At 70.8% G+C, this 57431-nt stretch carries 47 protein-coding genes and 5 pseudogenes (2 of these 52 running past the window's edge); 27 read left to right on the top strand and 25 right to left on the bottom strand.

All coding sequences use genetic code 11. The annotated features are described in order from the left end of the window. The 3 genes from CEB94_RS38965 to CEB94_RS38955 form a co-directional block, all read left to right on the top strand. A protein-coding gene (locus CEB94_RS38965) for a HEAT repeat domain-containing protein (protein WP_175436628.1) crosses the window boundary here: on the top strand, nt 1-219 show its end. It extends 1044 nt beyond the left edge of the window; 219 of the gene's 1263 nt are visible here — the last part of the coding sequence; the start codon falls outside the window, past its left edge; the stop codon is at nt 217-219. 165 nt (nt 220-384) lie between these two features. Beyond that, nucleotides 385-1221 carry an ATP-grasp domain-containing protein gene (locus tag CEB94_RS38960; RefSeq protein ID WP_175436627.1) on the top strand — a complete coding sequence of 279 codons (837 nt, stop codon included), beginning with the start codon at nt 385-387 and terminating at the stop codon, nt 1219-1221. A 528-nt stretch (nt 1222-1749) separates the two neighbouring features. Continuing rightward, complete coding sequence (locus tag CEB94_RS38955) at nt 1750-2388, top strand: hypothetical protein (protein WP_175436626.1); 639 nt, start codon at nt 1750-1752, stop codon at nt 2386-2388. A gap of 363 nt (nt 2389-2751) precedes the next feature. On the opposite strand, the gene CEB94_RS38950 is transcribed toward CEB94_RS38955, so the two are convergent. The 5 genes from CEB94_RS38950 to CEB94_RS38930 all read right to left on the bottom strand — a co-directional run bounded on the left by CEB94_RS38950 (nt 2752) and on the right by CEB94_RS38930 (nt 8789). Continuing rightward, entirely contained in the window at nt 2752-4488 is a 1737-nt protein-coding gene (locus CEB94_RS38950) for an amylo-alpha-1,6-glucosidase (RefSeq protein WP_175436625.1), read from the bottom strand. A gap of 82 nt (nt 4489-4570) precedes the next feature. After that, complete coding sequence (locus tag CEB94_RS38945) at nt 4571-5395, bottom strand: carbohydrate ABC transporter permease (protein WP_175436624.1); 825 nt, start codon at nt 5393-5395, stop codon at nt 4571-4573. Next, complete coding sequence (locus CEB94_RS38940; RefSeq protein WP_175436623.1) at nt 5392-6375, bottom strand: carbohydrate ABC transporter permease; 984 nt, start codon at nt 6373-6375, stop codon at nt 5392-5394. Before CEB94_RS38940 ends, CEB94_RS38945 begins: the two co-directional genes overlap by 4 nt. A 10-nt stretch (nt 6376-6385) precedes the next feature. Next, a complete protein-coding gene (locus CEB94_RS38935) occupies nt 6386-7627 on the bottom strand; it encodes a sugar ABC transporter substrate-binding protein (protein WP_175436622.1) in 1242 nt (413 codons plus the stop codon). A gap of 133 nt (nt 7628-7760) precedes the next feature. Further along, complete coding sequence (locus CEB94_RS38930) at nt 7761-8789, bottom strand: LacI family DNA-binding transcriptional regulator (RefSeq protein ID WP_175436621.1); 1029 nt, start codon at nt 8787-8789, stop codon at nt 7761-7763. Nucleotides 8790-9256: 467 nt separating this feature from the next. Between CEB94_RS38930 and CEB94_RS38925 the strand changes: the two genes are divergently transcribed. Then, nucleotides 9257-12910: a LamG-like jellyroll fold domain-containing protein gene (locus CEB94_RS38925; RefSeq protein WP_175436620.1), complete on the top strand. Its 3654-nt coding sequence runs from the start codon at nt 9257-9259 to the stop codon at nt 12908-12910. Between the two features lie 125 nt (nt 12911-13035). Here the strand turns inward: CEB94_RS38925 and CEB94_RS38920 are convergent, their stop codons facing one another. Then, the gene (locus CEB94_RS38920; RefSeq protein ID WP_281292560.1) at nt 13036-14304 is read right to left on the bottom strand and encodes an MFS transporter; all 1269 of its coding nucleotides are present in this window, start codon (nt 14302-14304) and stop codon (nt 13036-13038) included. A gap of 3 nt (nt 14305-14307) precedes the next feature. On the opposite strand from CEB94_RS38920, the gene CEB94_RS41805 reads away from it, so the two are divergent. The 3 genes from CEB94_RS41805 to CEB94_RS38910 all read left to right on the top strand — a co-directional run bounded on the left by CEB94_RS41805 (nt 14308) and on the right by CEB94_RS38910 (nt 16319). Continuing rightward, nucleotides 14308-14802 carry a GntR family transcriptional regulator gene (locus CEB94_RS41805; protein WP_342790385.1) on the top strand — a complete coding sequence of 165 codons (495 nt, stop codon included), beginning with the start codon at nt 14308-14310 and terminating at the stop codon, nt 14800-14802. Then, nucleotides 14757-15677, top strand: a complete 921-nt coding sequence (locus tag CEB94_RS38915; protein WP_281292558.1) for an aminotransferase class I/II-fold pyridoxal phosphate-dependent enzyme — start codon at nt 14757-14759, stop codon at nt 15675-15677. Before CEB94_RS41805 ends, CEB94_RS38915 begins: the two co-directional genes overlap by 46 nt. A gap of 120 nt (nt 15678-15797) precedes the next feature. After that, the gene (locus tag CEB94_RS38910) at nt 15798-16319 is read left to right on the top strand and encodes a P-loop nucleotide/nucleoside kinase family protein (protein ID WP_175436619.1); all 522 of its coding nucleotides are present in this window, start codon (nt 15798-15800) and stop codon (nt 16317-16319) included. A gap of 82 nt (nt 16320-16401) precedes the next feature. Here the strand turns inward: CEB94_RS38910 and CEB94_RS38905 are convergent, their stop codons facing one another. Continuing rightward, a complete protein-coding gene (locus CEB94_RS38905) occupies nt 16402-17346 on the bottom strand; it encodes a helix-turn-helix domain-containing protein (protein ID WP_175436618.1) in 945 nt (314 codons plus the stop codon). A gap of 242 nt (nt 17347-17588) precedes the next feature. Between CEB94_RS38905 and CEB94_RS38900 the strand changes: the two genes are divergently transcribed. Further along, on the top strand, nt 17589-19064 hold the full coding sequence (locus CEB94_RS38900; RefSeq protein ID WP_175436617.1) for an MFS transporter: 1476 nt from the start codon (nt 17589-17591) through the stop codon (nt 19062-19064). A 145-nt stretch (nt 19065-19209) separates the two neighbouring features. On the opposite strand, the gene CEB94_RS38895 is transcribed toward CEB94_RS38900, so the two are convergent. From CEB94_RS38895 to msrA, 5 genes are all read right to left on the bottom strand, one after another. Further along, entirely contained in the window at nt 19210-19623 is a 414-nt protein-coding gene (locus CEB94_RS38895) for an ATP-binding protein (protein WP_246112060.1), read from the bottom strand. Between the two features lie 278 nt (nt 19624-19901). Beyond that, on the bottom strand, nt 19902-20780 hold the full coding sequence (locus tag CEB94_RS38890; protein ID WP_175436615.1) for an alpha/beta fold hydrolase: 879 nt from the start codon (nt 20778-20780) through the stop codon (nt 19902-19904). 199 nt (nt 20781-20979) lie between these two features. Continuing rightward, nucleotides 20980-23583: a rifamycin-inactivating phosphotransferase gene (gene rph / locus CEB94_RS38885; RefSeq protein WP_175437354.1), complete on the bottom strand. Its 2604-nt coding sequence runs from the start codon at nt 23581-23583 to the stop codon at nt 20980-20982. A 93-nt stretch (nt 23584-23676) separates the two neighbouring features. Then, nucleotides 23677-24036, bottom strand: coding sequence for a GNAT family N-acetyltransferase (locus tag CEB94_RS41450; protein WP_246112059.1), 360 nt, complete (start codon nt 24034-24036; stop codon nt 23677-23679). A 275-nt stretch (nt 24037-24311) separates the two neighbouring features. Beyond that, entirely contained in the window at nt 24312-24821 is a 510-nt protein-coding gene (msrA, locus tag CEB94_RS38875; RefSeq protein ID WP_175436614.1) for a peptide-methionine (S)-S-oxide reductase MsrA, read from the bottom strand. Between the two features lie 548 nt (nt 24822-25369). Between msrA and CEB94_RS38870 the strand changes: the two genes are divergently transcribed. The 9 genes from CEB94_RS38870 to CEB94_RS38830 all read left to right on the top strand — a co-directional run bounded on the left by CEB94_RS38870 (nt 25370) and on the right by CEB94_RS38830 (nt 35682). Then, nucleotides 25370-25882, top strand: a complete 513-nt coding sequence (locus tag CEB94_RS38870; RefSeq protein ID WP_246112058.1) for a hypothetical protein — start codon at nt 25370-25372, stop codon at nt 25880-25882. Between the two features lie 399 nt (nt 25883-26281). Beyond that, nucleotides 26282-28411, top strand: a complete 2130-nt coding sequence (locus CEB94_RS38865) for a hypothetical protein (RefSeq protein WP_175436612.1) — start codon at nt 26282-26284, stop codon at nt 28409-28411. Between the two features lie 95 nt (nt 28412-28506). Beyond that, nucleotides 28507-30027, top strand: coding sequence for a GT4 family glycosyltransferase PelF (gene pelF, locus CEB94_RS38860; RefSeq protein WP_175436611.1), 1521 nt, complete (start codon nt 28507-28509; stop codon nt 30025-30027). After that, nucleotides 30024-31442, top strand: a complete 1419-nt coding sequence (locus tag CEB94_RS38855) for a hypothetical protein (protein WP_175436610.1) — start codon at nt 30024-30026, stop codon at nt 31440-31442. The genes pelF and CEB94_RS38855 overlap by 4 nt, the downstream gene beginning before the upstream one ends. A 53-nt stretch (nt 31443-31495) precedes the next feature. Beyond that, nucleotides 31496-32497, top strand: a complete 1002-nt coding sequence (locus tag CEB94_RS38850; protein ID WP_175436609.1) for an SDR family NAD(P)-dependent oxidoreductase — start codon at nt 31496-31498, stop codon at nt 32495-32497. A 66-nt stretch (nt 32498-32563) separates the two neighbouring features. Further along, nucleotides 32564-33277 (top strand): nucleotidyltransferase family protein, encoded by a 714-nt coding sequence (locus tag CEB94_RS38845; protein ID WP_175436608.1) that lies wholly within the window; start codon nt 32564-32566, stop codon nt 33275-33277. 7 nt (nt 33278-33284) lie between these two features. Further along, the gene (locus CEB94_RS38840) at nt 33285-34187 is read left to right on the top strand and encodes an NAD-dependent epimerase/dehydratase family protein (RefSeq protein WP_175436607.1); all 903 of its coding nucleotides are present in this window, start codon (nt 33285-33287) and stop codon (nt 34185-34187) included. Continuing rightward, nucleotides 34184-34846 (top strand): spherulation-specific family 4 protein, encoded by a 663-nt coding sequence (locus CEB94_RS38835; protein WP_175436606.1) that lies wholly within the window; start codon nt 34184-34186, stop codon nt 34844-34846. The genes CEB94_RS38840 and CEB94_RS38835 overlap by 4 nt, the downstream gene beginning before the upstream one ends. Continuing rightward, entirely contained in the window at nt 34843-35682 is an 840-nt protein-coding gene (locus CEB94_RS38830; RefSeq protein ID WP_175436605.1) for an endo alpha-1,4 polygalactosaminidase, read from the top strand. The genes CEB94_RS38835 and CEB94_RS38830 overlap by 4 nt, the downstream gene beginning before the upstream one ends. On the opposite strand, the pseudogene CEB94_RS41445 reads toward CEB94_RS38830, so the two are convergent. Together CEB94_RS41445 and CEB94_RS38825 are read right to left on the bottom strand one after the other, a co-directional pair. After that, nucleotides 35681-35869, bottom strand: a pseudogene (locus CEB94_RS41445) (FAD-dependent oxidoreductase); the annotation flags it as partial. The gene CEB94_RS38830 and the pseudogene CEB94_RS41445 sit on opposite strands and share 2 nt — an antisense overlap. A gap of 324 nt (nt 35870-36193) precedes the next feature. Continuing rightward, complete coding sequence (locus tag CEB94_RS38825) at nt 36194-36472, bottom strand: GlsB/YeaQ/YmgE family stress response membrane protein (protein ID WP_031136747.1); 279 nt, start codon at nt 36470-36472, stop codon at nt 36194-36196. 303 nt (nt 36473-36775) lie between these two features. Here CEB94_RS38825 and CEB94_RS38820 point away from each other — a divergent pair, with 303 nt between their 5' ends. Further along, the gene (locus tag CEB94_RS38820; protein WP_175436604.1) at nt 36776-37690 is read left to right on the top strand and encodes an NAD-dependent protein deacetylase; all 915 of its coding nucleotides are present in this window, start codon (nt 36776-36778) and stop codon (nt 37688-37690) included. Between the two features lie 108 nt (nt 37691-37798). Here the strand turns inward: CEB94_RS38820 and CEB94_RS38815 are convergent, their stop codons facing one another. After that, the gene (locus tag CEB94_RS38815; protein ID WP_175436603.1) at nt 37799-37969 is read right to left on the bottom strand and encodes a hypothetical protein; all 171 of its coding nucleotides are present in this window, start codon (nt 37967-37969) and stop codon (nt 37799-37801) included. 690 nt (nt 37970-38659) lie between these two features. Between CEB94_RS38815 and CEB94_RS38810 the strand changes: the two genes are divergently transcribed. Then, the gene (locus CEB94_RS38810) at nt 38660-39847 is read left to right on the top strand and encodes a beta-ketoacyl-[acyl-carrier-protein] synthase family protein (RefSeq protein WP_175436602.1); all 1188 of its coding nucleotides are present in this window, start codon (nt 38660-38662) and stop codon (nt 39845-39847) included. 102 nt (nt 39848-39949) lie between these two features. Here the strand turns inward: CEB94_RS38810 and CEB94_RS38805 are convergent. Both CEB94_RS38805 and CEB94_RS38800 read right to left on the bottom strand, forming a co-directional pair. After that, nucleotides 39950-42099 (bottom strand): annotated as a pseudogene (locus CEB94_RS38805) (SpoIIE family protein phosphatase). 194 nt (nt 42100-42293) lie between these two features. Then, nucleotides 42294-44399 (bottom strand): SpoIIE family protein phosphatase, encoded by a 2106-nt coding sequence (locus tag CEB94_RS38800; protein WP_175436601.1) that lies wholly within the window; start codon nt 44397-44399, stop codon nt 42294-42296. 413 nt (nt 44400-44812) lie between these two features. Between CEB94_RS38800 and CEB94_RS42370 the strand changes: the two are divergent. From CEB94_RS42370 to CEB94_RS38785, 3 genes and pseudogenes are all read left to right on the top strand, one after another. Continuing rightward, nucleotides 44813-45094, top strand: a pseudogene (locus CEB94_RS42370) (DUF1275 family protein); the annotation flags it as partial. 172 nt (nt 45095-45266) lie between these two features. Further along, nucleotides 45267-45554 carry a hypothetical protein gene (locus CEB94_RS38790; RefSeq protein ID WP_175436600.1) on the top strand — a complete coding sequence of 96 codons (288 nt, stop codon included), beginning with the start codon at nt 45267-45269 and terminating at the stop codon, nt 45552-45554. A gap of 105 nt (nt 45555-45659) precedes the next feature. Continuing rightward, nucleotides 45660-46193, top strand: a complete 534-nt coding sequence (locus CEB94_RS38785; protein WP_175436599.1) for a GNAT family N-acetyltransferase — start codon at nt 45660-45662, stop codon at nt 46191-46193. A gap of 62 nt (nt 46194-46255) precedes the next feature. On the opposite strand, the gene CEB94_RS38780 is transcribed toward CEB94_RS38785, so the two are convergent. Then, nucleotides 46256-46849, bottom strand: a complete 594-nt coding sequence (locus CEB94_RS38780) for a TetR/AcrR family transcriptional regulator (protein ID WP_175436598.1) — start codon at nt 46847-46849, stop codon at nt 46256-46258. On the opposite strand from CEB94_RS38780, the gene CEB94_RS38775 reads away from it, so the two are divergent. Continuing rightward, nucleotides 46834-47892 carry an NAD(P)-dependent oxidoreductase gene (locus CEB94_RS38775; RefSeq protein ID WP_246112056.1) on the top strand — a complete coding sequence of 353 codons (1059 nt, stop codon included), beginning with the start codon at nt 46834-46836 and terminating at the stop codon, nt 47890-47892. The two genes, CEB94_RS38780 and CEB94_RS38775, sit on opposite strands and share 16 nt — an antisense overlap. Before the next feature lie 23 nt (nt 47893-47915). On the opposite strand, the gene CEB94_RS38770 is transcribed toward CEB94_RS38775, so the two are convergent. Beyond that, a complete protein-coding gene (locus CEB94_RS38770; RefSeq protein WP_175436596.1) occupies nt 47916-48677 on the bottom strand; it encodes a ZIP family metal transporter in 762 nt (253 codons plus the stop codon). A gap of 184 nt (nt 48678-48861) precedes the next feature. Then, nucleotides 48862-49962 carry a barstar family protein gene (locus tag CEB94_RS38765; RefSeq protein ID WP_175436595.1) on the bottom strand — a complete coding sequence of 367 codons (1101 nt, stop codon included), beginning with the start codon at nt 49960-49962 and terminating at the stop codon, nt 48862-48864. Nucleotides 49963-50190: 228 nt separating this feature from the next. Here CEB94_RS38765 and CEB94_RS38760 point away from each other — a divergent pair, with 228 nt between their 5' ends. Further along, the gene (locus CEB94_RS38760; RefSeq protein ID WP_175436594.1) at nt 50191-50766 is read left to right on the top strand and encodes a dihydrofolate reductase family protein; all 576 of its coding nucleotides are present in this window, start codon (nt 50191-50193) and stop codon (nt 50764-50766) included. An 801-nt stretch (nt 50767-51567) separates the two neighbouring features. Here CEB94_RS38760 and CEB94_RS38755 read toward each other — a convergent pair. Together CEB94_RS38755 and CEB94_RS38750 are read right to left on the bottom strand one after the other, a co-directional pair. Next, a complete protein-coding gene (locus tag CEB94_RS38755) occupies nt 51568-52359 on the bottom strand; it encodes a class I SAM-dependent methyltransferase (protein WP_246112054.1) in 792 nt (263 codons plus the stop codon). A gap of 65 nt (nt 52360-52424) precedes the next feature. Then, nucleotides 52425-52907: a MarR family winged helix-turn-helix transcriptional regulator gene (locus CEB94_RS38750; RefSeq protein WP_175436593.1), complete on the bottom strand. Its 483-nt coding sequence runs from the start codon at nt 52905-52907 to the stop codon at nt 52425-52427. A 110-nt stretch (nt 52908-53017) separates the two neighbouring features. On the opposite strand from CEB94_RS38750, the gene CEB94_RS38745 reads away from it, so the two are divergent. After that, nucleotides 53018-53764: a dienelactone hydrolase family protein gene (locus CEB94_RS38745; RefSeq protein WP_175437352.1), complete on the top strand. Its 747-nt coding sequence runs from the start codon at nt 53018-53020 to the stop codon at nt 53762-53764. A 91-nt stretch (nt 53765-53855) separates the two neighbouring features. On the opposite strand, the pseudogene CEB94_RS41430 reads toward CEB94_RS38745, so the two are convergent. The 3 genes and pseudogenes from CEB94_RS41430 to CEB94_RS38735 all read right to left on the bottom strand — a co-directional run. Continuing rightward, nucleotides 53856-54035, bottom strand: a pseudogene (locus CEB94_RS41430) (PadR family transcriptional regulator); the annotation flags it as partial. 66 nt (nt 54036-54101) lie between these two features. Then, the gene (locus CEB94_RS38740; RefSeq protein WP_175436592.1) at nt 54102-54728 is read right to left on the bottom strand and encodes a TetR/AcrR family transcriptional regulator; all 627 of its coding nucleotides are present in this window, start codon (nt 54726-54728) and stop codon (nt 54102-54104) included. Between the two features lie 58 nt (nt 54729-54786). Continuing rightward, a complete protein-coding gene (locus CEB94_RS38735) occupies nt 54787-55533 on the bottom strand; it encodes an SDR family oxidoreductase (RefSeq protein WP_175436591.1) in 747 nt (248 codons plus the stop codon). A gap of 827 nt (nt 55534-56360) precedes the next feature. Between CEB94_RS38735 and CEB94_RS38730 the strand changes: the two genes are divergently transcribed. Together CEB94_RS38730 and CEB94_RS38725 are read left to right on the top strand one after the other, a co-directional pair. After that, nucleotides 56361-56882 (top strand): DUF4232 domain-containing protein, encoded by a 522-nt coding sequence (locus tag CEB94_RS38730; RefSeq protein WP_246112053.1) that lies wholly within the window; start codon nt 56361-56363, stop codon nt 56880-56882. A gap of 278 nt (nt 56883-57160) precedes the next feature. Continuing rightward, nucleotides 57161-57431 (top strand): annotated as a pseudogene (locus tag CEB94_RS38725) (IS5 family transposase); its annotated part runs 74 nt beyond the window's last position; the annotation flags it as partial.

The raw sequence follows: 57431 nt of genomic DNA, 5'->3' as shown, positions 1-57431 counted from the left end.
GCGGTCGAACTCCTGGGAGCCCTGGCCCTCGACACCACCCTCGTCGGCTACGACAGGGTCTGGGCCGCGGGCACGCTGGCAGCTCTGGACGCTGAGAAGGGCTCAACGGTCCTCGAAGCACTCAGCCAGGACGGCGCTCTGCACGAAGACGACCGCAGGTGGGTGAACGACAGTCTCGCGCGCCTCGATGCCGAGCCAGCTACCCCACCGGCACTCTAGGCGACCTCGGGGCCCGGCACTCCAGGCAGCCTCGGGGCCCGCGTTGCGTGCCGGTGCTCCGCACCGTGGTCGAGTCGACGCACACGACAGTCCGGGCGGGCTCGGCACAACCTGGTGTCCGGCGGGGTGGGTAGATTGGTGGTCACCGACCCAGGAGATGCCCCCGTGCCCGGCCGCCCCAGCGTGTTGTTCGTGACCGATCTCGCCTACCAGGCCCGGGGGCGGCGCTACTGCGACGAGGACATCCTCCTGTCGTCGCGGCTGCGGAACGACTTCGACATCGCCTTGTGCCACCCGCTGGACGCCGCCGCTCTCATGGACGCCTTCGACGCGGTCGTGGTCCGCAACAGCGGCCCCGTGCTCCACTATCAGGAGGAGTACGACGCCTTCCGGAACCAGGCCGCAGTGCGCGGCACCCGGGTCTACAACCCGCTGTCCGGCCGGGCCGACATGGCCGGCAAGCAGTATCTGCTGGACCTGACGGCAGCCGGATACCCGGTCATCCCCACCGTCGACCGGCCCCAGGATTTCCGCTTGCTGCCCGCGAGCGACCAGTACGCGGTCAAGCCCAAAGCAGGCGCGGACTCCATCGGTCTCACGTTCGTCTCCCGGGACCAGCTGGACGGCCTCGCCCATGGCGACATCCTGGTCCAGCCCCGCGTCGACTTCCTCTACGAGGTGTCGTTCTACTACGTCGACGACGCCTTCCAGTACGCCCTGTACGCCCCTGACCCCGACCGGCGTTGGGTCCTTGAGCCCTACCGGCCCACGGAAGCCGACCTCGGCTTCGCCCGCCGCTTCATCGACTGGAACACCCTCGATCACGGAATCCAGCGCGTGGACGCATGCCGTACCCAGGAGGGCGACCTCCTCCTGGTCGAACTGGAAGACCTCAACCCCTACCTGTCCCTGGACCATGTCGACGACCCGACCCGCGACGCTTTCGTCACCAGCATGGTGACTTCCCTCCACCGGTTCCTGGGCGTCTCACCCCGAACCTGAACAGCCGGCCGCTTTTGACCGCACGACACGGGACACAGCTGCGGGGCCCCCTTGCCATGGTGCGCCTATGTCGTCGATCAAGCAGTTCCAAGTCACCTTCGGTCCTGATGCAGGACATCGAGGGCAACGAGTCTGGCTCCACTGAGCATCCTCCTCGCGGATCCGCTCGCTGGGCGTCAGCGGCCGAGTTCATAGGTGAGTTGCTTCACTTCCCGCAGGGTGATGGCGGTTTCGGTGGAGCGGGACTCCGTCCTGGCTCCGATCCTGTCGGTGAGGTGGCGACAGGCCGGTGCTCGCCTGCAGTTCGCTCCCCCGACGGCGCACCTTGAGCAGGCGCGTGGGCGGCTCGGCCGGGCGGAGTTGTCACGGGAGTCGGCCCAAGCCGGAACAACTGGCTCCATCGGTCCGTACCATCACTACACCGAGGCATATTGCGGCACAGGCGGCGTCCCACCGGGTCGCCGAGGCCCCGTCTCCCGACGGGCCCCATCCGCAGCACGCCTCCCACGCCGAGGAAAGGTCAGCGCCATGTCCGAGACAACAACCCCCGCCACCGAACTGGCATCGCAGTACATCACCCAGGTGACCGGCGACCTCGACGCGAACGTCAAGGAGCAGGAACGCGTCAGCGCGGAGATCGCCTCCCTTCAGGAACAGCTCGCCTCTCTGCAGCGCGACCACGGCGTGCTGGTGAGCATGCAGCAGGCACTCGGCATCACCGCGACGCAGGCCGAGTCCGCTTCCGACTCCGCGGCTGCCGTGGTGCCCTCTCCGCGGCGGAAGAAGGCCGGCGCCGCGGCCGGCGGGAAGCAGAAGGCGCAGAAGTCCACCGCCGCGCCGGCGAAGCGGGCGGGAAGGAAGGCGGCGGCCAAGACGGCAGGCACCGCCAAGGCGGCCGAGCCCACCCTCGTCGAGCTCATCCGCCGTCACCTCGCCGAACAGAAGGAACCGCGCTCCGCTGCGGAGATCTCCGCAGCGCTCGGCCAGGCCCACCCCCATCGCGACATCGCGGCCAAGGTCGTCCGGGTCACGCTCGAGGGACTCGTGGCCAAGAGCCAGGCCGAGCGCTCCAGGCAGGGCAGGTCCGTCTTCTACACCGCGCCCGCCGCTCAGGCGGCTGACGGTACCCAGGCCGAGGCACAGACCGAGGACACGAGCAGCAACTGACAGCGCAGGGCGGGATACGGCCGCGCTGCTGCGGGAGGAGGAACAGCTCCACCACCCGCCCGAGAGTCGGCCGGTCCACGGCACAGGGCCTCCTGGTGCTGCTCGGTCGGGATCGCCATCCCGACCGGCCAAGAGGCCCTGCCCTGACGCTGTCAGAAGTGGATCCATCCCGTGTCAGGCTGTGCCCTGAAGCCGCCAGATCTGGTTGGTCTTGGTGGCCGAGGGCACTTGGCCTGTGAGGCCCCCCTCCGCTGCCGTCGGGCTCGTTCCACAGGAGCCCTGGGTGGTGATTCCGTCCGCGCCCCACAGGTCGTGCGGAAGCAGCTCGAAGGTGCCGCCGGGGGGTGTGCGGGAGACGGCCGGTCAGCGGGCGTCTCGGTGGGCGTGTGCTTCGGCGAGGAGCAGATAGCTGCTGGCGGTCCAGGTGTAGGCGCGGTCGCGCAGGCCCGTTCCGGTGAGGGCGTCGAAGTTCTCCGCGAAGCCGTGGGTTTCGCACAGGGCGCGGAAGCGGGCGCTGATGTCGTCCGCGAGGCGCTCGTGGCCGGCGCGGCGCAGGCCGTCCTCGATGAGGACGGTGGCGGGGGCCCAGATGGGGCCGCGCCAGTAGCCGTCGGCGAGGTAGTGCGGTGAGGTGGGCAGTTCGGTGGCGAGGCCGTACGGCGTGAGGTGTGCCTTGATGTGGTCGGCCAGCGTGCTGCTGACGTGGCCGGGCAGGTGCTCGCCGAGCACGACGGGCATCAGGTCGAGGAGGCTGGAGCTGCTCCAGGTGTCCCCGGTGTCGGCTCCCCGGGCGACGAACCTGTCCGTGTCCCAGAGCTGGTCGAGCAGCGCCGCCTGCGTCTCCTCGGCCTTGTGTGTCCACCGGCGTGCCTCGTCAGGCTTGTCCAATGCGGTGGCCAGGTGGGCCAGTTCGCGGAGCTGGAGGACGAGGAAGGCGGCCAGGTCGGCGGTTTCGATCACCCGCTCGGGGTCGAAGGTGGTGGCGTTGTCCCAGCCGCTGTCGTTGCCGTGCTGGTAGTGGGGCAGGTCGGCGCCGGGTGCTCGCCGTGCGGTGAGCCAGAAGTCGGTCCAGCGTTCCAGCCGGTCGTAGGTCTCGGCGAGCTCGGCGGGGCCGGGAGGTGTGGGAAGGCGGCGGCGCAGGTGGCCGAAGGTCCAGCCGTGGATGGGGGGTTTGACGAAGTTGTGGAGGACTTCGGAGTGGGTGACGGAGTCGGGCAGGGCGCCGCTGTCGTCCTGGTGGTCGAAGGGCAGGGCGAACTGGTCGAGGGCCAGGTCGGGGCAGCCGGGTGCGAGGGCCAGGGCGTTGAAGCAGTGGTCCCAGCTCCAGACTTTGTCCATCCAGTGCTTGGACATCAGCACGGCGGGCCGGGTGACCAGCCCCGCGGGGCGTACGGTCGCCGACCAGACGACGTAGGCGGCGAGTTCGGCGGCGGGGGTGTCGGACGAGCGCCACGGAGCCACCTGGTCGACGAAGTCCGCGAACGAGGTCCGTGCGGACTCGACGATCGCGTCGAACGTCGCCGAGGACGTGTACGGCGGGCGGGCGGTGTCGAGTTCCTCGATCGCGATCTCCCAGTATCCGTCCGCCTCCGCGGCCATGGCGAGGCCACGGAGGCCACTGCCCAGGGTCTGGGTGCCGGGCGTCCCGGCGGCGGTGCCGGACAGCACGGTGACGCGGTAGCGGCGTCCGGTCTCGTAGGACGTGAACACGTGCGCGTCCGCGGCCGGGTCGCGGAAGAAGTACGTTCCGCTGAACGGGGTGAGGGTCTGCGCGGCCGCGTCGACGCTGATGCCCAGGCCACTCCCCCGCAGGCGTACGGTGTCGGGCGACTCGTAGGAGAGGTCGATGCGTCCGCCCGCGCTGATCCAGCTGAGCAGACCCGGTGTGGTCTCGACGCGGGCTTCGATCCGCTCGCCCGTCGCCGCGCCGAGGGGCACGAGGCGCAGGACGGCGTGCATGCCGTTCTGGTGCGAGACGAGGTGGAGGTCCTCGGCATAGGTCTTCTCCGCCACCACGGGTGAGATGTCGAACCAGGACCCACGGGTGCTGAACGGGATGTCGTGGACGGAGAAGGCCGGGCCGGATCGGACGGCGGTCATGAAGCTGACTCGTTTCTCGTGCAGGGGTCACGGGCCGGCCGGCACGCAGGCGGCTCGGTCGTGACGGGGAGGGCGGAAGGGGTCAGTCCTTGACGGCCCCGGCGGTCACACCGGCGGCGACGTAGCGCTGGGCCAGGACGAGGATGACCGCGGCGGGCAGTGAGGCCACGACGGCGGTGGCCATGATGGCGTTCCACTCCTGGTTGTTGTTGCCGATGTAGTGGTAGATGCCGAGGGTGATCGGCTCGTGGGCGCCACCGTTGACGAGGGTGCCGGCGAAGACGAAATCGGACCAGGACCACAGGAACGCGAACAGGGAGACCGTGACGACGGCGTTGCGGCTCATCGGCAGGACGACGGACCAGAAGGTCCGCAGGGCGCCCGCCCCGTCGGTCCTCGCGGCCTGGAGCAGTTCGCCGGGGATGCCGGACATGAACGCGGTGAAGATGAGGACGCCGAAGGGGACGGCCAGCGTGGAGTCGGCGACGATCAGGCCGGGGACGGACTGGAGCAGGCCGAGCTGGAGGTAGATGGCGTAGAAGCCCATCGCCATGATGATGCCGGGGATCATCTGTGCGGCCAGCAGCACGAAGTTCAGGACGTTGCCGCCGCGTGGGCGCAGCTTGGCCAGGGCGTAGCCGGCGGGAGCGGACAGGGCGACGGTCAGGACGACGGTTCCCAGGCCGATGACGAGGCTGGTGCCGAGATAGGGCAACTGCTCGTCGAGGACCGTACGGTAGCCGTCGAGCGTGCCGTGGGCGGGGACGAGGTCCGGTGGGCTCTTGCGCATGTCCCGGTCGGGGGTGAGGGACACGTTGAGCATCCAGTAGACCGGGAAGAGCATGAGCGCGGTCAGCAGCAGACCGAGGGCGGTCTTCCACCACGTACGTCCGGTGCGTCGGTTCATGACAGCGCCTGCTTTCGCTGGACCTTCAGGTAGACCAGGCCGAACACCAGGGCGGCGACGACCAGCAGGTTGCCGACGGCCGCGCCGGGTCCGAAGGCGGGCAGGAGATTGCCGAAGCCGAGCTGGTAGGACCAGGTGGCGAAGGTGGTCGACGAGTCGGCCGGGCCGCCCTTGGTCATGATCCAGATGATGTCGAAGACCTTGAGCGTGTAGATCAGGCCGAGGAGAAGGGTGATCGCGGACACCGGGCGCAGCAGCGGGAAGGTGATGCGCCAGAACCGCTGCCAGGCGTTCGCGCCGTCGAGGGCGGCGGCCTCGTACAGGCTCGCGGGGATGGACTGCAGGCCGCTGTAGAGAACGACCAGGTTGAAGGGGACGCCGATCCAGATGTTCGCGATGATCACCGAGGTCAGCGACCAGGACGGTGAGGTCAGCCAGTTCACCGGGGCGATGCCGAGGGCGTGCAGGGCGGCGTTGACGATGCCGGAGTCGCTGTTGAGCATCCACGACCAGGTGGACGCCGACACGATCAGCGGCAGCAGCCACGGCACCAGGAACAGGGCCCGCAGGGTCGCCGACAGCCGGAAGTGCTGGGTGAAGAAGACCGCGAGGGCGAGGCCGATGGCGTACTGGAAGACCAGGCAGACGACGGTGAAGACCGCGGTGTGGAGCAGGGCGGGGGCGAAGGTCGGGTCGTCGAAGACGGTCCGGTAGTTCTCGATGCCGGTGAAGGGCGCGTTGCCCTGGACGAAGGAGCGGACGGTGTAGTCGCGCAGGCTGAGGTCGAGGTTGCGGTAGAGCGGATAGGCGTAGAAGAGGACCAGGTAGAGGGTCACCGGGGCGAGGAATCCCCAGGCGGCCCACTGCGGGGAGGTCGGACGGCGCCGTGCGCGCGCGGGGGCCGGGGGCGGGGCGGCGGTGGCCGCCCCGGTCCGGACGTGCGCGGACGGGCGGTCCGGCGGATGGGTCGTCTGCTTCATCGGGCCCTCGTCACTTGACCGCGGCCTGCGCAGACGCGAGCGCGTCCTCGGGGGACTCGGCCCCGCTGAGGGCGGACTGGACGGCCTTCCACAACTGCTCGGAGATCTTCGGGTACGTGGTGCCCAGATCGTCACTGGTGCGCCCCTTGGCCCCCTTGACCGCCTCTACCCATGGCTTCAGCTCGGGGTTCGCCGCCACCTGCTTGTCCTGGACCTCGCCGGTGGGGGCCACGTAGGACAGGGTGGTGTCGGTGTCGTACAGGTTCTGGGTGCTGGTCAGGCAGGTCGCCAGCTTCTGGGAGGTGGCGTAGCGGCCGGTGTCGCCCTGGGTGGGGATGGTGACGAACTCGCCGCCGGTCGGGGCGGCGGCGCTGCCCCCGTCGGCGCCCGGCACCGGCAGGACGCCGTACTCGAAGCCGGCCTTCTTCGCGTTGGCGAGCTGCCACGTCCCGTTCTCGGCGAAGGCGTAGTCACCGCCGGCGAACTCCTGCCAGCTGGTCGTCTGCGTGTTGTTGATGACGGAGTTGGGGGCGTAGCCCTGCCCCAGCCAGTCCTTCCACAGCGACAGGGCGGATGCGGCCTGGGCGGAGTCCAGTTCGGTCAGCTTCGCGCCCGCGCCCCAGAACCACGGCAGGAACTGGAAGCTGCCCTCCTCCGTGCCGATCGCGGAGAACGTGATGCCCTTCTTGCCCGCCGCCTTCACCTTGGCCAGCGCGGCCGTCAGCGACTTCCAGTCCTTGACCGAGGCTATGTCCACCCCGGCCTCTTCGAGGACCTTCTTGTTGTAGTAGAGGGCGAGGGTGTTGGCGCCGATCGGGGTGCCGTACGTCTTGCCGTCCGACTGGCCGGCGGCGAGCAGGTTGGGGTCCACCTTCGAGGTGTCCAGCTTGTTCTCCTCGGTGGTGGTGAGCACACCCGCCTCGGCCAGGGTGGACACCACCGGGTTGTCGACGATGAGGATGTCCGCGGAGTTGTCCTGCTGGGCGGCCAGCAGCGCCTTGTTCGCCAGGTCGCTGGTGTCGAAACCGGTCCTCTTGATTTTCACACCGGCCTTGGCACCGCACTCGTCCAGCAGCTTCACCCAGGCCGAGCCCTTGGCGAACTGCGGGTACGGGTCCCAGATGGTGTACGTGCCGCTGTCCGCGCCCTTCGTGTCGGTGCTGCCCGAGCCGGAGGAGCAGGCGGCGCCGGTGACAGCGATGACGGTCGACAGGGCCACCGCGGTGAGTCGGCGCCTTGAGGAGCTGTGCATGGCGGGTCCTTCGTTCTTGGCACACGTGTGCCGTGGGAGGGGTGACTGGGGGATGCGGGCACTCCGAACGGCGAGGGTGAGGGTGTCGGGTGCGCGGTGAAGAGGGAGGAGTGCGGGGGGCCGGGATGTGCGGTCAGGCTTCGGGGAAGGCTGTGCCGGTTGCGGGTCCGGTGCTGGCCCGCAACGAGATCGGGGGCGTGAGCAGATGGTGCCGGCCCGGTGCGTCGGGATGCTCGATCCGTTCGACGAGCAGGTCGACCGCGCGACGGCCCATCTCCTCCGCCGGTACGTCCGCAGCGGTGAGCTGCGGGGTGACCGTCTCCGCCCACCGGCTCGCGACGATTCCGGTGACGGAGAAGTCGCGCGGCACATGGCGGCCGGCCCGGGCGAGCCCCCGGTACAGGCCGCCCAGGGCGGCCTCGTTCAGGGTGACCAGTGCGGTGGTGGCCGGGTCGTCGTGCAGGATCCGCTCCAGGCACGCCTGGCCGGACGCCGCGTCGTCCCCGCAGCAGTACGTCCGTACCGTGAGCCCGCGCTCGGCCGCGGCCTTGGTGAAGCCGTCCAGGCCGCGGTGCGCGGACTCGTACCCGGCGTGCAGGAGCTGTTCGGGCCGGTTGACGAAGGCGACCCGGCGGTGGCCGAGGTCGGCGAGGTGGTGGACGCACGCCGCCGCGAGCGCGGTGTGGTCCAGGCCGACCCACCAGCCGCTCTCCGGATGCGCGGTGCGGCCGATGGCGACGGCGGGAAAGTTCAGCGCGGCCAGGTGATCGGCCCGGTCGTCCGCCAGCCTGATCTCCATCAGGATCGCCCCGTCGACCCTCCGCTCCCCCAGCAGCCGCTGGAACGAACGGTCGCTGTCGACACCGCTGGGAGACAGCAGCACGTCGTAGTCGTGCGCCGCCGCGGCCTCCACGACACTGCCGATGAAGTCCAGCTGCATCCCGGTGTAGTGGTTGCCCGCCGGGGGGAAGACCAGGCCGATCGTGCTGGTCCGCCCGTTGGCCAGGGCGCGCGCGCTGGCGTTGGGCCGGTAGCCCAGCTCGTCGATGACCTGTTGGATCTTGCGACGGGTCTCCTCCGACACCGAGCGCTTGCCGCTCAGCGCGTAGGACACGGTGCTCCGCGAGACACCGGCCCGCTGGGCGATCTCACCGATGTTCACGGCGGCTCCTTCTTCGAACCGGTTCGACACCTCGTAAGAGGGAGCACTCGCCGGTCGTGAGGGTGAGGGATGGGACGGAAGGCGATGTCCGGTTGTCGAACCGGTTCGCGTGAAGTGACCGTAGGAACTGCCCGAACGACTGTCAACACCTTGGACCGCAGTTCCTCGGTCCGCCCGAGAGGCGGATATTTCCTTGTGCCGGAGGGATTGCTGGTCGGGTTCCGCGGTGCTAGCTTCGCGAACCGGTTCGACGAAGTGATCCTTCCGGCAAACCTGCGCTCCTTCCCTACCCCCCGGGGAACCGAGCTGCCGCATCCACTCCTCGGAGAAGTGCCTGCGGCCCATGAGATCGAACCGATTCGACAGACATCACCCACGCACTCTCCTCGCCGGGCCACCCCGCGTACGAGCGGCCGACCGACTTCGGCCGGCCGGAACCGCCTACTCAAGGATTGAGGACGCAATCCATGCCATCCGCTGACAGATCCGCCCGGCGACGGGCATCCGCCGCCGTGACGCTGACCCTCGGCGCGGGCCTTCTGGCCGCACCCGCCGTCCCCGCGCAGGCGGCCGAGGCGCCCCGGCCCGCAGCCCGTTACACCTTCGACGAGGACGACATGGCGTCCGGGAAGATCACCGACAGTTCCGGCAACGGTCTGACGGCAGACCTGGTGAACGGCTCCACCGCCCGGCCCGTCGAAGGCACGGCCGGAGGCAAGGCCCTCGCCCTGCCCGGCGGTGCGGCCGACTCCGGCGGCGCGTACGTCCGTCTGCCCCGTGCAGTGGTCGGCGACGCAGCCGACCTGACCGTCTCCGCACGCGTGAAGTGGAGCGGCGACAAGTCGCCCTGGCAGCGGATCTTCGACCTGGGTACCAACACCACCAAGTACCTCTTCAGCACCCCCTACAACGGCAGCGGGCTGTTCCAGACCTCCGTGACCACCGGCGGAGGGGGCGCCGAGGCACAGGTCCGCGGTTACGCGCCGCTCCCCGCGAACGAGTGGCGGACCGTCACCGTCACCCTCGACACCTCGGCGGGCCGGCTCACCACCTACCTCGACGGCGTGCCGGTCTCCTCGGCCGAGACCGCCGTCAGGGCAAAGGACCTGCTGGAGGGTTCGGCCACCGCCGCCGGGTACATAGGCAAGTCGTTCTACCCGGATCCGCTGCTCAAGGGCGCGATCGACGACTTCACCGTGTGGCACGCGGCGCTGAGCGCGGAGCAGGTGGCCGCTACGGTCGGGACCGTGCCCACCCTCCAGCAGCTCTCGAAGACGTCCTTCGAGGCACGCACCACGACCGGGACCGCCCCGGCCCTGCCCGCCGCGGTCCGCGCCTCCTTCTCCGACGGCTACGACCGCGACACCCCCGTCACCTGGGACGCCGTCCCGTCCGAGAAGTACGCCGCGCCCGGCACCTTCACGGTCGCCGGAACCGCGGCCGGGCGCGCGGTGAAGGCCACCGTCACCGTGGTCCGCGAGGGACAGCTCACCGTCGACCTCGGCTCGGACACGGGCGCGTTCCACGGCGGCGCCTCCGGCACGCTCTACGGCGTGTACGGGCCCGACGTCCCGACCAACAACCTCATGGAGGGCATGGCTCTGCGCACGGTCTCCACCAAGGCGCAGGACGGTCCGCAGCACCCCGGTGCCGACGCCCTGGAGGTGGTGAAGCCGCTGGCCGACTCCACCGACGGTGACGTGTACATCTACATGACCGACATCCACCGCGGCTTCCCGTACCAGTGGCCGGGCGACACTCCCGAGGAGAAGCTGAAGCTCTACAAGGAGAAGATCGCCGAGCAGGTCGACCAGGTCCTCAAGCTGCCGAAGCAGTACCAGGACAACATCGTCTTCGTGCCGTTCAACGAGCCCGAGGGCAACATGTTCGGCACCGGCGAGTGGAGCTACAACAAGGTCAGCTGGCTCAACGACCCCGACGACTTCCTCGCCGCCTGGGACGACGCGTACAAGCTCATCAAGGGCAGGATGCCCAGCGCCCGCATCGCCGGGCCCAACACCAGCGTCCTGTACGACCAGGTGAAGGGCTTCCTCACCCACACCCTGGCCGCGGGCACCCTCCCGGACGTCATCACCTGGCACGAGCTGAGCCACCCGGAGGCGGTGCGCCAGAGCGTCGCCAAGTACCGGGCGTGGGAGAAGGACCTGTTCAAGGACACCGACCGCGCGGGCACGCAACTCCCCATCAACATCAACGAGTACGCCTTCAACTACCACACCTCCGTGCCCGGCCAGATGATCCAGTGGGTGTCCGCGATCGAGGAGTCCAAGGTCGACGCCGACATCGCCTACTGGAACATCGACGGCAACCTCTCCGACTCCGCGGTGCAGTCGGGCCGCGGCAACGGTCAGTGGTGGCTGCTGAATTCGTACGCCTCGATGAGCGGTCACACCGTGGAGGTGACTCCGCCGTTCCCGGGCGAGAACTACACCATGCAGGGCGTCGCCACCCTCGACGAGAAGAGGAAGCAGTCCCGGCTGGTCTTCGGCGGCTCCACGGGCAAGGGCCACATCACCTTCGCCGGCGTCCCGAAGAAGGTCTTCGGCAAGCGCGTGCACGCCTGGGTGCGGGAGATCGAGTGGAGCGGGCAGGTCGGAGACTCGTCCGGCCCGAAGCTCCTCGCGGAGACGAACCTGAAGGTCGCCGACGACGGAACGGTCGCCCTCGACTTCGGCGACGGCGCACTGCCGAAGCTGAAGGAGTCCTCGGCCTACGAGGTCGTCCTCAGCCCGGCCGGCGAGGCGCGGGGCACGCAGGCCCCGCCCGTGCGCTGGCAGTCCTCGTACGAGGCGGAGGACGCCGCGCACACCGGATCCGGCTGGTCGAAGAACGGCCCGGAGGGCTCGCCGCGTGACGTGTCGAAGTTCTACACCTCCGGCGGCTACGACGTCGGCGGTCTGCGCACCGGCTCGGACGTCACACTGGACTTCACCGTGGACGTGCCCGAGGACGGCACCTACGACCTGAGCGTCTTCGCCAACTCCCTCAACACCTTCGACAAGGTCAAGGAGCAGGGCCCCACCAACGTCTTCCTACGGGTGGACGGCAAGGCCGACGGCGAGCAGGAGCTGCACCTTCCGCTCGGCTACAAGTGGGTCGTCTGGGACCACACCGACATCAAGGTGAAGCTCACGAAGGGCAAGCACACCCTGACGCTCGCCGCGAAGAGCGCCGACGGCAAGCGCGCCGCCCAGGGCGACGCCATCGTGGACCGGCTCACCCTCTCCCTCCCCCGTGCCTCGGCGGACACGCAGGTGTACGAGGGTGAACTGGCCTGGCCGGCCGGCGGGGCACGCCCTGTCTACGACCTCCCGAAGCCGGCGGCCACCGGCTCGGGCGCGGTCCGCCTCGCGAAGGGCCAGAGCGCCACGTTCTGGGTCTACTCGCCGGCCGACCGCGAGGCCACCCTCCAGGTCGACACCCTCGGCGGAACGGGCGCCCGGCTCTCCGTCAACGGCCACGACGTCCTGCGCCTGGCCAAGGGCCGGAGCAGCGCGGCGGTCTCCCTCTCCGGCGGCGTCAACAAGGTGACCGTGACGGGAGGCGCGTCCACCACTCTCGTCGACCGCCTCACGGTCACACCGACCCAGGGCACGCTGCCCACGCGCACCTACGAGGCCGGGAGCGCCGCTCTCGCCGGCTCGGCCACGCTCGCCCCACTCTCCCTCGCCACCGACGGCACGGCGATCACGGGCATCGGCGGGGCCCCCGGCAACGGCAACACCGCTACGTTCACCGTCTCGGCCGACCGGGCCGGTCTGTACGCCCTGCGCATCCGCTACTCCAACCCGGAGCAGTCGGAGGCCACCCACTACAACCCCGACCCGCTCGCCCGCCACGCCGACATCAGCGTCAACGGCGGCACAGCACGGCGGGTCGGCTTCCCGCACAGCTTCCACGAGAACAACTTCTGGGAGCTGACCGTCCCCGTACAGCTGAAGAAGGGGAAGAACACGATCGGCTTCCGCTCCGAGGAGCTGCCCAACTTCGACGGCACCACCTACGCCTCGGACACCTTCCCCGGCGTGCTGCTCCGCTCCCGCTACGCGCCGCTGATCGACCGGATCACCGTCGCCCCGTACGCGCGGGAGGTGCGCTGAGGTAATGCCGTCCGCGGCGACGTGACGCGCACGGACGCCGGGTAGCGGGGGCCCTTTGTCCCGCAGCCCGGCCGGCGGGCGCACGCCCACATCGCCGCGGGTGCCGCGAGCGAACGCCCGGTCCGTCATGGTCGACGGACCGGGCGTCCTCCTGTGCGCTCTTCGGGCTTTCGTGTCGGCAGGTCTCGGACCAGACGGTGCTGGGCGATGCAGGTCAGTGCGACGGCGCTACCGAACGCGGCCCACCCGAAGGGACCACTGGCGATGGCGGCGGTGACGGCAAGCGGTCCCACGCTGCGCTGGGCGGACTGCGCCATGCCGTGGACTCCGAGATAGGCACCCTGCGCCGTGTCGGGCGCGAGGGCGACGGAGAGTTCCCAGGAAACGGTGGCGTGGAGCATTTCGGCCAGCGTGAACAGGGCCGCCGAAGCGGTGAGCAGCAGTGTGGCGGCAAGAGGGCCTCCGGTCGCGGAGAAGGCCATGGTCACGCCACCGAGCGCGAAGGCCGCTGACAGCGGGAGCAGGAGGGAACGGGCGGCCTGCGTGGTGGCGCCGAATCGGGCGAGCGGGACTTGCAGGACCACCACCATCACGTTGTTGAGGACCATCAGCAAGGGTGCGAGGCCGTTCGGGGCGGTACCGGTGTGGGCGATCCACAGCGGCAGGCCGATCTTGAAGACGGCGTCGTCGAGGAAGAGGACCGTTTCGGTGGTGACGTACGCGAGGTAAGTGCGGTCGCGCCAGGGGTTGGCCCGTTTGATCGCGTGCGGGACATCCGTGGAGGCGGCGACCCTCCTGGACGGTGAGGGCGGTTCTCCGCAGCGCAGAGCGATCAGGGCACAGGCGACGAAGGAGAGGGCGTCCCCCAGGAGGAGCCACTGGTAGGCGTCGCGGGAGCCGACGGCGAGGGCGGCTGCGGCGGTGAGACCGCCCAAAGCCCAGCCGGCGTTGGCGACGGTGCGGTGGAGGGCCTGGTAGCGGACACGGTCCGGTCCGGCGACGCGGGTGGCATAGAGCTTGGTGAGGACGCTGGAGGCCCGGTCCCCGAAGCTGCCGACCGCGGAGTAGGCGAGGAGGAGGACGTAGTTGTCAGTGGTCAGCAGGGCTAGGGAGGCGAGGGATCGCGCGAGTTGCGTGGCGACCAGGACTCGGGTGAGGGGCAAGCGGTCGGCGATGCGGCCGGCCAGCGGCGCTCCGGCGATTCCGACGGCGCCGGCGGTGGCGGCGAGGGTGCCGATCTCGGTGACGGTGAGGGCGGAGACGTAGGTGAAGTAGAGGACGGAGACGGATGCCCACAGGCCACTGCCGATACGGTCGACGAGGGCGGCGACGACAATTCTGCGCCCGTCCGGTCCTCCGGGTATGCGTTTCGACCAGGCGATCGCGCGGCCCATCGAATGCATCGCTCCCCCTTGCATTCAATTATGTACTGGTACATAATATTTGACGTGGCAACACAATATGGGTTCAGCGGTACGACAGCCAAGGGAATTGCCGCGTCCGTCGAACGGAGCGTGGCCGAAGGGACGTTGGAGCCGGGGAGCGCCCTGCCTCCGGTGCGGCGGCTGGCGGACGAGCTCGGGGTGAGTCCTGGGACTGTCGCCGCGGCTTACCAGGAACTGCGCCGGCGCGGGATCGTGGTGACGCGCGGCCGGGGTGGCACGGTAGTTGCCCCGGCGCCGGCCGTGGCATCCCGGCGACCGCCCAGGGCCCCCGAAGGCCTGCGGAACCTGGCCGACGGCCACCCGGACCACCGGTTGCTTCCCGGCCGTCTGCCGTCATCGCGCCTGTCCCCGCGGCCCGGTCGCACCGCGCGACGCCCAGGCAGGAAGGCTTGGAGGAAACCGTGCGCGAGTGGCTCCGCCCCGACGGTGTGCCGGTGGACCATGTGACCTTCGCCCACGGGGCGTTGGATCTGATCGCGCGGCTGATGTCGGTGGAGCTGCGGCCCGGTGACGCCGTCGCCATGGAGGACCCCGGCTACCACCATCTGCTGGATCTGGTGACAGCTCTGGGATTGCGGGCGGTGCCCGTGGCCGTGGACGACCAGGGCATACGCCCCGATGCCCTGCGTGGCGCGCTGCGGGCCGGTGTGAGGGCTCTGGTGTGCAGTCCCAGGGCGCAGAATCCGTACGGCGGCTGCTTCTCCGCCGAGCGCAGGGATGCGCTGGTCGACCTGCTCCGGGAAGAACCCGAGGTGCTGGTCGTGGAGAACGACCACGCCTCAGCGGTCGCCGACGCGCCCTTGCACACGCTGACCGCCGGGGGGTTGAGACGTTGGGTGCACGTGCGGACGGTGAGCAAGTTCCTGGGGCCCGATCTGCGGTGGGCCGCGGCGGCCTGCGACCCGCTCACGCTGGCCCGGCACGACGGACGGCTGCTGCTGACGTCGGGCTGGGTCAGCCATCTGCTCCAGGAGGCGGTGCACGGACTCTTGACCGACGACGGCACGCGCGCGCTGGTGGGCCGCGCGAGGGAGGTGTACACGCGACGCCGTACCGCGCTGATCGAGGAGTTGCGAACCCGAGGGGTCGCGGGGCACGGAGTCGGCGGGATGAACGTGTGGGTGCCGGTCCGTGACGAGTCGGCCGTGGTCAACGGGCTGCGCTCGCACGGCTGGTGGGTGGCGGCCGGGGCACGGTTCAGGCTGTCGTCCCCTCCGGGTGTGCGGATCTCCGTCGCCGGCCTGGAGCCGGCCGAGGCGGTGCGGCTGGCCTCGGACTTCACCACCGTGCTCGGTGAGTGCGAAGCCACGTATGGAGGCTGACCGCCACGCCAGGAGGAAGGCGACTCGTCGGACGAGACCCTGGGCCGGCTCGACGCCGCGGTGTTGACGGCCTCGCGGCGACATGTTCCCGCGGCCCGTGCCGCGCTAGTGTGGGGCCCCGTGATCGTATGGCTCAACGGTACCCACGGCGCGGGCAAGACGACGACCGGTGCACTCGTGCAGCAACTGATACCGGATTCACGGGTGTTCGACGCCGAGAAGGTCGGCGAGACGCTCATGGACATCAAGCCGGGGCTGCCCTGGACGGGCAACTTCCAGCACTGGCCGCCGTGGCGGCCACTCGTGGTCGAGACCGCCCGTCGCGTACTCGACTACACGGGCGGCACTCTGGTGATGCCCATGACCGTCCTGGTCGAGCAGTACTGGCGCGAGATCAGCACGGGCCTGGCCGAACATGCCGTTCCGGTACGGCACTTCGTCCTCCACGCCGACCAGGACACGCTCCGCAAGCGCATCGAGGGGGACACTGTTCTCGGCCCCTCCTCGTTCCGTCTCGAATACCTTGAGCCCTACGCCGAGGCGGCCCGCACGTGGCTGCACGGCGAGGCCGAGGTCGTCGACACCACGCACCTCACCCCCGCCCAGGCCGCCCTGCGCATCGCGGAGGCCGTCAAGGGCTGAGGTCCGATCGCCATGCGAGAGCAGGACGGTGGTTCTTGGTCGGAGCCTGAGGTTTCTTCCCCAGCGGTGCTGCGTCCCGGGTCTAGCCGACGGAGGCGTCGGCCGTGGAGGGGGCGTAGGTGGGGCACGGCTTGTCGGCCGGCTGCGGGTGTTCTGGGGGTGCCTGCTCCGGCCGGGCGTCCGGGGACTCGAGGCGGAGCATGGCTCTCTCGTCCGGGGTACCGGGGGCGGCCTGGTAGACCACCATGCGCTGGCCTCCCGTCCGGGCCAGTCGCATGACCTCGTAGGTCAGGGTCATCGGGCCGACCTTGGGATGCCGGAAGGACTTCTGCCCGCCGCCGCGTTCGCAGACGTCGTACCGCTCCCAGAGGCGTGCGAACTGGGTTGACTTCAGGATCAGTTCGCCGACGAGTGCGGTCAGCTCGGGGCTGTCCGGGTCGGCTCCGCCGACCGCCCGCAGATGCGCGACCGACAGGGCGACGGTGTCCTCCCACGGCTCGTAGAGCGTCCGGCCGACCGGGTGGAGGAAGACGTAGCGCGTCAGGTTCCGCTGATCCTCCGGCCAGTCCCAGAGCCCCGGCATCAGCCGTCGGCCGGGCGGGTTCGCGGCCAGTACGCGGTTGTACCGGCTCACCACATAGGCGGGCAGCGGGCGCACCGACTCCAGCATCCGCAGCACCGAGTCACGCACGGTGTGGTCCGAGGAGGCCGGTAGCTCGGAGGATCGGCCGGAGGCCAGTTCCGCGAGTTCGTGCAGACGTTCGTAACCGTCGCCACGCAGCCGCAGGCTGCGGCCGAGGGCGTCCACGACGGCAGGGGACGGGTTGGTCTCCCGGCCGCGCTCCAGGCGGATGTAGTAGTCGACGCTCACCCCGGCCAGCGCGGCCAGCTCCTCGCGGCGCAGTCCGGGCGTGCGGCGCAGGCCCGCACCGGCCGGGAGACCGACATCCTCCGGGCGCACCTGCGCTCGGCGGGCCTTCAGGTATCGGCCGAGCTCCGTGCCCCTCGCATCCGCTGCTGCTGTCATCCGGACATTGTCGCAGGCGGTCAAGAGACGTGGGGGGCCGTGTCAGGGCCTGGAACGCCACACCCGGGGCAGAGCACGGTCTGCCGCATGGCCGCGCGGGGGCGGAGAGTTGATGCCGGAGCGGGCGGCCCGGCCGCCGGAGCCCAGGGGGTGCGCGACACCGGACCGCGGCCCCGGCGTGCCGCGGCCGCCCGCCCGCTCACCCCTTCCGCAACCGTTCTTGCAGTTCCCAGGAGTTCACCATGACGGCCACCCCTGCCCTGCCTCCGTCCACCGCCGCCACCTCCGGGCACGACTCGGACCCGTCGACGCCTGGGCTGCGGCAACGAACGCCGGTTCGAGCCCGACCAAGCGTGCCGCCTTCCGGGACTGCCGCCGCGCCGCGGAGCGGCGTCGCGCTGGTCGCTTCGCTTCTCGGCTTCACCGTGATCACCATCGACGTCTCGGCCGTGAACATCGCGCTGCCCGCGATCCGTGACTCGCTGGACAGCGGGATGTCCGGACTGCAGTGGGTGGTTGACGCCTACACGCTGATGTTCGCGGCCCTGATGCTCTCGGCGGGCGCCTTCGCCGACCGCACCGGCGCCCGTCGCGCCTACACCTGGGGCATCGCCCTGTTCACCCTCGCTTCCCTCGCCTGCGCGCTCGCACCCGGCATCGGCGTGCTGGTCGCCGCACGGGTGGCACAGGGCGCCGCCGCCGCGGTCGTGATGCCGGCCTCGCTGGCACTGATCCGACAGGCCTACGGGGACGCGCGGGCGCGGGCCCGGGCCATCGCACTGTGGACGGTCGGCGGCTCGGTGGCGATGGCCGCGGGGCCGGTGCTCGGCGGGCTGCTCACCGACTCGGCCGGCTGGCGGGCGGTCTTCCTGCTCAACCTCCCCGTCGGCGCGGTGATCCTGAGTTTGTTGGTCCGGGTGCCGCACTCCCCGCGCCGCCCCGCCGCGCTGGACATCGGCGGCCAGCTCACCGCCGTTCTGGCCCTGGCGGGTCTGGCCTTCGCCGTGATCGAGGGCGGCCACCTGGGCTGGACCAGCGGCCCTGTCCTGGGCGCCGCCGCGCTCGCCCTCGTCGCCGGGTACGCCTTCCGCGTGGTGGAGGCCCGGCACCGCCGGCCCATGGTCCCGCTGGCCATGCTGAGGGACCGCCGGGTGGCCGTCCCACTCGCCGTCGGTTTCGCCGTCAACGCCGCCTTCTACGGAGGGATCTTCCTGCTCGGGCTGTACTACCAGCAGCTGCGCGGGATGTCGGCGATCGCGGCCGGGTTGATGTTCGTCCCCATGTCGGCGGTGGTGACAGTCACCAACCTGGTGTCGCCGCGACTGGCCGAACGTGTCGGACGGCGCCCGGTGATCGTCGCCGGGCAGCTGGTCTTCACCGGAGCGATGCTGGCCATGCTGCCGCTGGCCGCGCACACCCCGCTGTGGCTCGTACTCGTCCTGCTGCTGCCGCTGAGCGTGGGCGGGGCGCTTGCGGTACCCGCGGTGACCGCGCTGCTGATGGACGTCGTCCCGCAGGAGCGCGCGGGAACGGCCTCCGGGCTCCTCAACTCCCTTCGCCAGACCGGCGGCGCACTCGCCGTCGCCCTCTTCGGAAGCCTGCTCTCCGGCGCCGGCGGCGGCTTCTCCCTCCCGGGCATGCGCGTCGGCCTCCTCGCCATCGCCGGCCTCCTCCTCGCCACCGCCGCCCTCTCCCGGCTCCTCCTGCCCCGTGGCTGACGTCATCGCGTGCGGGCAGAGGCAGTTGCTTGCCACATGCTCGGCGGCCGGGGGCTACTGCGCGGAATGCCGCTCCGGAGTCGTGGGACAGGATGGGGCCCTCGAGGGCGCGCGAGGAAGCCGCGTCCGGCAGCGGATGCGGCCATCAGGTGAGGGCGTGGCCGGGGCCGTCGGCCAGGGTGATGCGGGCGGTGATGCGTTTGCCTGCGGGCGCCCGCCGTACGTCGAAGTCCTCAGCCACCGCCTTCACGATCTCCAAGCCGTGCTGGCCGACCCTGTGGGGATCGCCGGCCCGGGCTGCGGGGACCTTGGGGTCGCTGTCCCACACGGTGATGTCCACGGTGCGGGTGGTGATGCCCAGTTCCAGCAGAACGGGGCCGGGAGCGTATTTGCGGGTGTTGGTGACGAGCTCGCTGACAACCAGCTGGGTGAGGTCCCTTGCTCGGGCAGAGACGGGCAGGTGCTGGTCGTCGCTCGCCCGGTCGAGGAAGGCGGCGGCGTGATGGCGGGCGTCCGCGATACAGCCGTCGTTGCCGTCCAGGGCGTACCCGACGCGCATGAGATGTTCGTCCGGCGTGCTACAGCCGTCACCGTCAGCAGTAGATTCCACTGGCCTCGCCCTCACTCCCCGTTCACGCGCGCCGGTACCCGTTCTGCCGCACTGCATGCCGCGCGGGTGGGTCCGGCACAGCCGCTCGCGTGTTTCCGGCCGGTGTCCCAGCTCGAGGACCGGCATGCTGCCGGTCGGCGTCGACACCTTCGCCTGGGGGCGCCGAAGTGGTCGCCCCGCGGAGGACGACCGTCGCCCCGGCTCGGGCGCCGTACTGCCGTCCTGCTCTACGCCTGCGCACCGCTACGCCAGAAGCCGAGCAGGGCAGTCGCGAGGGCGTCGGGTGCCTCTTCGGCCATGTGGTGCCCGGAGTCGATCGGTCCCCCTTCGAGCCGGTCGCCCGCCCAGTCGCGCCAGACCCCCAGCACGTCGTCGTACAGGTCGGCCATGTCGTCGCGAGTGGCCCACAGCACCTGCACCGGACATTCGATACGGCGCCCGGCCCGCTGGTCGGTGTCGTCGTGCTCGCGGTCGACACCGAGGCCGGCGCGGTAGTCCTCGCACATGGCGTGCACGGTGGCAGGATCGTGGATCGCACGCCGGAAGTCCTCGTACGCTTCGGCGCCCATCTGCTCGCTCGTGGCCGTGTACCAGGCATCGGGGTCGGCGTTGATGACGCGTTCGGCGGGCTTCTCGGTCTGCCCGAGGAAGAACCAGTGCCACCAGCTCGCGGCGAATGCCGCGTCGCAGCGCCGCAGGGCCTCCCCGATCGGAACGGCGTCCAGCACACTGACGGCGGACACGGCCTGCGGGTGGTCCAGAGCGAGACGAGTGGCCACGTAGGCGCCCCTGTCGTGCCCGACGACAGCGAACCGTTCGTGCCCCAGGCGGCGCATGACCGCCAGGCAGTCGCCGGCCATGGCGCGCTTGGAGTACGGGCGGTGCTCCGGGTCGGAGGCGGGCTTGTCGGACTCGCCGTAGCCCCGCAGGTCGGGGCAGACGACCGTACAGCCGGCCGCGGCCAGCAGCGGGGCGACGCGGTGCCAGGTCGCATGCGTGCGTGGATGACCATGCAGCAGCAGCACCGCGGGGCCACTGCCGCCGTGACGCACCCTCAGCCGGGCCCCGTCGCCCTCGCATCGCGTCAGCTCGAAGCCGTCGAACATGCAGCCTCCCCGGGGCCTGGACTTCGCAGTCCTGGTGCCCCTGAGCACGCCGCCCATGCGGAGGCCGGCCGTGCAGACCGCTCGGTGACGGAACACCCCTCCCTCGCCACCAAGCCCACGATCGTGGTGACCAGCCGCGGCCTCCCGCACCGGGCCGGTCACGACACCGCTTTCTCCCCTTGCCTCTCGGCGGGGCCCGTCAGGGCAGGATCTCGATGTACCCGTCCGTTCCGTGCACGCGGATCCGCTGTCCGTCCCGGATCAGCCGGGTGGCCTGATCCACACCTACGACGGCCGGCAAGCCGTACTCGCGTGCGATCACCGCGCCATGGGTCATCAGGCCGCCCACCTCCGTCACCAGGCCCGCGATCCCGACGAACAGAGGTGACCAACTGGGGTCCGTGTAGGCCGTGACCAGGATGTCGCCCGCCTCGAGATCGGCTTGTGCCATGTCGAGGACGACCCGGGCCCGTCCCTCGATGGTCCCGCCGGAAACCGGCAGGCCGACCAGGGCACCGTCCGGCACGTCGTCGCGTCGGTACGCCCCGTTGAGGGTCTCGCCGTCCGATGTGAGTACCCGGGGCGGGGTGAGCGCGTGGTACGACTGGAACGCGTCCTTGCGCTGCCGGATGAGCTGGTCATCCACTGGGTTCGAGGAGCGTACGACGTCGTGGAGCTCTTGGAACGTGAGGTAGTAGATGTCCTCCTTCTCACGGAGCACGCCGGCCCGCGCGAGGCGCCCGGCCTCCTCCAGCAAGGCCTCCTTGTAGACGAAGTAGCGGCTGACGATGCCGTACTTGGGGTACTCCCGGTACCCGATGAAGGTGCGGACCCGGTCGATCATCCGCTTGGTCTCGTCGGCTTTGCTCTCCCCCTCGGGCAGAGCCCGCAGACGTGTCAGCACGTCCTGTTCCTTCTTCCACGCCTCCTGCCGGCCTTGCTCGAAGCGCCGCCGGGCGGCGCCCGGTGCGAAGTTCCTGACGTTGTCGAGGATCGCCGGCACGAGCGTGCCGGGGCGTTCGCGCCAACGAGGCCTCGTGATGTCGATCTCGCCGGCGCAGCGCATGCCGTACCGGTCGAGGTAGGTCTCGATGGCGTCGCGCGCTTCGATCCCGCCCGCGAGCTTCGCCAGCTCGTCCAGGAAGCCGTCGTCCTCGACGTCCTGGAGGAATGCCACCACCTCCGGATGGGGACGGATCACGTCCGCGACGTCGAGCAGCGCCAGTCCCATCTCCGAGGTGACGTTGCCGGGGGCGGACAGTGTGAGCGTGTCAGCCGCGTTCTTCTCGCCCAGCCATTCGTGCAGGTTGTCGTTGAGCCACCACGTGGCCTCCATCCCCGCCATGATCGCCTGCAGGCTCAGCGGATCACTGAGCACTCGCTTGTGCTCCTCGAAGGCCTCCAACAGGAAGTCGAACAGAGCCGGTCCTGTCTTCGTGCCGATGTCGCGCCGCAGGGCGGCGAGAGACGCCTGGCTGCGCTCGATCAGCCGGGTGACGATGGCCGGATCGGTCTCGATCGGGGCGGGCGCGCGGTCGGCCGGGGATCCGCTGGGACCCGGGCCCGGGTCCGGGAGCAAGGGGACGAAATCGTCGCGGTCGAGGACGGTCTCCAGCGCGTCCCTGGTCAGCGGATCGCCTCGCCCCACGAGGTCCATGAGGCCTGCGCGACTCGCGGGCGTGGCCAGGGCCCGGGTGGCGTCGACGAAGAGCCTGCCGCCGGCCTCGGTCATCGGCGCCATGGCCGTCAGCTTCCACATGGACAGCCCCAGGGGCTTCATGGGGTCGGTCATCATCTGCTGATGGCCGACGGAGACGTAGACGTGATGGTCCTGGTCGCCGCTCTCCGGAAGGGGGAACAGGGTCGTGATCGGCCGGCTCTGAACGATCTGGAAGCCGTCATCGACGAAGCACCATTCGATGTCCTGCGGGCGGCCGAAGTGCGCTTCGATCCGCCGCCCGAGGTGTACGAGCCGCACGGCCTGCGCATCCGTCAGCGACGGCTGCTCCTGCCGCTGCGCGTCGACCGCCGTCTCCTGCGTACCGCCGGTCGGCAGGGCGTGAACGGCGCGCTGTTTCGCGGCGATCGTCTTGGCGACGACTTCGCCGTCTCGCACCTTGAAGACGTCCGGGTTCACCAGACCGGAGACCAGGGCCTCGCCGAGGCCGAAGCCGGCGTCGACAGTGGCGACCTTCCGGTTGCCGGTGACGGGGTCGGCCGTGAACAGGATGCCGGCCGCATGCGGGAAGACCATCCGCTGCACGACCACGGCCATGTGGACCGTGCGGTGGTCGATGCCGTTCCGCTGGCGGTAGGTCACGGCCCGCTCGGTGAACAGCGAGGCCCAGCACCGGCTGACGTGCCGGAGGATCGCCGCCGGTCCGATGACGTTCAGGTACGTGTCCTGCTGGCCGGCGAAGGAGGCCGTCGGCAAATCCTCCGCCGTCGCGCTGGATCGGACGGCGTAGGCGGTCTGCTCACCGTGCCGGGTGAGCGCGCCGGTGATCGCCGCCGCGAGATCGTCCGGGACGGTGATCCCCTCGATGGTCCGGCGAATGTGCGCGCTGAGCGTGCGGATCGCCTCCCGGTCGTCCGGGTTCGAGCGCGACAGCCGGTCCAGCAGTTCCTCGATCGACGGCGCTTGCGTCACGATCCGCCGAAAGGCCTCCGTCGTCACGCAGAAGCCATCCGGCACGCCGATGCCCGCGATTCGCGAAAGCGCGCCCAGATGCGCGCCCTTGCCGCCGACGACCGTGAGCTGTGTTTCGTCGATCTCCTGAAGGTCCAGCACGTATTGCTCGATCGCACGCACGTCGTGTCCCCGTTTCCGCAGGTTGTGGCTTAGGCCGACGATTCTGCGCTGTGACCGGGGCCTTGCCGCAAGCCCCCCGGTGCGCTATACCTTGGGAGAGGCAGGGAGAGAGCTCCCTGCCTTTTTCGTTGGCCGTGTCTTGATGAGCGGCACGTCCCGTGACAACTCCCGGAAGCCGACGCCGCGGTAGAGCTCGCGGGCCTGCGGATGGCCCGGCGCTCCCAGGCACGCCACCGTCGCGTGAGTGGCTCCGGCCGCCCGCGCCTGACGCATCAGGTGCAGGAGCATCGCCCTCGCCAGCTCTCGACGCCGGTAGTCCGGATGTGTCCCGACCGGCTCGAACTCCGCGGTCCTGTTCGCTTCGTCGAGCCACATGATGGTCGAGGACGCCATCGTCCCGTCCGGCGCCTCCACCAGGATGTGCAGATCGCCGCGGTACGCCATCGTCTGCCGGACGCCCTGATGGCTCTCGGCCGTGTACGCCGAGGGGTTCCAGGCGGCCGGGTGGGCCTGAACGGCGGCTACAGGTCCGGCCTCGTCGGCGGTGCGGAAGCGGAACCCGTCCGGCGGTGCCGGGCGCCCGTGTGGGTGAGGAAGGGGCTTACCAGGCCCAGGTCGATCCCGCAGGGCAGTCCCTACACGACCTGTCGAACCGGTGACGAAAAACGACACGTGGCCGGGGAGGGCTGTGCCCTCCCCGGCCACGTCGGCGTTCAGAATTAGCCGCGCCTGGGCAGCCGCCAGTTCGGGCGCGGGAAGTGGCAGGTGTAACCGTCCGGGTAGCGCTGGAGGTAGTCCTGGTGCTCCGGCTCGGCCTCCCAGAACGCGCCGGCCGGTACGACCTCGGTCACCACCGGGCCCGGCCACAGCCCGGACGCCTCGACATCGGCGATGGTGTCCTGCGCGACGCGCCGTTGCTCGTCGTCGAGGTAGAAGATGGCGGAGCGGTAGCTCAGACCGATGTCGTTGCCCTGCCGGTCCCTCGTGGACGGGTCGTGGATCTGGAAGAAGTACTCCAGGATCGCCCGATAGTCGGTAGCGGTCGGATCAAACACGATCTCGATCGATTCCGCGTGCTTTCCGTGGTCACGGTAGGTGGGGTGGGGCTTGTCGTCGTCACCGCTGTAGCCGACCCGGGTACGGATCACACCGGGCAACGACCGGATCAGCTCCTGCATACCCCAGAAGCAGCCACCCGCCAGCAGCGCCCTCTCTTCGACATCGCTCATGGCGCATCACCTTTCTTGCCTGTATCCGTCCACACAGGACCAGCCTCGCACACACGCCTCTTACATGAAGTCACCACCCTGGCAGGTGACGATCCGACTTTGCGGGTGAAGGCCTCAGAGTCAGCAGGATGCGTCCGTTCCACGACTCGAGGCCGACGTCTTCCTCGGCAGGCGGCGGACGTCGCGGTCGACACCTGCGCGACATCGGAGCGGCCCTGACAAGCCCCTCGGTGACGTGCAGGCCGGAAACCGGCGGGTGGCCGAGAACTCCAGCGTGATCACGGGTGAGGGAGAGGCCCGCCGCGTCCGATACGCGCCAATGTCATCTCCGCCCGCCACGGAAGCGGTCGGCGACGCCCGTCCCGCACCACCACCCCCGCGCACACCGACTGCCTGGGCGAATGCAGCCCCGGCCGCGCCACCACATTTTCATCACGGGTCATTCACATCATGAACACTTCCAGCCGAGTGGCGACCAGCACCTGCCCCGTGGGGCAGACGCTGCGCTCAGCCCCTGCCTAGCCTCCGGGGCCATGCGATCACCCCTGATGAGACGTTTCGGTCTCGGTACCGTCCTCGCCCTGGCCCTCGCCGTGTTCGGCCTGACCCCCAGCGCGAGCGCGGCCGACCCGGCGCCGGCGGAGCTGACCTTCGCCACCGACAGCGCCACCACCACCCCCGGCGGCTCGGTCAAGCTGTCGATGACCATCACCAACAACAACACCTACGACGTCTGGTTCGTGTACCAGACGATCGAACCGACGTGGCTGACCACGCAGCGCCCCGACCTGAAGTACAGCTTCACCGGGTGCAGCCTGACCACCACGAACGGCCCCGCCCCCTGCTCCGGGACCGGCCCGGCCAACCTCGGCGCCAACTACGGCGCCACCATCCCGCCCGGCCAGAGCCGTACGGTCACCCTGACGCTGGACGTCGCCGCCGACTCGGGCTGCAACGGCAACATCGGCTTCTACTCGTACTTCTACGCCGAGTTCAGCGACTCCACGAACGTCAGCGGCGGCCCGGCCTACACGCCCGTGACGCGGGTGCTCTGCTCCTGACGCTCCGTCCGGAGCGCGGCGGGCGTGACCTGAAAGCCTCCATCCCCAGGCACCCGTCCCGGTCTGGACCACTGGCACTCCGACCGGCGGGCCCCATCGGCCCGCCGGCGCGCCGCGCAGGGCCCGGACCAGCACGCCGGGCCCTCGCGCCCACCAGGCCCGGCCTCGACCGGCAACCGGCAACGGCTCACTGCGCTTTCAAGCGGACCCCATTCGACACCTGCGCTTTTCCGTCATGTTTCGCAACATGACCGCGAAATCTCCACACAGACATCACTATGTGACGCGAACGGATGCGTGACGAACTGGCTTCTGAGGGGGACGCCGGCGGCACGCAAGGGGGTGCGTCCGCTCCACGGGAGCCGTACTCACCCCTGCCCGGGGAGGGGACCTCACCGCATGAAGCGGACCTTACGCACCACCGTGCTCACGGTGGGCGCGCTCATCGCCGCACTGGGCCTGCCGGCCGGCGCGGCCCACGCCGACACCACACCCCGTATCGACCTGCGGGTGCTGGTGGTGAGCGACGGCGGCCCGTCCACCGACGCGATAGCCGCCGAACTGGCCGCGGCCGGCACGCCGTACACCCGGATCGACCTCACGCGGTCCGGCCGGACCGTGATCGATGCCGACTTCCTCGCGGACACCGTCGACGGCCGGCCGCGCGCCAGGTTCCAGGCCGTCGTGCTGCCCAACGACAACCCGTTCCCGGCCGGCTCCGCCGAGATGGCGGCACTCGCGGCGTACGAGCAGACGTACGACATTCCCCAGGTCGACGCCTACACCTACGCGCGTCCCGAAGCCGGTTTGCAGTACCCGATCCATGGCGGCTACTCCGGCAGCATCGACGGCAAGCGGGCGGAGGTGACCGCCGCCGGCAAGTCGGGCCCCTTCGGTTATCTCGACGGGGCGGTGCCCTTCGAGGACAACGACCCGGCCGTCGGCGAGAGTTACGCCTACCTGTCGAAGCCCGTGGCGGGGGCCGACTTCACCCCGTACGTGGAGGCGGCGATCCCGGGACAGCCGACCAAGGGCACGCTGGTGGGCGAGTACCGGCACGACGGGCGGCGCGAGCTGGTCGTCACCTTCGTCTACAACCAGTACCAGCAGCAGTTCCGGCTTCTGGCCCGCGGCATCGTGGAGTGGATGACCGGCGGTGTGCACCTGGGCGCCTCACGGAACTACTTCTCCGTCCACGTGGACGACGTGTTCGCCGCCGACGACCGCTGGAACAGCGAGCTCAACTGCACGCCCGGCGACGTCGACTGCACGGATCCCGCCGCGACACCCGACCCGATCAGGATGACGGCCGGCGACGTCGACCACGCCGTCGACTGGCAGGACAGCAAGAACTTCACCCTCGACTTCGCCTACAACGGCGCCGGCAGCGTCGACCACCGGGAGGACAACAACGGCGCGGACGCGCTCGCCGACCGGCTGATCGCACGGCGGGGCGAGTTCCGGTGGATCAACCACACCTACTCGCATCCCTTCCTCGGCTGTGTGCAGGACACCACCGTGGTGCCCTGGAAGTGCGCGACCCATGCTGACGGCAGCACCCGGTGGATGAGCCGCAACGACATCTCCGACGAGATCGCCACCAACCGGGTCTGGGGCCAGAGCGCCGGACTGCCGCTGGTGAACGACGAGTTGGTCACCGGCGAACACTCGGGCATGAAGGTGCTGCCGCAGCAGCCCGAGGACAACCCCAACCTGGCGCTCGCCCTCGACGACAACGACATCACCTGGCTCGGCTCCGACAACTCCCGTGAGCCCGCCCAACGTCAGGTCGGCCCGGCCACGACCGTGCCCCGCTTCCCGATGAACGTCTTCTACAACGCCGGCCGGGCGGCCGAGCAGGTCGACGAGTACAACTGGATCTACACCAGCCGTGCCCAGGGCGGCAGCGGCATCTGCGAGGACAACCCGGCCACCACCACCTGTCTGCCGGCGCCGCTGGACGCCGCCACCGGCTACGCCGGCCACATCGTGCCGCTGGAGACACGGATCGCCCTCGGGCACGTCCTGGCCAACGACCCCAAGCCGCACTTCATCCACCAGTCGAACCTGGCCGAGGACCGCATCGCCTACCCCGTGCTCAACGGCGTCCTGGACGGCTATGAGGCGCTGTTCGCCGAGGACACCCCCGTGGTGAACCCGCGGATGCGGGACATCGGCGCCGAGCTCCGGCGCCGCGCGGACTGGCAGGCCGCACTCGGGGCCGGAGAGATCACCGCCCACCGCATCGGCGCCACGGTGACCGTCGACGCGCCGGACGGGATGGCGGTCCCCGCGACCCTGCCCACCGGCACCACACTGGCCGGCACCGCGTTCGGCGAGGCGTACGCGGGGGCGGTGTCCGGATGGACGCCCTCCACGGGCACGCCGCTCGCTCTCACCCTGCCGGCGTCGGCCGCGGCTCCGGCCGCCGACGCCGCCGCCGAACCCGCCCCGGCCACCGGGCCCGCACCGAAGACCCGCGTCCCCACGGGCGTCACCGACCCGGTGGGCCACACCACAGACGGCTGAACGGCGCATCCGCCCGAGACCGACCGAAGGTCCTGGCCGCCCCGTGGCGGCCAGGACCGGCCCGAACCACCCCACTCCTCGGCCGTGGAGCATCGATGCCCGTTCCCCAGGGCGCGCGACATACCGGAGCAACGCGCGTCACCCTGCTCACCGAAGGCACCTACCCGCACAGCCACGGCGGCGTCAGCGTCTGGTGCGACCAGCTCGTCCAGGGCATGCCCGACCTCGCCTTCGACGTCATCGCCGTCACCGGCACCGGACGTGAGCCGCTCGTATGGGACCTGCCCGCGCACGTGTCGAGCGTGCTGTCCGTCCCCATGTGGGGCGCCCCGCCCGAGGGCCGCCCGCCCCGGGGCCGGTCCCGCAACCAACTCGCCGCCGCCTACGAGCGGTTCCTGACCGCGCTGCTCGACCCGCGCGCCGAGGACGGTTTCGCGCCCGCCCTGTACGCGCTGGCACGGGCCGCGTCGGACGGGACGCTGAGCCCTTTCCTGCGCGCGGACCGGGCGATCGCGATCCTCACCGCGCTGTGGCGGCGCCCCGGGCTCGCCGTGCGCGAGGCACAGCCGACCCTGCATGACGCGCTCACCGCGACCGCCCTGCTGGAGCACGCCCTGCGCCCGCTGGCCGCCCCGGCGCCCGAGAGCGGCGTCGCGCACGCGGTCAGCGGCGGGGTCGCCGTCCTGCCGGGCCTCGCCGCCCTCGAACACCACGGCGTCCCGCTGCTGTTGACCGAGCACGGGGTCTACCTGCGTGAGCGCTACCTCGGCTACCGCACCGCGCCCTACCGCTGGCCGGTGAAGGCCGTGATCCTCGGCTTCTTCCGCTTGCTCGCGCAGGAGAGCTACCGCCGGGCCGCCCTGATCACACCGGGCAACCGCTACAACCGGCTGTGGGAGGAGGAGGGCGGCGCCGACCCGGAGTCGATCCGCACGGTCTACAACGGCGTCGACCCCGCCGCGTTTCCGGCGGCCGGGCCCGAACCGGACGCACCCACCCTCAGCTGGGCGGGGCGTGTCGACCCCATCAAGGACCTGGAGACCCTCATCCGGGCCTTCGCCCTCGTCCGCGCCCGGCTCCCGCACGCCCGGCTGCGGTTGTTCGGCGGGACACCCCGGGGCGGAGAGGCCTACCGGGAACGCTGCGAGGCCCTGGCCGCCGAGGTCGGGCACGCCGACGCCGTGACCTTCGAAGGGCGCGTCGACGACATCAAGGACGCCTACGCCGCCGGAAACGTCGTGATGCTCTCCAGCATCAGCGAAGGCTTCCCCTTCACCCTGATCGAGGCGATGTCCTGCGGACGGACGACCGTCTCCACCGACGTGGGCGGTGTACGCGAGGCCGTCGGCGACACCGGGCTGGTGGTGCCTCCGCGTGATCCGGAGGCGATGGCCACGGCCGCGCTGGAACTGCTGGGCGATCCCGGGCGGCGCAGGGCGATGGGCGAGGCGGCCCGGCTACGGGTCATCGAGCAGTTCACCCTCCGGCAGACCATTGACACGTTTCGGTCTGTCTACCTGGAACTCGCCCATCCGACACAGGAGTTGACGGTCATGCCCACGACGGTCAGGATGTCCGCCCCGGCCGTCAACGGCACCGGAAGCCTCGCCCTGTGAGCGGGCCGATATCCCTCGAACCCGGGGGTGCCGAACAGGACACGCTGGCCATCCGGCTGGCCGGCACCCGCCCGCCGCGCCGCCGGCCACGCTGGGCCCTCGACGACACCACGCTCGCCATCCGGCTGCCCCGGCGCGGTCCCGACGAGGAGGCGGTCAGTGAACTCGCCGCCGAACTCGCCGACCGCGTAGGCCCCGCCGTCCACCCCTACGAGGTGGCCGCGCTGCTGGAGGCGGAGGGACTGTCCGCCTCCCTGATCAATGAACGGTACGGCCACCCCAACCTCTTCTCCCTCGCCGCCGCGCTGTACGAACGAGTGCCGCGCACCTTCCCCGAACCCGCCCCGGCGGCCGATCCCTGGCGCCCCGACACCCTGCGCTGTCTGCTGCGGGGCGTGCTGTTCGCCCTGCCGGGGCTGGCGTACCTGCTGACCGCACCACTGTGGGACGCCGGCGGTCACGCCCCCGCCCTGATCGTGGCCGGACTCGTGTCCTGGGCGTGGGGGCAGGCACTCGGCCACCGCGCGCATCTGCGGATGGCGACCGGACGCCGGGAGGCAGGCCGTACCCTCCTGGCCGGCGCGCCCGCGGGAGCGGTGGTGGCGACGGCGATCGCCGCGCTGCCCGCCGACGGCGGACCGGTGACCCTGGTGGCGGCCGCGCAGTCCGCGTACCTGGCGGCCGCCGGTGTCCTGCTGGTCCTGGGCCGGGAACGGCTGCTGCTGGCCGCGCTCAGCCCGCTGCTCGCGGGTGCCGCCGTCCTGCCGTGGTGGGAGCCCGGCCCCGCACTCCGGACCGGGCTGCCCCTGCTGGCGCTGCTCGCCACGCTCACCGTCACCGGCTGGGTCCTGCGGGGCGCCCTCGCCGTCCCGGCCGTCGTCGGCGCGACCCGGCCGCGCCTGCTGTGGTCGCTGCCGTACGGCCTGTTCGGGCTGGCCGCCGGGGTGCTGGTGCTGCTGGAGGGGCGGGAGGAGCCGTACGCGGTGATCGTACTGACGCTGAGCATGGGGCCGGCGGAATGGCTGCTGTACCGCTACCGCGGACTGTCGGTCGCCGCGCTGCGCGCCACCGCCACGCCCGCCGGGTTCCTGCTGCGCTCGGCCGGCATCCTCGGCCTCTGTCTCCTCGCCTATCTCGCACCGCTGCTGCCCGCCGCCCTGCTCACCGGCGCCGACCCGGCCGCCCTGCTGCTGCTCGCGGCCGTCCTGTGGACCGCGCTGCTGCTCCAGGCGTTCGGGGCGGCCTGGTCGTCGGCGGGGATCTGCCTGACGGCAGCCGGCGGGGCCGGAGCGGTCGTCCTGTTCCAGCTGCCACCGGGCGCCGCCCTGGCCCTGCCGCTCAGCTGCGGCGCCGCCGCCCTGTGTCTGTCTGCGTGCGCCCTGTGGCTGCTCGGCCGACCCGCCCCGCACGCCTGACCCCCGCGCTCCACTCGCCGCTCACCTCCCACCCATCCGAAGGGACACCGCAGTTGACCTCCGCACCGCTCGCCGCCGTCACCGGAGCCGAGGGCTTCATCGGCTCGCATCTCACCGAGGCGCTGGTCGCCTCCGGACACCGGGTCAGGGCCATGGCCCAGTACAACTCCTTCTCCTCCTACGGCTGGCTGGAGACCCTGCACCCGGACGTCCTGGACCAGGTGGAGATCGTCCTCGGCGACGTCCGGGACCCGGGCTCCGTCCGCGGTCTCCTCGAGGGTGTCGACACCGCCTACCACCTGGCCGCCCTGATCGCGATCCCGTACTCCTACCAGGCCCCGCACAGCTACGTGGACACCAACGTCACCGGCACCCTCAACGTGCTGGAAGCCGTGCGCGCCCTGGGCACGCCCCGGCTGGTGCACACCTCCACCAGCGAGACCTACGGAACCGCGCAGACCGTGCCCATCGCGGAGGACCACCCCATCAACACCCAGTCGCCGTACGCCGCTTCGAAGGCGGGCGGGGACCGGCTGGCCGACAGCTACCACGCCAGTTTCGCCACCCCGATCGTCACGCTGCGGCCCTTCAACACCTTCGGGCCGCGCCAGTCGATGCGCGCGGTCATCCCCACCGTCATCGGGCAGGTCGCGGCCGGAGAGCGCACGATCACCCTCGGCGACCTGCGCCCCACCCGGGACTTCACCTTCGTCAAGGACACCGCGCAGGCCTTCCTCGCCGTCGGCAGCGCGCCCGCCGAGCAGGTCGTGGGCCGTACCTTCAACGCCGGGACCGGTGGCGAGATCTCGGTCGGTGACCTGGTCGCGCTGATCGGCAAGGTGATGGACACCGCCCTCGACGTCCGCGAGGACACCGCCCGCATCCGCCCCGCCAACTCCGAGGTGATGCGGCTGGTCGCGGACGCGAGCCGGCTCGGCGCGGCCACCGGCTGGCAGCCCGCGCACACCCTGGAGGAAGGCCTGGCGTCCACCGTGGAGTTCTTCCGCGACCCGGCCAACCTCGCCCGCTACAAGACCGGCATCTACAACATCTGACTCCACCGCGGACCTCGTCCGTCCCGTCTGCGCACGTCCACGAAGCGTTCACGAAGGAGGAGCCCCATGCACGCAGTGATCCTGGCGGGAGGCAAGGGCGTCCGGCTGCGGCCGTACACCACCGCACTGCCCAAGCCGCTCGTGCCCATCGGCGACCAGCACGCCATCCTGGAGATCGTGCTGCGCCAGCTGTCCGCGGCCGGCTTCACCAGCTGCACCATCGCCATCGGCCACCTCGGCGAGATCATCCGCGCCTACGTCGGCGACGGAACCCAGTGGGGCCTGAGCGTCGACTACGCCACCGAGGACAGCCCCCTGGGCACCATGGGCCCGCTGCTCAACCTGCGCCACCGGCTGCCCGAGACCTTCCTGGTGATGAACGGCGACGTCCTCACCGACCTCGACTACGCCGACGTCCTGCGCCGGCACCGCGGGTCCGGGGCCCCGCTGACCATCGCGGCGTACGCCCGCAAGGTGCACATCGACTTCGGGGTGCTGACCACCCGCTCCGGCAAAGTCGTCGCGTTCACCGAGAAGCCGAGCATCGACTACCGCGTCTCCATGGGCGTCTACGGCCTGTCCCGCGCCACCCTCGACGGTTACACGCCCGGACTGCCCCTCGGATTCGACGAGTTGGTGCTCGATCTGCTGAAAAAGCAGAACCAGCCGCACGCCTACGAGTTCGACGGGTACTGGCTGGACATCGGCCGCCCGGACGACTACGACCGTGCCAACGCCGAGTTCACCACCCGTAAGTCGCTTCTGCTCAAGGGAGCCTGAGCACGTCATGCGCATTCTCGTCCTGGGCTTCACCGGCTATCTCGGCGGCCACGTCGTCGAGGGGCTGCGCGCCCTGCCGGGCGCGCTGGTCCTCGGCGGCGGCCGGTCACCGGCCGCCCACCTCGACGTCGATCTCGCCCGCGTCAGCCCGGAGCAGCTGGCGAAGACCATGGCGTCCGCCGCGCCCGACATCGTGGTCAACTGCGCGGGCGCGACCGGCGGCGACGCCGTCACCCTCGCCGAGGTCAACACCCGCGGCCCCGCGGTGCTGTGCGCGGCGCTGCGCGAGTCGGCCCCCGCGGCCCGCCTGGTGCACCTGGGCTCGGCCGCCGAGTACGGCCCCGGCGTGCCGGGCACCCCGGTGACGGAGTCGGCGGCCACCCGCCCGGTCGGCCCCTACGGTGCGACCAAGCTCGCGGGCACGGTCGCGGTGACCGCCTCCGGCCTGGACGCGGTGGTGCTGCGGGTGGGCAATCCGGTGGGGCCGGGGGCGCCGCCCTCCGGACTGCCCGGCCGGATCGCCGCACTGCTGCGCGAGGCCGGCCCCGGCCCGGAGGCCGTGCTGCGGCTCGGCGACCTGTCCGCCCACCGCGACTTCGTCGACGTACGCGACGTGGCACGGGCGGCGGTGCTCGCGGCCTCGGCCCCGGGCCCGCTGCCGCCCGTCCTCAACGTCGGCGGAGGCCGGGCCGTCGCGGTGCGTGACCTGGTGCGGGGTCTGGCCGGCCTGGCCGGATTCCGGGGCCGGATCGAGGAGACCACGGCGGGCACGGCCGGATCGGCCCGCTCCGCGCAGGTGTCATGGCAGTGTTCCGACATCACCGCCGCCGAGCGGGCTCTGGACTGGCGTCCGGTCCACACCCTCGACGACGCGCTCACCGCGCTGTGGGAAGGCGGCGGCACGCCGTGAACCTGCTGATCCCGCTGTACGTCCATCCGGCCGAGGACCCGGGCGCCTGGCACCGGCTGATCACCGCGGCCCCGCGTACCTACGGGGTCGTACTCAACCCGGCGAGCGGGCCGGGTGAGGTCCCCGACCCGGCGTTCACCGCCGCGGCCGGGGCGCTGCGGGCCGTGGGGGCGCGTCTGCTGGGCTACGTCGACACCGACTACGGGGTGCGCGAGCCCGCGGACGTCGTCGAGGACGTGCGCCGGCACCGCGAGTGGTACGCGGCGGACGGCTGCTTCCTGGACCGGGTGACGGCGACCGCGGACGGGCTGCCGGCCTGCCGCCGACTGGTCCGGACGGTACGCCGGCTGGGTGTGGGGACGGTCGTCCTCAACCCCGGGGTCCATCCGGCGCCGGGATACGCCCGGCTCGCGGACCTGACCGTCACCTTCGAGGGCCACTGGTCGACATACGTCTCCGCCTTCAGCCGGCCGGCGTGGACCGCACGACACCCTCCCGAGCGGCTGTGCCACCTCGTCTACGGCGTGCCCGGGGCACTCGTTCCGCTGGCCGTGCGCACCGCGCACGACCGGGGAGCGGCGGTCTGCGGCCCGGTCACGGGCGAACCACCCAATCCTTGGGCTCAGTTGACACCCGCCCTCACCGGGGCGGAGCGATGAGAAGGAGGGCCTGCACGGCCCTGCTGATCGCGCTGGCGGTCGCGGCACCGACGGGCTGCTCCGGCAGCGCCGGGCCACCCGTCGACAGCAACTCCTCTCCCCCGTCGCGGAGTTCCGCCACTCCTTCGCCCCCCGGGCCTGTGTGGAAGCCCCGTCCGGGGCTCGCCTGGCAGTGGCAACTGGACGGCAGGGTCGATACGTCGGCCGACGTGCCCGTCTACGACATCGACGGCTTCGAGAACCTAGCGGCGGACGTGGCCCGGCTGCACCGCGCGGGGAGGAAGGTCATCTGCTACGTCAACGTGGGCGCGTGGGAGGACTTCCGGCCGGACCGGGACGATTTCCCGTCCTCGGTGCTCGGCGAGCCCAACGGGTGGGCGGGCGAGCGGTGGCTGGACATCCGGCGGCTGACGGTCCTGCGACCGATCATGGAACGCCGCTTCGACATGTGCCGCGACAAGGGCTTCGACGCGGTGGAACCCGATCTGGTGGAGGGCTACGGCAACGACACCGGCTTCCCGCTCACCGCCCGGCACCAGCTCAGGTACAACCGCATGATCGCGGCCATCGCCCACGAGCGGGGGCTGTCGGTGGGGCTGAAGAACGACCTCCCCCAGATCCCCCAGCTCGTGGGCCACTTCGACTTCGCGGTCAACGAGGAGTGCGCCCAGTACGACGAGTGCGGCGAGCTCTCCCCGTTCATCGCTGCGGGCAAGGCGGTGTTCCACGTGGAGTACACGCAGCCGAGGAGCGGTTTTTGTGCCGAGTCCCGTCGGCTGAGGCTGTCGTCGATGCTGAAGGAACCGGAACTCGGGGTGTGGCGGAGTCCTTGCTGAACTCGGGCAGGGTGAGGGCGGAGTGGGCCGGTCGTCCCTCAGCGGGGGGCAGGGTGCTGAGCCGGCGCAGCATGTCGTTGCGCTGTTCCAGGGCCCGGGCGGTGGTGGGGAAGAGCGTGGCGTCACCCTCGCCGATCTGCTCCTGGTTCAGGGTCACGAACGCACGAGTGCTGTGTTCATAGGCGGCGATCATGCGCGGGACTTCCCAGCCCGCGTCGGCGAGGCCGGGCTGCTCGACGTCCCCGACGCCCGGCTCGCGGCCGACCAGTTCATCGCGCCGGCTCGGTTCCGCGAATGCCGCGGAGGACACCCGCGTCCGGTCGCTCCTCGTCGAGGGAGTGCGGACCTTTCTCCGGTCGTACCAGGCCGACGAGGGCTCGGCGGGCCCCAGGACGTGAGGTGAGCGACGGACCGCCCGGCCGCTCTCGCCCGCACACGCCGACGGCTCCCTCCCCTGCGAACAGGGGGGGGAGCCGTTCAGGTGTGTCCGGAGGCCTATGCCTTCAACGGATCATGCGTGGCGGTGCGAGCGGCGGTTGCCCGTGACGACGCGGTAGAGCGCGAGCAGGATCAAGGAACCGACGATCGCGGCGATCCACGTGGAGAGGTGGAAGAACCCGTCGATGGAGTCCACGCCGAAGATGACCTTGCCGAGCCAGCCGCCGAGCAGACCGCCGGCGATGCCGATGAGCATGGTGATGATGATGCCGCCGGGGTCCTTGCCCGGCATCAGAGCCTTGGCGATCGCGCCGGCGAGGAGCCCGATGATGATCCAAGCAATGATGCCCATGGTGCGTCTCCGCTTCGTCGTATAAGGATTGTGTTAGCTCATCGGGTGCGCCGATCCCGCCCGACCAAACGTCTCGTCCTGATATCGGCTTCCGCGAGGGCTCGGTATCGCTGTCCGGCAGGGAGTCCAACTCGCGCTCACCGCAGGGCTGGTGAGCGCCTCGAAGGAAGAGCCCGGGGACAGCACGACTTCGTTGCACGCACCAGCCGTTTACGCAGGTCAGAGCCGACGCTCAGGGCAACGACCATGCCGCCTGACGCAACGCACCGCTCACGACATGCCGCTGTTGCGTACCCTGACGGCATGCGCATGCGCCCCACCCTGAGCTGGAGGCCTTCCGAGGACCTGCCACCGGCGACCACGGATCTGGCGCCGGTCGCCGAGGCGCTGGGCGCCGGCGGAGTGCTGGTGCTCAGCGGAGCGGGTATCTCCACGGAGTCGGGTATCCCCGACTACCGGGGCGAGGGCGGGAGCCTGAGCCGGCACACTCCGATGACCTACCAGGACTTCACCGCCGGCGCCCAGGCCCGGCGCCGGTACTGGGCCCGCAGCCATCTCGGCTGGCGCAGCTTCGGGCAAGCCCGTCCCAACGCCGGGCACCGGGCCGTGGCCGCCTTCGGACGGCACGGACTGCTCTCGGGTGTCATCACCCAGAACGTGGACGGCTTGCACCAGGCCGCCGGCAGCGAGGACGTCGTGGAACTCCACGGCACCCTGGCCCGGGTCGTCTGCCTGTCCTGCGGCACCTTCAGCCCGCGCCATGAACTCGCCCTGCGGCTGGAGGAGGCCAATCCGGGGTTCGATCCCGTGGCTGCCGGAATCAACCCGGACGGTGACGCCGACCTCACGGACGACCAGGTCGGGGGCTTCCGCGTGGTGCCCTGCACGGTCTGCGGCGGCACCCTCAAACCGGACGTCGTGTTCTTCGGCGAATCAGTTCCGCCGCAACGGGTCGAGCAGTGCCGCGAGTTGGTTTGCGGGGCGACCTCGCTGCTGGTCCTGGGCTCCTCCTTGACGGTGATGTCCGGGCTCCGCTTCGTCCGCCAGGCGGCCCAGGCCGGGAAGCCGGTGCTGATCGTCAACCGGGATCAGACCCGGGGCGACCAGCACGCCGTCACGAGGGTGTCTCTCCCGCTGGGCACAGCCCTCAGCACACTCGCGCATCAGCTGGGCATTCCCGTCGACCGCGTCGGCGGCGGAGAGCCGCGGCCGGCCTGACCGGAGCCACCCGCAGCACCAGAGTTTCTTCGAGCCGCCGGGGAGCGGCTTGGCAAAGTCCTCGGACGACGAGCATCGCGGGTGCGGAGATGTCCCAGGCGATTCCGGTCACGGGGCCTGCCGGCAGTGGACGCCGCCCTTGTCGGCGATGTGGCCGCGCGCCGCGTCCTCCTCGGCGTGCCGAGCCACGGTCATGAGGTCCTGGTAGCGGTCCGCGCGCCCGAGGTGGACGAGCAGCCGGTCCGGCGGAGTGAGCAGTGGGAAGAGGCCATCGCTCACACAGCTCCGTGCCCAGTGTCGGAACTGCGGGTGGAGGTGCTCCCGCGTCGTCTCCATGGAGCGTCCGGCGCGGCCCGCTCCTGCCGCCCTGCGTGGGACGGCTTCCTACGTTGTCGGAGTGCGGGAACCCCCCGTTCGGATGCGTGTCGGCCCCACCCGGAACGCCCCCTCCTCTCGCGCCCGTCGCAGGGCAGCCTCGGCCGAGGCACCCCCGGACCAGGCCGCTCTGCGCTCCTCGGCGTCCAGGGTTGCGCACATCCGCCTCTCGGCGGTGACGCCGCCCGCTTCGCCGAGAACGCATGGCTGGTCACCGGGTACGAGGCCGCGTGGCGCGACATGAGGTCGCGTCAGCTTGCCGAGCAGGCGTTCCGGTCGGCCGGCGGCTGCCTGATGAGCGCGAAGAAGGACCGGCATCGTCCAGATGGCCTCAGCCACCTGAATCATGCCGACGAGGTTCTGGCCGCCACAGTCAAGGACAAGGCGCGGATGCCGCGCTACCGCCTGGTCGAACAGCCCCCTCTTGTCGGCCACTTCCGCTGCAAGCTAAACCTGTTCGAACGTGAGCCGTGTCACAGCAACCGGGGTGCGCCTAAGTTGTCTGCATCACAGCGGAAATGTCCATTTGGCATCCATGCTCGAAACGGACGCCGGATCACATTCTCCCTGTTCTCCCCCGAAAGGTGCCCCACTATGGCCGCTTACCTCTGCCCTCCTGCCGTGATACACGGCGAGCATGCCGTGAAGACCAGCGAGATCGTGGCGGAGGTGGGCGATCGGCACCCACACGCGACGTGGGCGCCGCGGATCGACGGCATCGCGGCCAGTACGGGCATCGAGACCCGCGGCTGGATGCTGCCACTGGAGACCGCCGTCGCACCCGGCGAGGGCAGCGGCCTGCGGGCTGTCGGCATCGCGCCGGCCCAAGAGGCCCTGACGCGGGGCGGGTTCACCCAGCAGGACGTGGACCGCGTGATCGCCGCCCTCGAGACCATACCCGCGCCGCAGACGGTCCAGGAGCGCACCGCGCCGGCCTGGGAGGCCGTGCAGTCCTACGGGGAGCGCGCGGCGCGCGGGGCCCTGCAGACAGCCGGGCTGGACGCCGCGGACGTCGACTGTCTGATCACCAGTCACTCCACCACTCCGGCGCTGCCGGGTCTGGACATGGCCCTGGCCAACCGGCTGCCGCTCCGCAGCGACGTGATGCTGCTGCCGGCCACGCAGTGGGCCTGTATCGCGGGGACCCGCTCCCTGGCGCTGGCAGCCGATCTCGTGGCCGCCGACCCCGACCGGGTGGTCCTGGTCGTGATCTCGGAGGCACTGAGCACGACGTACCAGCCCGCGGACGACACCCTCGAGTCCCTGATCGTCCGGTTGCTGTTCGCCGACACCGCCGTCGCCGCGGTGGTCACGGGCCGCCCGAGGCCCGAGTCGTTGCTGCGGCTGGACTCCGCCTGGCATCACACCCTGCCCGGCACTCAGGACCTGCACCGTCTGGAGACGCGGGCGGACGGCACGCACTTCGTGATGGACCGGCGCGGGCCGCGCGCCGTGCAGGAGACGGTCACCGCGATGTGGGAGTGGCTGCGCTCCCGCTACCAGGACGACCCCGACTCCTGGCACCCTGATGTGCTGCTCGCGCACCCCGGGGGGACCAAGGTGCTGGAGTACATGGAGCAGACGATGCCCGACGCCTGGCCGTCGGGGCTGCTGGACCACAGCCGGGACAGCTACACCAGCGGCAACCGCGGAGGTGCCGCCGTGTTCGACATCCTGCGGCGGGCGCACGACGCCGGGCAGCAGAAGCCCGGCGATCGCGCCGTCCTGTACGCGGCGGCACCGGGTCTCACGGCCACCGCCTTGGAAGGGCAGTGGCTGTAGTGCGCCGAAGGGCGCCGTCCGCACCGTCGGCGGCGGCTGTCGCGCACCCCGCGACCTCCGCGGCGCTCCCCTGGCCCGGCCGCGGCCCCGGCGCGCGCCGCGTCATCTCGCCACTTCCGCCCAGACGACCTTCCCGGTGTCCGTCCACCGCACCCCCCACCGGATGGTGAGCCGGTGCACGATGCTCAGGCCACGGCCGCCGTCGTCGAGCAGGCCGGCACGCCTCAGCCGTGGCCGGCCGTTGCCGGTGTCGCCCACCTCGCACAGCAGGCCGTCACCTGCCCTGATCAGCCGCACCGTGATGGGACCGGTGGCGTAGCGCACCGCGTTCGTGACCAGCTCGCTGACCAGCACCAGCGCGTTGTTCCGGGTGTCGTCCCTGGTACGCCATTGCGCGAGCAGCGCGGCGACCCGCGCTCGGGCACGGGCCGGGGCGTCGTCGCGGGCGGGCAGCCGCCAGGTCGCCGTGTCCCCCTTGCGGTAGCCGATCATCCGCGCGAGCAGCAGGGTCACATCGTCACGCTGAGTCCTGGGCGCCAGTGCGGAGACGATGTGCCGTACGGCCTGCTGCAGAGTGTCCCAGGGATGCACCGTCGCCACTGCGTCCGCCAGCCTGTCCATGCCCTCGTCGATCGACAGGGCGGGGTCCTCCACCAGGCCGTCGGTGTAGAGGGCGAGCACGGAGCCCGGGGGCACGGCGAAGGTGTACACGTCGAACGGCTCTCGCAGCGCGAACTCGGCACCCAGGCCGGGGTGAGGGCGGATCGCGAGCGGGCCCGCGTGCCCGTCCGGGGAGACCAGGATCGGGGGGAGGTGGCCGGCGCTGGACAGCGTCACGTGGTGGCTGACCGGGTCGTAGAGGGCGATGCAGCAGGTCGACCCGAGAGCGCTGTAGCCGGCCGCCAGCCCGGACTCCGCGTCGTCCAGCAGCGTCACGGTCTCGTCCAGGTGCTCCAGTACCTGGTCGGGTGCGAGCCCCGCGGACAGCAGCGCGCGGGCCTCCATACTCAGCTGGCCCATGGTCGCCGCCGCTCCCAGACCGTGCCCGACGACGTCACCGACCACCAGCGCGGTACGGCCGTCGGGCAGCGGGAAACTGTTCACCCAGTCGCCGCCGACGCCCGCACTGTCGGGGGTGGCGGGTCGGCAGACGTTGGCGATCTCGATGGTGTCGCCGCCGGCCCGGGGCAGGAGCCGGCGCTGCAACGCCAGCACCTGCGTGTGCTCGCGCTGGTGCTGACGGGCCAGGTCGACGTGGTGGGCGGTTCTGGCGACCAGTTCCTGCAAGTCGAACAGCTCGCTGTCGCGGAAGGGGCAGTCCGCCCGCCGCCAGACCTCCGCCACGCCCAGGACGACCGGCGGCGCACTGTCCAGGATCAGTGGTATGCACGCCACACCTGCCGACCGGTCACCCGGCACCAGGGCACGCGCCACTCGTGGACTGCCGAAGACCCGCTCGACCGCCTCCCCGCCGGGTATGACGATGGTCTGCGGAGCATCGTGCCGCAGCACCGCCTGGGCCAGCAGGCGACTCGCGTCACCGGGAAGATCGTCGCCCGGAGTCGTGTAGCCCTCGGGCCACACCCGGTCCGGCACCAGGGCCGCCCGCCGTAGCCGGATGCGCCCCTGCGCCCCTGCGGAGACCCCCTCACCCGTCCACACGGCGAAGTCGAGGTCTACGGCGGCCACGTCTCCCCAGGCCAGCAGGGACTCTGCCAGCGACTGCGCGGTCTCGCCGATGTCCAGCGAGGTGCCGATCGCGGTCTCGGCGGCGTAGAGGTGCAGCCTTCTGGCCATGGCGATCACCGAGACCGTCAGGCCCCCCTCCGGCGCCGCGGAGGGCAGGATGCTCATCGAGACCACCAGCTCCGACCCGTCGCCACGCCGCAGGCGCTGGATGCGGGCCACATGCGCCTCACCGCTCTCCATGACCTGCCGCAACCGCCGCGTGACCGTCGGTACGTCCCCGGGGGCAGGAAATCGACGAACGGCCTCCCGGCCCCGGCGTCCAGACCCGCGAACACGGGGGCTCCCAGATTGCAGCGGGTGATGACCAGATCCCGGTCCAGGTTGACCGCGCCGAGGATCTGCTCCTGACGGCCTGCCCCCGGCTTGTCGGGGACCTGCTGGCGCGAGGCACGGTCACCCTGCGCGTCGACCGCTGCCGCTTCCCCTTGCGGGATGTAGCGCCCAAGGGCGCGGCTGACCAGGTCGAACGCCGAGGAGGACGAGGGCGAGGGTGTGGAGTCCATGCGGCTCTCTCAGCAATCCCCGGCGCGGCACCGGGGCCGTGTGCGGACCCGTGCGGTGAGGCCCCGAGCTCCCTGACCGCACACCTCATTGAATAACACCGGGGGCGGCTTCGCACACACCAGCGAATCTCGCGGTGCGTGCGGACAGGAAGGAAACGCCTGCCCCGCTGGTTGCCGCTGCCGCACGAAGAAGGTCAGCTGTGGAGGCGTTCTGGCCCTTGTGCGGTGCCCACAGGCCGCGCATGCGCGATGAGCAGCGCTACGTCGTCGTGGTCGGCGGGACTGCGGAGTTGCCGGAGCAGGCGGTCGCAGGTCTCCTCCGCGGAGCGGCACGGCGGGGAGAGCAGGTGCAGGAGAGCGTCCAGGCGTTTGTCGATGGGGTCGTCGCGGGTCTCCACCAGGCCGTCGGTGTACAGGACGAGCTGATCGCCGGGGTTCATGGCGAGGGCGGAGGTTTCGAAGGGGCCGCTGCCGACTCCCAGCGGGGTGCCGGTGGGCAGGTCGAGCAGTTCGGGAGGCCTGCCGGCCCGTACCAGGACCGGGGGCAGGTGGCCGGCGCAGGCGACGTGCAGTTGGGAGTGGTGCGGGTCGTAGACCGCGTACACGCAGGTGGCGATGTAGGGGTCCAGCCCCTGTGTGATCTTGTCGAGGTGGGTGAGGATCCGGCTCGGGGCGAGGTCGAGGTCGGCGAGGGTGGAGGTGGCGGTGCGCAGCCGGCCCATGGTGGTGGCAGCCGGGATGCCGCTGCCCATGACGTCGCCCACCGCCAGGGCGGTTCGGTCGCCGCTGAGGGGGATGACGTCGTACCAGTCGCCGCCGACCTCGCTGAAGGCCTGCGCGGGCCGGTACCGGGCGGCGATCTCCAGGCCGGGCCGGCGGGGCGAGGGCTGGGGCAGCAGGCTGCGCTGCAGGGTTTCGGCGGCGCTGCGAATGTGCTGGTGCAGGACGGCGTTGTCGATGCTCAGCGCGGCGGACGAGGCCAGTTCGCAGGCGAGGGTGAGATCGTCCTCGTCGAAGGGCTGTGGGTTGCGGGCGCGGGCCAGGCCCATCACGCCGATGATCTGTCCGCGGGCGATGAGAGGGACGGCCATGTCGGTGTGGACACCGGCTTGGGCGAGCAGGCCGGCGGCGGCGGCGTCGGCTGCGATACGGCTGAGCTCGCCGCTGTCGAGGTGGGTGATCAGCAGGGGCTTGCGGGTGCGGAGGCAGTGGGCTGCCGGATGGTCGGCGTGGTAGGTGGTGAGGTGGCCGGGCGCGATGATCGCCTCGGAGGCACCGGTGGGGTAGGCGGTCTTCACCGCCAGGGCGCGGAACAGGGCCGGACCCTCACCACTGTCCGGGCGGCCTGTCCGCAGGACGGAGTCCAGGATGTCCACCGCGGCCATGTCGGCCAGGTCGGGCACCAGGACGTCCGCCAGCTCCTGGGCGGTCCGCTCCACCTCCAGGGTGGTCCCGATGCGGGACGAGCCGTCGGCCATCAGGCGCAGGCGCTGCTGGGCCCGGTCGGCCTGCCTGGCCGCTTCGTACCGGTCGGTGACGTCCACCACCACGTTGGCGATCCCCAGCACGTGCCCGCTGTGGTCCTCCAGCCGGTAGAGGGACACGGCCCAGGCGTGGTCGTGGTCCGGGTCGGCGCGGGTACGGCCCACGACCTGCTCGTCCACCATGGGCAGGCCGGTCCGCAGGACCTCCCGCATCTGGTTCTCCGCGGTCGTGAAGGGCACGCCGGGCAGGATCTCCCGGAAGTGGCGGCCCACGTGGTCGGCTTCGGGAACGCCGTGCATCGAGGCGAGGGCCCCGTTGACGGCCACGTACCGCAACTCGGTGTCCAGGACGGACAGGCCGATCGGCGCCTGGGTGACCAGTTGGCTGGACAGGGCCACGTTGCGCTCCACCTGCCGCACCGTGGCCCTGTCGGTGGCCAGCCCCAGCGCGTAGTGGTCGCCGATGTTGTCCGTCAGCCGCACGTTGCGGAACTCAACCGTCCGGGTGCTTCCGTCCTTGAGCCGGACGGGGAACGATCCGGCCCAGCCTCGGCCGGTCTCCATCACCTCGGCGAACAGTGCCATCCCCGCCTCCCGGTGTTCGGGATGCAGAAGCAGGGTGGCCGCGTACTGCCCGACCGCTTCGTCACCGGTGTAGCCGAACAGTTCCTCGGCCTGGGGGCTCCACATGTCGATCCGGCCGTCGGCCTCCACCAGCACCGCGGCGACGCCCAACAGGTCCATCAGCCCGCTCGGGCCGGAGGCCGCCTCCTCCGGATCACCCGCCTGCTCCGGAGGCTGATTCGCTCGGCTCATCACATTCGCCCCTTAGGCCTGTCGACCTCACCGGGACCCGCCGGGAGAGCGCCGCGTGCAGTCGCACCTCACGGCCCGGCCGACCAGCACGAAGATCCACGCCGTGCCCGGTTCGCTGAGTCGGTCCTTACCCTTCCACCCTTCCACACGTCCCGGCTCCGACCGAGGAGGTCAAGGCCCGCGAGGAGTGATCTCTCCCGTTCCGATCCGGCCGGCGCGGCGTCCGGCACCGTGCCCGCGTGCGGCGAACTCCAGCGGCAGGCACAGCCCCGTCGACGTCGAGGCCGTCGGCCGGCCCGCGCGGCTGAGCACCCGCCCCGGCGTCGGCCGTAGTAGCCCGCCCGTATCCGGTGGCCGCGTGTCCCGCGCCGCGGTCCGGTGGCGGGCCGTCTGGTGCTGCTCACACTGGCCGCATGTCCGATGCGTCCCCGGTCCTCGCGACCGATGCCCGGCGGGTGGCCGTCATGACCGCGCTGACCGTGCCGGCGGGTGCCGTCGACGCCGTGAGTTTTCTGACCATGGGGAAGGTGTTCTGCGCGCTGGCGACCGGCAATGTGCTCTTCTTGTCGTTCGCGCTCGCAGGGGAGGGCGATGTTCCGGTGGCGCGGCCCGCCACCGCGATCGCCGCGTTCATGGCCGGAGCGGCCGTCGCGGGCGTCGTCCTGAAGTGGCTCGGGGAGCGCGGACGGCCGTGGTTCCCGATCGGGCTCGTCTGCGAGGCCGTACTGCTGGTGTGCGCCGGTGTGCTGGCCCTGGTCAAACACGGCACCGGGCCGTCCCCGCCCAGGACGACCGCGGGGTCGTCGCACTCGTCGCGCTGGCCATGGGAGTGCGTGCCTCCCCGCCCTGCGCGTTCATGTACCGGGCATGCCGACGCTGCTGAGTCAGACGGCCATCGCCGAGCTCATCAACGACGTGCTGAAAGGCTCCCGGGCAGCGCTGCGCGGGATGACGGCGAAGCAGCGGCTGGCCCGGACCAGGTGGACGGCCACCGTGGGCGGGATCTTCGGCGGCGGTGTGCTGGGCACGCTGCTGCTGGTACCGCTGGGCACGGGGCGAGCGCTGCTCGTCATCGCGGCTGCGGTGCTGCTCCTGGCGGTGGTGGGCATGATCGCACCGCCAGGCGAGACGGAACCGGTCCTGGGCCGCCCGTGAGCCTGGACGGAGCGACCGTGTACCGGGACCTGGTCGGCACACGCAGCAACCCGGTTCGTGAACCGCGGTTCGCGCTCCCACCGCCGCCTCGGCAAAGATGGGATCATGACCGAGATCCGCACACCCCGCCTTGTCCTGCGCCGATGGCTCGACGACGACGCCGTCCCCCTGTCCGAGATCCATGCCGATCCGGTGGTGATGGAACGCATCGGCGACGGCACGCCGCGCTCCCTGGAAGAGACCGCCCAGGACATCGAGACGTGGGAGGAGGAGTGGGACGAGGAAGGGTTCGGCATGTTCGCCGTCGAGCTCCTGGGCTCCGGTGAGCTGGTGGGCGCCGTAGGCCTGTCCGTGGCCGACGCTCCGGCCGAGATCGCCGGCCAGGTGGCGATCAGCTGGCGGCTCGGGCGGGTGTTCTGGGGGCAGGGATACGCCTCGGAGGCAGCGCACGCCACCCTGGAGTTCGCCGTGCAGGACCGCGGCCTCGACCGGGTGGTCGCCGTATGCCGCACGAACGACGGAGCCTCCGTGAACGTACTCGACAAACTCGGCATGCAGACGGAAGGCACCGCACAGCACCCGGCCCACGGCTACGACCTCGCGGTGTACGGCATCGACCTCACGCAGTACCAGGAATAGCACCCGCGCGGCCTCGTGCGGGCCGGCGATCGCGGCCGGGCGGGCTGCCCGGCCGATCAGCCCTACTTCTTGCTCACGGCCGCGTCGAGGACAGGTCCCAGTTCCCGGGCCACGGTCGTCAGGGCCCGGACGTCCCGCTCGGCCCGGGCGAGAAGGATCGCGCCCTCCAGGCTGCTGATCATGAGCGTGGCGAGTGCGCCTGCCCGCTCCGTGGCCACACCCATCTCTGTGAGTGCTTGGGCGACCGCTCCGGTCCAGGTGGCGAATGCCGCGGATGCGGCTTCCCTCGTGGAGGGGACCGACTCCGCGCAGTCCACCATGGCGGCCGCCACCGGGCAGCCGCCCGCGAAGCCGTCGGCCTCGTACTCGTCGGTCCACTGACGCACCATCGCGGCGAACAGCCCGCTCGGCGTCGGCTCGGGCAGCGCGGCCAGGAATCGGGCGACCCGGCCTGCCGCGTATCCCCCCGCCCAGCCCACTGCCTCGTCGACCAACTGCGTCTTGCCGCCGGGGAAGTAGTGCTGGAGCGAACCGCGTGGCGCCGCCGCGTCGACGGCGACCTCACGCATGCCGGTGGAGGCGACTCCGTCGCGTCGGATGAGCTGGGCTGCGCTGAAGACCATCCGCTCGCGCGGTCCCCGTGCGGCCTTCGCCATCGTCGACCTCCATCAACTCGCTCGCGAACCTACTCGCGCATCCTTCTCGGACTCCACTCTATGACCGCCGTCATAACCACGACTACTATGACCGCTGTCATAGTCGAGGGTGGCGGTGGCGGCTCGGCCTTCGCACGAGCCGGAGGAGGCGGTGCGTCATGGACGTCGGTTTCATCGGTCTGGGAGTCATGGGGCAGCCCATGGCACTGAACCTCGCTCGCACCGGGACACGACTCGTGGTCTGGAACCGCACCCCGGAGCGATGCGAACCGCTGCACGCCGCCGGCGCCGAGGTCGTGGCGAGCCTCGCCGAGGTCTTCGGCCGGGCGGCCACCGTGTTCCTCATGCTGGCCGACGAGACGGCCGTGGACGCGGCGCTGGGACGCGGCACCCCGGACTTCGCCCGGCGCGTCACCGGCCACACCGTCGTCCATATGGGCACGACCTCGGCCGAGTACTCCCGCAGCCTCCAGGAGCACATCCGGGCGGCGGGCGGGCGTTACGTCGAGGCTCCGGTCTCCGGCAGCCGCGTCCCCGCCGAGCGAGGCGAACTGGTGGGGATGCTGGCGGGTGACGACGACGCCGTGGCGGCCGTACGGCCCCTGCTGGCTCCGGTGTGCCGGGAGACGTTCGTGTGCGGGGCCGTCCCGGGTGCGCTGCTGCTGAAGTTCTCGGTGAACCTGTTCCTGATCACCGTGGTCACGGGCCTTGCCGAGGCGTTCCACTTCGCCGAGGGGCACGGCCTTGACCAGCATCTCCTCCGGGACGTCCTGGACGCCGGTCCGATGGCCAGTGCCGTCTCCCGGATCAAGGCTCCCAAGCTCCTGGAGCGCGACTTCTCGGTCCAGGCGGCCGCCGCGGACGTCCTGAAGAACAACCGCCTGATCGCCGAGGCCGCCCGCAAGGCCGACCTGGCGTCCCCGCTCCTCGACGTGTGCCACGCCCTCTACGACGACACCGTCCAACGGGGCCATGGCGGCGAGGACATGGTGGCCGTCCTGCGCGCCCTGGAGGCCCGGACCGCCGACGCACCGCGCCGCTGAAGCACGGCCTCGACGACGTGAGGTCAGGCGTGGGACAGCGCGAAGGAGACCAGGAAGCCGCTGACCGTGACCAGCCCGATCGCCAGGTGAGCCTCCTGGAACGCCTCGGGGATCATCGTGTCGGCGATCATGGCCAGGATCGCACCGGCGGCCACGGCCGTCACCCCCGCGATCACGGTGGGCGAGAAGCTCCCGAGGACGGCGTATCCGAGGACCGCGGAGGCTGTGCTCGCGACCGCGATGGCGCCCCACACGCCGAAGACGTAGCCCTTACCGCGCCCGGCCTTCTTCATCCCTGCCGAACTGGACAGGCCCTCCGGGATGTTGCTGATGAACACCGCCGCGACCGTCACGAGGCTGACCGCCCCACCGTCGAGCAGGCTGACGCCGATCACCGCCGACTCGGGCACTCCGTCCAGCAGCGCGCCCAGCGCCAGCGCCAGGCCCGAGCCGCTGTTCTTCTCCTCGGACGGCTGGGTCTGCTCCGCGTGATGGCCCGATCGCTTGCGATGGCGGGCGCCCCGGCCTGCCAGCCACAGATTGCCCAGCGTGTAGGCCGCCGCCCCGGCCAGTGTCCCTACCGCTGCCGGGCCCAACCCACCCTGTTCGTAGGCTTCGCCGACCAGCTCGAAGGAGACGGCCGAGAGAAGCACGCCGGCACCGAAGGCCATCACCAGGGCGATGACCTTCTGCGACACGCGCATCCCAAAGCCGAACACCGCTCCCAGCAGGAGCGCACTGCCTGCCAGCAACCCCCAACCACCTGCTTGAATCACTTGGGACATGCAGGGCCGTGTACCCGCGCGGGCGTGATCGGCACTTGTGGGGCCGGTGACCTTGTGCACTGTTCAACGGGCAGGCGGGCCGCCGGGAGGGGGACGGCAACTGGCCGACCGGCGTGGCCGGGTGGAGGCCTGCCGCTGCCGGGGGCGGGACGAACTGGCTGCTCGGGCGCGGCAGACGCACAGTTCACGCGAAGGTGACGCGCATGTGGCCCTCGGCCAGCACCTCGAGGACGAGGGCGACCAGGTCGTACGGTTCGCCCTCCGGTGTCAGGACGTGGGACAGATGCTCGCGGGCGGGCGCGACGTCCCGCCAGAGAAGGGTCGCGGGGGCGGTGTACCCGAAGTTGCCGCGCAGACAGTCCGCGAGCGCGTCCACGCAGCCGCCGAAGTAGCCCCCCGGTCCGTTGACGGCCTCGCCGAGTGCCAGGAAGAGGCTGGGCGTGTCGGTGATGTGCCGGCCATCCAGCTGGTACTGCTGTCCGGCCGGTCGGCCCTGGTGCTTGAGCCGGCAGCCCCGTTCGCGGACGAGCTCGAGCCATGCCTCACGCTGCCGGGTATCCAGGCCGGCCCAGAGGCCGGGGGTCTCCGGGGGGCCGGCGAGCCAGCGGTTCCAGATGGGACGGGCGTGTCCGGGGACGGGCCTTTCGAGCTCTTCGTCGAGTTCCAGGTCGATCAGATCCGCCCCGTGGGAGGACGGGCGCCACGCGCGGATCCTGGTGGGCCGCAGCAGCCGGTCGGTGAGCGGCTCGCCGCCGTCGTCCCGGATCTCCAGCCGGGCCTCGCCCAGTTCCAGCGCGCGCCGAGTTCCCGTCGCCAGTGCCTGCCGGAGCCGATCCCCCGCCGAGAGGCCCCGCAGGACGAGCGAGGGGGCGGCTTGCTCGCCGGGCAGGACCCGCCCGAACTCCCGGCACGAGCCCAGCCACCGGTACCCGTCGTGCACACGGACCGGAGCCCGGTGTCCCTCCGGCGGGCCCATGTAGTCGTCCATGCCCGTGAGCACGAGAGCATCCGTACGCGGTGGCTGTCGGAGGCTTTCCGCGTCCTCCAGCAGCCAGGGATCGATCGTCCTGTCTTCCGGTACCAGCCACACCCCGGATCCGACCCAGCCGCGCACCTCGGCACCGTCCGGCATCCAGCCGAAGAGTTCGTAGGTCGCGCGCCCGGGCTCCCCGAAGAGTCCCTCCACCTCGGCACAGACACCCCAGACGTGGCCGTGCTCCGACTCCGTCAGGGCGTACCGTCCTTGCCCGCTCTGCCCCCTGCCCCCATTCACGGTGGGCATCATGCCCTGATCAGGAGAAGACCGCGAAGCTCTTTTTCGCGCGAGGACGAGCCGCGCAGGCGCTTCGCCTGCCTTGCGCCGTTCGAGCGGTTGGGGCCTCGGGTGGTGGGCATGGCGATGAGTTTCGGAAGCGCGCGGGGTCTATGGATGCGACGGTCACCGAAACGCACGCGGGCCGGAGAAGACCGCCCGTCTGAATTCCCACGATCGACCGCTCGCGAGGAGAACCACATGACCGCCACCTATACCTTCGACGTCTTTTCCAGCCTCGACGGCTACGGGGCCGCCGGCGCCGACTGGACCGGCTACTGGGGTAAGCAAGGACCCGAATTGCTCGACCACCGCCTCGCCCTTTACAACGAGGAGCAGCGGATGGTCTTCGGGGCCAACACCTATCGGGCCTTCGCACAGATGCTGGCTTCCAGCACTGAGGAATCCGACGTGCGCGACCCATGGGTGACGCGGATGCGGAACCTGCCGACCACGGTGGTGTCCACGACGCTGGAAGCCCCCCTCGACTGGCCGAACGCGACCGTCGTGAGCGGTGACGCCGTCGACGTCGTCGCCCGGCTCAAAGAGGAGTCCGGGGTGCCGTTGCGCTCCCACGGCAGCCTGTCGCTGAACCGCGCACTGATGGCCGCCGGACTGGTCGACCGCTTGCAGGTGACGCTCTTCCCCGTCATCACCGGCCGGACCGGGCTGGACCCGATTTTCCAGGATGCGGCGGACTTCGATCTGGAGCTGGTCGAGAACCGGACGCTCGACGGTCACATTCAAGAACTCATCTACCGCCCCACTCTCCACTGAGTGGTGCGGCCGGCCCGCTTCGGGTCCGATGGTGAACTGCCCTTCGTGGCCTCGACCCAGACGGGAGCCTGCTCGCCAGGGGTGAGACTGGTGAGGGGAGCCGTCCACGCATGGGGCTGGATGTACGGCCACAACACCAGCAGCGCCAGCCCGGCGGCGACGACTACGAGATGCCGATGAAGGATGCCTGCGCCACGACGGTCTTGCCCATGACTGCGACGGCGTGGAGGAGGCGTCGCGGTTCCGACCCCGACCGACGCCAGGCGTTCACACGCGCAAGGGCTGAACCGTCCTCGAACGGCGGAGTGGTCACATCCGCTTCGAGGCTTCACGAAACCTCTCTCGTGACGGCTGGGTCCACTGCCTGACGGCCGACCTCCCGCACTAGGCGCTGGCGTGGCGACTCCAAGCCGTCCTGCGCGGAGCGGCATGGTGCGCAGGCTCGGCCGAGTGGTCAGCCTGCTGACGCCTCAACCACAGGGACGTCATGGCCAGCAGAGCAGCGAAGACCACGACAAACACCACCGATACCCACATCTGCCGGCTTCCGGGGTCGTCCCATCCCGCCGACGCGGCCGAAACAGCCCACAAGACGGCACCCCCGGCGTAGAACGTGCGCATCCGGCGCAGCTGCCGCAGGGCTCGTACGGACTCAGCGTGATCATTTTCCGAAGTCATGCCGACGCAGGTACCCCGATCTGCGCCGCCTATCAGCCGGTGTCGGTCGCCCCGTGGTGTTCGTGGAGGTACGGCTCGTCGAGAGGGCCGGAGGTTCTCGTCGACATGGAGCCGGCGTCGTGATCAATCGTCGGAGTGCCGGCGCGCGAGATGGACGGTGATGTGGGCGGCCATCTCGACCTTGTCCGGGAGAACCCGCATGATCCGGCTGAACGCCTGCTCTCGCTCCGAGGCCGGCAGGATGAGGTAGGCCGAGATGGTCGAGAGCTGGCCTACGTAGTCGCGGGCGCTCATCGTCAAACGCCGTTCGATCTCGGCCTGTTGAACGTCGGTGAACCACTCGGACCGTTGCAGTTCGCTCCCCGGCCACTGCATCTCATGATCCGGAGGCGTCCCGTCGGGGGACGGAATCTCGTCGCTGGCCAGGAACGGTGCTCTCGCCGCGTGAACGGCTTCCTCCACGGCCGGGTCGGCCAGTCGGAAGGGCCCGCCGAACGAGGCGAACACGCCACCTGGCTCCAGCAGCGCGGCGATGCGTGACCAGCGGCCCGCCGGGTTCGTCCAGTGCAGCGCTGCCGCCGCGTAGACCAGACCGTACCGCTCACCCGGCCGCACGTCCTCGAACGCGGCTTGCACCGTTGTGACGTTCGCCGGCACGTGCTTGCGCAGCTCGGCGAGCATGGACCCGTCAGGCTCGGTCGCGGTGACAGCGATCCCCCGTTCAGCGAACAGCCGGGTCGCCTTGCCCGTCCCGGCTCCGATCTCGAGGGCAGTCGGGACCGGACGGCCCGCGTACGCCCTCACCAGCTCGAACAGCTCCACGGGGTACCCCGGCCGGAACCGTTCGTATGCTTCCGCCACCACTCCGAAGCTCAGCGCACGACCAGACATGGCGAACATCGTGACACGGGCCACGCCGGCTCGGGTCGGGGGGCGTCGGGCGGGGGGGCCGTCAGGCGGGGGAACGTCGGGTCGGGGGTTCAAGAGCCGCGGGCGTGGTGGTCCAGCAAGCGAGTGAGCAACTGGACGAACTGGTCGCGTTCGGCCGGGCTCAGTGGTGCGAGGAGTTGGTCCTGGAGGTCGTCCAGGACCTTGTCCAGGCGGCGCAGGTGGCGGCGGCCTCGGGGGGAGATCGTAACGACGTTGCGGCGCCGGTCGGCGGGATCCGGCGCCCGCTCGACGAGGTCACGCTCGGCCAGTTCGTTCAGCACACCGACCATGTCGCTGCGGTAGATGCCGGAGCGCCTGCTCAGCTCCGCCTGGCTGGCCGGCCCGTACTCCTGCAAGGAGGCGAGCACGGCGTAGTGCCACTTGCGGGCGTCGTCACGGGCCAGCCCCTCGGTGATCAGCCGGTCCGACCGCATGGTCAGCCGCGACAGCAGTCGGCTCACCCTCCGACGCAGCCTGTCGGGCGTCTTGAGCGCGCCGTCGTCGGGCACGTCCGCTGCTTCGGCTCTGATCACGGCACCGACCCTATCCCGTTGTGTTAGTCCGACTAACGATGTACGTTCACCCGAGCCGGAAACGTTAGTGTCACTAACGCCAGTGGTGTGAATCTCAAGACGGGAAGATGTTGCCCACCAAGACACTGCAGATCCCCACCGCGGACGGCCGGGCCGACGCCTTCGCCGCCTACCCCGACCGGGGCGAGCGGCACCCTGGGGTGCTGATGTATCCGGACGGCTTCGGTATCCGGCCGGTGCTGCGGGAGATGGCCCGCGAGCTCGCCGGGCACGGGTACTACGTGCTCGTCCCCAACGTCTTCTACCGGCACGGCCCGGCACCGGTGATCGAACTTCCTGAGCACATCGGAGAAGAGGTCCGGCCCGCGATCTTCGCCCAGTTGATGCCCTTGATCGAGGCGCACACCGCCGAACGCGTCCTGAGTGACGCCGACGCCTACCTCGGGTTCCTCACCGCCCAGCCCGAGGTCGGCGCCGGACAGGTCGCGGTGACCGGCTACTGCATAGGCGGCCTCCTGGCGATGCGCACCGCCGCGGCCCACCCCGGCCAGGTGGCCGCCGTCGCCGGGTTCCACAGCCCCGTAGGGGTAGACGGGCCCGCGAGCCTGCACCGCCTCCTGTCCGGGCTCACCGCCGAGGTCCACCTGGGCCACGCTGAAACCGACCTGACACCCGAGGCCCTCGGCGAGCTCAACCATGCACTGGATGCCGCAGGTGTCGACTACACCTCCGAGATCTATCCCGGCACGGTGCACGGCTTCACCATGTCCGACACCGACGCCTTCAACGCGTCGGCCCGGCAGCACCACTGGGACCGCCTGCTCCCCCTCCTCGACCGCACCGTGTCCAGCAGCTGAGGCTACGGATCATGCTGCCTTGTTCTGGATGGCACACTCTCGCGGGAAGGCGGAGCCTCCAGGGTGCAGACCGCGGGGCCTGTCGATGTCGTCAGCCCAGCGCCTCTCGTAGCCAGGGCCGTTCCGCCCGGCTGGTGGCGCGGGCGATGGTGAGCATGCCACGACGGTAGGGGTCGTCGGTGTCCTCAGCGCGCAGTGGGCGCGCCCCGTCGTGGAAGAAGCTCGCGGGCTGTACACGTCGTACCTGTTCGAGCCGCAGGCGTACGACGCTTCGGGGACATGGCCGTCATGGCGACACGGTGTCCGAGTGAGGGCGCCCGGGAGGGCTCAAGGCGTTTCAACTCGCCGCGGTCGGTGGGGTGATGCCGTCGATCAGGTTGGAGACCAGGGCGACGACGAAGTCGTCGGTCACCGGCTCGTCCGGGATCAGCATCCGGTGGTAGACGGCGCCCCAGAGCTGGTCGACGAGGATCTGGACGTCGACGTCGTCGCGGATCTGTCCCTGCTCCTTGGCGCGTAGCAGCCGCTCACCGGCCAGTCGTCGGCGTCCGGAGGAGTAGAGGGAGCGGAAGGCGGTGGCCAGGTCCTCGTCGGTCTGGGACTGTCCGATCAGCTCGGTGACCACCCGCCCGGCCGGCGTGCCGGTCATGATGTGGGCGAAGGCACGCAACTGGCGGGTGAGGTCGGCTCGGATGTCGCCGGTGTCCTCGAAGGCGAGGGCCTCCTCGACGGCGTGGAAGTAGCCGTCCAGGGCGAGGGCGCCCTTGGAGGGCCACCACTTGTACAGGGTCGTCTTGCTGACACCGGACAGGCGGGCCACCCGCTCGAAGGTCAGGTCGGCGATTCCCTCCTTCAGGAGCACCTCTCCGACCACGCGGAAGACGTCCGCGCGGACCTCGTCGGCCGGGCGGCGCCCACGCCCGCGGGCCGGGCGCTCGGCGGCGCCCTCGGCCTGCTTCGTCACGATGTCTCTCCCTTGCGTGTCCAGGTCGGATCAGTGTGTGAGGCGGACGGCCCTGAGGTCAGGCCAGTCCGCCGTTGGTGTAGAGGACCTGTCCGTTGACCCAGCGGGCCGGGCCGGCGAGGAAGGCGACCGACTCGGCGACATCGCGTGGTTCGCCCAGCCGCTCCAGCGGGGTGGCCTGGGCGAAGTGGGCGATGGTGGCCTCGTCCTTGCCCTCGAGGAACAGCGGGGTGGCGACCGGGCCGGGCGCGACGGTGTTGACGGTGATGTCCTTGCCGCGCAGCTCGCGGGCGAGGATCAGCGCGATGCTCTGCACGGCGGCCTTGCTGGCGACGTACGCCCCGTAGGCGGGCAACTGGGTGCGGGTGACCGATGTGGACACGTTGATGATCGCGCCGCCGCGGCGCACTCGGCGGGCCGCCTGCTGGGCGACGACGAAGGTGCCCCGGATGTTCGTGCGGTGCATCCGGTCCAGGTCGTCCAGGTCCAGGTCGGCGATCGGCGCGAGCACCATGATCCCAGCGGTGTTGATCACTACGTCGATCCCGCCGAACGCCGTCTCGACGGCGTCGAAGGCGGCGCCCATCTCGTGTTCGTCGGCGACGTCACCGCTGACGGCGATGGCCTGGCCGCCGGCTGCGGTGATCTCCTCGACGAGCGCTTCGGCCTTGGCCTTGTTGCCGGCGTAGTGCACGGCGAGGGCGAAGCCGTCCGCGGCGAGCCGCTCGACGACGGCTTTACCGATGCCGCCGGAACCGCCGGTGACGAGCGCGACGCGGCGGGTGGTGCGGGGTGTGCTGGTCATGGTCCTTCTCCTCCGCACTGATGGAAGTGAACGGTGAGTCCATATAAGCAAGATATGAACGTGCTGTCCATATCTCAGCTCATGATCCTTCACCGTGCCGCTTCCCGCACCGCCGGCCTCGAGCCCCTCCGCCTCGGTCGCATGGCACGACGGGACGCAGCGGCCAAGGCAGTCCTCAACCGGGCAGAGTGCTCTGGATCGAGCGGTGTGATCGGGCCGGGCCCTTACCAACCGGTGACAGAAGTGTCAGCGGGGAGTCGCGACCCCCGTCCATGACTCCCCTGTGCGCTCGGTCCACTCCCGGGCCGCCTCCGGGCGGCAGGTGAGCAGCGGAGCAGGGCAGCGATGGGACCGCGGATCTCCGGACCGTCCCCGCGCGTGAACTCGAAGTCGGTGGCGACGAGCCGGGCCTTCGCCGACTCGTTGCTCACCGTGGGCGCAGGTGCTCGATCGCGACACGGTGCTGCTCGGCCGGTCGCCGGGCGATCAGCGAGCGGTGGCATGCCCCGGGAGGAGTTGAGCCCATTGCCCCTCGACGCGGAGGCGGGCTCGTACTCGCCGGTGGGTGTGGATGTCGGTGGGCATCACGCTCTGCTCTGTCGAACGGGCGTCGGCGGGTCTGACGTCTCGCCTGCTCGGCGCCGGTCACCTTCCGCATCCCGGCGCGTCGTTCCAGGCTGTCGGCGTCTGTGCTGGTCAGCGCCTGTTTCAGCGTTCCAACGTCCCAAAAAGACCGCCGTTTGTGGCGGGTGGGACGCATCGCGGAAGAGGCTGAGGCCGTCCAAGCAGTCCGCTGGACACACCCACTTCGCACCATGGAGATCTCGATGCGTTCGCGTTTTGCCGCCCCCTCCGCCCGCCTCGCCCTGGCCGCAGTCGCCGCGGTGGCCGTCACCGCCACCGCGACCGCCACGGCCACGGCGGACAGCCGAAGCAGCACCGTGCGGGCCTGCGTGACCAAGGACCTGACGTACAAGGTCAGCCTGAAGACGCAGGCGGGCGGCTACTTCCTCGTCACCGCCAAGGCCAAGTCCGGCGTCACCTGCTACCTGGAGGGCGTCTTCCCCTCTGCCTCCTTCGGCTCCTCCGCCGACACCGAGGTGTCGCCGGCCGAGCATGCGGTCAGCGAGCGGGTCACGCTGTCCGGCTCCACCGCCGCCTACGCCGGCATCAACCCCAAGACCACGAACGACGACCACGGCAGGCAGTTCGACTTCCTCCACCTCTCCATCGCAGGCGACGAGACCAACGTCGTCACCCTCGCCCTGCCCGAGACCGCCACGGTCGACCGGCCCATCGCCACCAACTGGCACACCGACCCCGCCGACGCGGTCCCCTTCTCGGGCTGACGCCCCGCGTCGGGCGCCCGTGCCGAGTCCGATGACAGCAGCGTCCCTGCTCGGCGGGGCGGCTCCGTGCCCCCTGCCCTGGTGACGAACCGGCGCCAGTCGCCCCCGGCCGAGGGTCACACCGTCGGCCGGGGGCGCGGCCTGTCCTGGACCGCACTGGCCGTTTTGCCGTAACGGCAAGGTTCGTGCCGAATCTTGTGTGCCTGGCAAGTCTGAGCGCATACCGACACTGGGAGCTGTCCGGGCGATCATGTGACCGCCCCGTGCCTGGGTCGTTGTTGTGGGCACGGAGGCGGGGCGATCTGACAGATGCCGAGTGGAAACGGCTGCGGCCGTTCCTGCCGGTGAGCAATGGACGTTGTGGCCGATGGCGGGATCATCGGCAGGTGATCGACGGGATTCTGCACCGGGTGCGGACCGGCGTGCAGTGGCGGGATCTTCCCGAGAAGTACGGCCCCTGGAAGACCGTCTATGAACGCCACCGCCTGTGGTCGGCCGACGGCACCTGGGAGCGTCTGCTGCAGCAGGTCCAGGCCGCCGCCGACGCCG

The sequence above is a fragment of the Streptomyces hawaiiensis genome (assembly GCF_004803895.1).
GTDB classification, from domain to species: domain Bacteria; phylum Actinomycetota; class Actinomycetes; order Streptomycetales; family Streptomycetaceae; genus Streptomyces; species Streptomyces hawaiiensis.
Note: the sequence above shows the minus strand (reverse complement) of the source record. Positions and strands in the feature narration are given on the sequence as shown.

Bases quoted from the DNA above. Each gene is read 5' to 3' on its own strand.
- CEB94_RS38925 (WP_175436620.1), top strand. From the start codon at position 9,257: ATGCCATCCGCTGACAGATCCGCCCGGCGACGGGCATCCGCCGCCGTG.
- CEB94_RS38765 (WP_175436595.1), bottom strand. From the start codon at position 49,962: ATGATGCCCACCGTGAATGGGGGCAGGGGGCAGAGCGGGCAAGGACGG.
- CEB94_RS38955 (WP_175436626.1), top strand. From the start codon at position 1,750: ATGTCCGAGACAACAACCCCCGCCACCGAACTGGCATCGCAGTACATC.
- CEB94_RS38735 (WP_175436591.1), bottom strand. From the start codon at position 55,533: ATGACCAGCACACCCCGCACCACCCGCCGCGTCGCGCTCGTCACCGGC.
- CEB94_RS38790 (WP_175436600.1), top strand. From the start codon at position 45,267: ATGCCGACGCTGCTGAGTCAGACGGCCATCGCCGAGCTCATCAACGAC.
- pelF (WP_175436611.1), top strand. From the start codon at position 28,507: ATGCCCGTTCCCCAGGGCGCGCGACATACCGGAGCAACGCGCGTCACC.
- CEB94_RS38950 (WP_175436625.1), bottom strand. From the start codon at position 4,488: ATGACCGCCGTCCGATCCGGCCCGGCCTTCTCCGTCCACGACATCCCG.
- CEB94_RS38830 (WP_175436605.1), top strand. From the start codon at position 34,843: ATGAGAAGGAGGGCCTGCACGGCCCTGCTGATCGCGCTGGCGGTCGCG.
- CEB94_RS38845 (WP_175436608.1), top strand. From the start codon at position 32,564: ATGCACGCAGTGATCCTGGCGGGAGGCAAGGGCGTCCGGCTGCGGCCG.
- CEB94_RS38785 (WP_175436599.1), top strand. From the start codon at position 45,660: ATGACCGAGATCCGCACACCCCGCCTTGTCCTGCGCCGATGGCTCGAC.
- CEB94_RS38940 (WP_175436623.1), bottom strand. From the start codon at position 6,375: ATGAAGCAGACGACCCATCCGCCGGACCGCCCGTCCGCGCACGTCCGG.
- CEB94_RS38800 (WP_175436601.1), bottom strand. From the start codon at position 44,399: ATGAGCCGAGCGAATCAGCCTCCGGAGCAGGCGGGTGATCCGGAGGAG.
- CEB94_RS38870 (WP_246112058.1), top strand. From the start codon at position 25,370: ATGAGACGTTTCGGTCTCGGTACCGTCCTCGCCCTGGCCCTCGCCGTG.
- CEB94_RS38780 (WP_175436598.1), bottom strand. From the start codon at position 46,849: ATGGCGAAGGCCGCACGGGGACCGCGCGAGCGGATGGTCTTCAGCGCA.
- CEB94_RS38865 (WP_175436612.1), top strand. From the start codon at position 26,282: ATGAAGCGGACCTTACGCACCACCGTGCTCACGGTGGGCGCGCTCATC.
- CEB94_RS38900 (WP_175436617.1), top strand. From the start codon at position 17,589: ATGACGGCCACCCCTGCCCTGCCTCCGTCCACCGCCGCCACCTCCGGG.
- CEB94_RS38770 (WP_175436596.1), bottom strand. From the start codon at position 48,677: ATGTCCCAAGTGATTCAAGCAGGTGGTTGGGGGTTGCTGGCAGGCAGT.
- CEB94_RS38890 (WP_175436615.1), bottom strand. From the start codon at position 20,780: ATGTTCGACGGCTTCGAGCTGACGCGATGCGAGGGCGACGGGGCCCGG.
- msrA (WP_175436614.1), bottom strand. From the start codon at position 24,821: ATGAGCGATGTCGAAGAGAGGGCGCTGCTGGCGGGTGGCTGCTTCTGG.
- CEB94_RS38945 (WP_175436624.1), bottom strand. From the start codon at position 5,395: ATGAACCGACGCACCGGACGTACGTGGTGGAAGACCGCCCTCGGTCTG.
- CEB94_RS41450 (WP_246112059.1), bottom strand. From the start codon at position 24,036: ATGGCGTACCGCGGCGATCTGCACATCCTGGTGGAGGCGCCGGACGGG.
- CEB94_RS38895 (WP_246112060.1), bottom strand. From the start codon at position 19,623: ATGCGCGTCGGGTACGCCCTGGACGGCAACGACGGCTGTATCGCGGAC.
- CEB94_RS38920 (WP_281292560.1), bottom strand. From the start codon at position 14,304: ATGGGCCGCGCGATCGCCTGGTCGAAACGCATACCCGGAGGACCGGAC.
- CEB94_RS38730 (WP_246112053.1), top strand. From the start codon at position 56,361: ATGCGTTCGCGTTTTGCCGCCCCCTCCGCCCGCCTCGCCCTGGCCGCA.
- CEB94_RS38820 (WP_175436604.1), top strand. From the start codon at position 36,776: ATGCGCATGCGCCCCACCCTGAGCTGGAGGCCTTCCGAGGACCTGCCA.
- CEB94_RS38760 (WP_175436594.1), top strand. From the start codon at position 50,191: ATGACCGCCACCTATACCTTCGACGTCTTTTCCAGCCTCGACGGCTAC.
- CEB94_RS38935 (WP_175436622.1), bottom strand. From the start codon at position 7,627: ATGCACAGCTCCTCAAGGCGCCGACTCACCGCGGTGGCCCTGTCGACC.
- CEB94_RS41805 (WP_342790385.1), top strand. From the start codon at position 14,308: ATGCATCGCTCCCCCTTGCATTCAATTATGTACTGGTACATAATATTT.
- CEB94_RS38840 (WP_175436607.1), top strand. From the start codon at position 33,285: ATGCGCATTCTCGTCCTGGGCTTCACCGGCTATCTCGGCGGCCACGTC.
- CEB94_RS38810 (WP_175436602.1), top strand. From the start codon at position 38,660: ATGGCCGCTTACCTCTGCCCTCCTGCCGTGATACACGGCGAGCATGCC.
- CEB94_RS38905 (WP_175436618.1), bottom strand. From the start codon at position 17,346: ATGACAGCAGCAGCGGATGCGAGGGGCACGGAGCTCGGCCGATACCTG.
- CEB94_RS38825 (WP_031136747.1), bottom strand. From the start codon at position 36,472: ATGGGCATCATTGCTTGGATCATCATCGGGCTCCTCGCCGGCGCGATC.